Here is a 57,671-nt window from a genome sequence, read left to right as displayed (position 1 = left end):
TGCAGGCCTCGTGAACGCGGAGTTGATCGCGGGGTAGCCTGACCGGCGCCGGTCAGGCTACCCCGCGATGCCAAGGGGCCGCGGACCACTCCCGGACACAGCAGGGCCCCGGAACCGGCGCAGGGGTTCCGGGGCCCGGTCAGGGAGCGAACCGGTCGGCCGGTCCGCCCATGGCAGGGGTCACACGCGCCGCAGCACCGCGACGACCTTGCCCAGGATGGTCGCGTCGTCGCCGGGGATCGGTTCGTACGCCGCGTTGTGCGGGAGGAGCCACACGTGGCCGTCCTCGCGCTTGAAGCGCTTGACGGTGGCCTCGCCGTCGAGCATGGCCGCGACGATGTCGCCGTTCTCGGCGACGGGCTGGCGGCGCACGGTGACCCAGTCGCCGTCGCAGATCGCGGCTTCGATCATGGAGTCGCCGACGACCTTGAGGACGAACAGCTCACCGTCACCGACGAGCTGGCGGGGAAGAGGGAAGACGTCCTCGACGGACTCCTCGGCGAGGATGGGCCCACCGGCGGCGATCCGGCCGACCAGCGGGACGTACGACGCGGCGGGTTTGCCGGCGGTGTCCGTGGGCTGCACGGTCACGGCCTGGTCGGAGCCGCGGACCTCGTACGCGCGTGGGCGGTGCGGGTCGCGGCGCAGGAAACCCTTGCGCTCCAGCGCCATCAGCTGATGCGCGACGGAGGAGGTGCTGGAGAGGCCGACGGCCTGACCGATCTCCCGCATGGACGGCGGGTAACCGCGGCGCTGCACGGAATCCCGGATGACTTCGATCACGCGGCGCTGCCGGTCCGTGAGCCCGGAGCTGTCCGCCCGGATTCCTGGAGGTCGGCCCGGCAAGGAGCGCTTGTGCTCGGGATTCGTGGCTTCGTTCATCGCGTGTACCGGCTCGACTCGGCCCTGGGAGCGGTCCTGGGCGGTGATGGTGGCACTGTCTGCGGTGGTGGTCACGTCGGCCCCTCTCGATGGTCTCCCTGCTGGACAACGGTAGTTGCTTTCGAAAGGTTGCGCCAAACACACGTTCGAGTGAAAAAGTGCGATTCACCTGACGCGATCATGTGTCTGGGTGTATAGCCAACGCGCCGTCCGGCGGACAAAAGCGTCCATTGTTGTACTCTTCACCGCCGGGGTGTCGACCTCGTGAGTCGTGTCCCCAGTCTGCCATCCGGAATCCGGCCGACCGGGATCCGGGCCCGTTCCGTGTCGGAGTCCCACGCGTCCTCCGTGTGGCGCCCACGGTATCTCCCTAAGTGTCGCGGCCGTAGGGCTCCATACCCGCGTGTCCCCGCCCGGTCACGGACGGCGTCGGCCTCGCCGGTCGTACGGCTGTGACACGCGTGTCTGCCTCGATGTATGCGCCAAGCCCCACATGTAGTGGTTGGATGGCTACAGCAGCCCACAAGTTGTGGTCCCCCGGGTCTGAGACGGTTCCGCGATCGCCTATGCTTAGGGCTGCTTCGCGGGGCCCACGGGTTCGGCGAGGTTGTTGAGTCTGCTGTGAGGAGGGTTGGAGATCATGCACTGCCCCTTCTGCAGGCACCCCGACAGCCGTGTGGTCGACAGTCGTACGACCGATGACGGCACGTCGATCCGCAGGCGCCGCCAGTGCCCCGACTGCTCCCGTCGTTTCACGACCGTGGAGACGTGCTCGCTCATGGTGGTCAAGCGGTCCGGAGTCACCGAGCCTTTCAGTCGTACCAAGGTCATCAACGGCGTGCGCAAGGCATGCCAGGGACGACCTGTCACCGAGGACGCACTCGCCCAGCTCGGCCAGCGGGTCGAGGAGGCGGTGCGCGCCACCGGGAGTGCCGAGCTGACCACCCACGACGTGGGGCTGGCCATACTCGGCCCGTTGCAGGAGCTCGACCTCGTCGCCTATCTGCGATTCGCCTCCGTCTACCGGGCGTTCGACTCGCTTGAGGACTTCGAGGCCGCTATCGCGGAGCTGAGGGAGGCGACGCGAGGCCCCGCCGTGGGCGACGGCGACGCGGGAGCGGGGAGCCAGGAAGAGCATCGCGGGCCCGGCGGGACCACTCAGGTTCCCGAGCCCGCCCACGCCGCCGACTGACCGGCGGGCCGGAAACCCTGGGAGACCCGGGTTCCGGCCGGGAGGCGGCGATCCAGGACCTGTTGCGGGTGGCAGTTGAGGGTGCCCGCAGCACAAGACAGAACACCGTGCCACGGGAACAAACGGGGCACTTCAGGGCGTTTTCGCCCGTAGAGGGAGGCGGCATGACAGAGACGGCGAGCGGTCCGGCACGAGGTTCCCGAGCCAAGGGCGGCAAGGCGGGAAACAAGGGACTGCACATCGAGCGCATCCACACCACCCCCGGCGTACATCCGTACGACGAGGTCGAGTGGGTGAGCCGTGACGTCGTCATGACCAACTGGCGCGACGGCTCGGTCAACTTCGAGCAGCGTGGCGTCGAGTTCCCCGACTTCTGGTCGGTGAACGCGGTCAACATCGTCACCAGCAAGTACTTCCGCGGTGCCGTCGGCACCCCGCAGCGCGAGGTCAGCCTCAAGCAGCTGATCGACCGCATCGTGAAGACGTACCGGAAGGCCGGCGAGGACTACAAGTACTTCGCCTCGCCCGCCGATGCCGAGATCTTCGAGCACGAGCTGGCCTACGCCCTCCTGCACCAGATCTTCAGCTTCAACAGCCCCGTCTGGTTCAACGTGGGCACCCCGCAGCCCCAGCAGGTCTCCGCCTGCTTCATCCTGTCCGTCGACGACTCCATGGAGTCGATCCTCGACTGGTACAAGGAAGAGGGCATGATCTTCAAGGGCGGCTCCGGCGCCGGCCTGAACCTGTCGCGCATCCGTTCTTCCAAGGAGCTGCTCTCCTCCGGCGGCAATGCCTCCGGCCCCGTCTCCTTCATGCGCGGCGCCGACGCCTCTGCCGGCACCATCAAGTCCGGTGGCGCCACCCGCCGCGCCGCCAAGATGGTCGTGCTCGACGTCGATCACCCCGACATCGAGGACTTCATCGAGACCAAGGTCAAGGAAGAGGAGAAGATCCGCGTCCTGCGCGACGCGGGCTTCGACATGGACCTGGGCGGCGACGACATCACCTCCGTCCAGTACCAGAACGCCAACAACTCGGTCCGCGTGAACGACGAGTTCATGAAGGCCGTCGAGGACGGCGGCAACTTCGGTCTGCGCGCGCGTATGACCGGAGAGGTCATCGAGGAGGTCGACGCCAAGGCGCTCTTCCGCAAGATCGCCGAGGCCGCGTGGGCCTGCGCCGACCCGGGCATCCAGTACGACGACACCATCAACACCTGGCACACCTGCCCCGAGTCCGGCCGGATCACCGCGTCGAACCCGTGCAGCGAGTACATGCACCTGGACAACACGTCCTGCAACCTGGCCTCGCTGAACCTGATGAAGTTCCTGAAGGACGACGGCAAGGGCAACCAGTCCTTCGAGACCGAGCGCTTCCAGAAGGTCGTCGAGCTGGTCATCACCGCGATGGACATCTCGATCTGCTTCGCGGACTTCCCGACCCAGAAGATCGGCGAGAACACGCGCGCGTTCCGCCAGCTCGGCATCGGCTACGCCAACCTCGGCGCCCTGCTGATGGCCACCGGCCACGCCTACGACTCCGACGGCGGGCGCGCCCTGGCCGGCGCGATCACCTCCCTGATGACGGGCACGGCCTACCGCCGCTCCGCCGAGCTGGCCGCGGTCGTCGGCCCGTACGACGGCTACGCCCGCAACGCCGACGCCCACAAGCGCGTCATGGCGCAGCACGCCGATGCCAACGGCAAGGCCGTCCGCATGGACGACCTGGACACCCCGGTGTGGGCCGCCGCCACGGAGGCCTGGCAGGACGTCGTCCGTCTCGGTGAGAAGAACGGTTTCCGTAACTCCCAGGCGTCCGTCCTCGCCCCGACCGGCACCATCGGTCTCGCGATGTCCTGCGACACCACCGGTGTCGAGCCCGACCTCGCCCTGGTGAAGTTCAAGAAGCTGGTCGGCGGCGGCTCGATGCAGATCGTCAACGGCACCGTCCCGCAGGCCCTGCGCCGCCTGGGCTACCAGGAGGAGCAGATCGAGGCGATCGTCGCCCACATCGCCGAGCACGGCAACGTGATCGACGCCCCCGGCCTGAAGCACGAGCACTACGAGGTCTTCGACTGCGCCATGGGCGAGCGCGCCATCTCCCCGATGGGCCACGTCCGCATGATGGCCGCGATCCAGCCGTGGATCTCCGGCGCCATCTCCAAGACGGTCAACATGCCGGAGACGGCGACCGTCGAGGAGGTCGAGGAGATCTACTTCGAGGCCTGGAAGCTGGGCGTCAAGGCGCTCGCGATCTACCGCGACAACTGCAAGGTCGGCCAGCCGCTCTCCGCCAAGAAGAAGGAGGACGCGAAGGCCGAGATCGCCGAGAAGGCCGAGGAGACGATCCGTACCGCGGTCGAGAAGGTGGTCGAGTACCGCCCGGTCCGCAAGCGCCTCCCCAAGGGCCGCCCCGGCATCACCACCTCCTTCACGGTCGGCGGCGCCGAGGGCTACATGACCGCCAACTCCTACCCGGACGACGGTCTCGGCGAGGTCTTCCTGAAGATGTCCAAGCAGGGCTCGACTCTCGCGGGCATGATGGACGCCTTCTCCATCGCGGTCTCCGTCGGCCTGCAGTACGGCGTGCCGCTGGAGACGTACGTCTCGAAGTTCACCAACATGCGCTTCGAGCCGGCCGGCATGACCGATGACCCGGACGTGCGGATGGCGCAGTCGATCGTCGACTACATCTTCCGCCGCCTGGCGCTGGACTTCCTGCCCTTCGAGACCCGCTCCGCGCTCGGCATCCACTCCGCCGAGGAGCGCCAGCGCCACCTGGAGACCGGTTCGTACGAGCCCGCCGACGACGAGGTCGACGTCGAGGGCCTGGCCCAGTCGGCGCCGCGCACTCAGGAGCTGAAGGCGGTCGCCACGCCGAAGGCCGGGTCCGAAGCGGCCAAGCCCGCCCCGAAGCAGGCCCACACCAGCGCCGAGCTGGTGGAGATGCAGCTGGGCATCCAGGCCGACGCCCCGCTGTGCTTCTCCTGCGGCACGAAGATGCAGCGGGCCGGTTCCTGCTACATCTGCGAGGGCTGCGGCTCGACCAGTGGCTGCAGCTGATGACACGCGGTAGCTGAAGTAAGGGGCGTCGGCCATTGCCGGCGCCCCTTACCCGTGGTCGTGGGTCAGCGCTGGTGCGCCCTGCCCATGACGCGGGTGAACGTCGCGGGGTCCTCCTCGAACCCGTGCACGCCTGGACGGAAGGTCCAGTCTCCGGAGCCGTCCCGAGCGAACTCGGCGATCGTGGCCGCCGTCGCCCCGAGGACCGAGCCGAAGTCGTCCTCGGCGAGCACGGTGTAGCCTTCCCGGACCCGCATGGCCGGATTCAGCACATGGACGAACGTCTTGTGCCCGGGCCGCTGTTGGATGACCACACCGACCACCACGCGCGCGTACCGGTCGGCCAGCCGGTCCAGTTCCAGCGTCATGACCTCGTCCCAGCCGAAGCCCCTGCCGTCGGTGCTGTCCCGGTTGAGGAAGATCGTGCCGTCGGGCGAGCGGCTGTCGAAGTGCACCAGATAGGCCGGCGTCCCGTAGGCATCGTCCGAGGTGAACGTCGCAGCGACGATGTCGAGATCAGTGGGCGGCTGACCCGCCGGGCTCGGATCCCATTTCACCGCCACCTCGATCTTGCGGAGTCCCTTGCTGAAGCCGGACAACGGGCTTCCCCTTCCCCCTGTGACTGCTCTGTCCCCAACTCGCGTGGAGCCAGGGCTCTTTGCCCATCGTGCCACGCGCGCGGGGCGCATGCGCGGGTGATCTCCGCCGGAGCGTGACCGGCGCCACGTCCGCTGGCCTTACGATGGCGCGGTGCTGGTCAAGTGGATTCGCTGCACCGTGGTGGACCGCCGCGGCTTCGAGCGGGGGCAGCGGAAATGGGCGGGGCTTCTGGGGGAGCCGGGTTTTCGGGGGCAGGGCGGAGGCTGGAGCCGGCAGCGGCCGGGCGTGGCGCACATCTTCGCCTTCTGGGAGAGCCGCGCCTTCTACGACTCCTTCATGGCCCGCTCGCACGACCGCCTGGCCTCCGCCCAGTCCGGCACGTTCAAGGACGCCCAGGTCAAGCTCTTCGAGTACCGCTTCGACGTGAAGACGGGCTTCGAGCCGAGGTTCACAGACGCCGACCTGATCCGGGTGGCCCTGTGCCAGGTCCACGAGGAGAGGGTGGAGCACTTCACCCTCATGCAGGAGAAGGTCTGGAACCCCGCGATGGCCGGTTCGCCCGGCATGATCCGCGGCATGTTCGCTGAGGCACCCGACCAGGAGTTCCTGATCCTGTCGATGTGGCGCTCGGCGGCCGAACACGGCAAGTACCGCACCGAGCGCGTGGAACGCCTCGCCCTGCGCGCCCAGACCGAGGCCGACATCGCGGCGCTCTCCGGCGACATCGTGGATCTGGAACCGTCCTGGACGGTCTGAGCATCGGGCGTGGTGGTCTCCCGAGCGAGTCGGTTTGAAGAGCAAACTCACCTCTGACGGGGCCAGGGGAGCCGAATTCGTGTGACCTACGCCGTATGGAGCCCGTACGAGTGCTCGATTTCCCCTCACTCGATCTAGGGTTTTGGCATGGCACGACCACGGCGCATCGTCCTTGTCCGGCACGGCGAGTCCACGGGCAACGTCGACGACTCCGTGTACGAGCGCGAGCCCGACCACGCGCTCGCGCTGACCGAGCGGGGCTGGCGACAGGCCGAAGAGACCGGCAAGGGGCTCAGGGAACTCTTCGGCCGGGAACGCGTGAGCGTGTACGTCTCCCCGTACCGCCGCACCCACGAGACGCTCCGTGCCTTCCATCTCGACCCCGACCTCATACGTGTCCGGGAGGAGCCGCGGCTGCGCGAACAGGACTGGGGCAACTGGCAGGACCGTGACGACGTCCGCCTGCAGAAGGCCTACCGGGACGCGTACGGCCACTTCTTCTTCCGGTTCCCGCAGGGCGAGTCCGGCGCCGACGTGTACGACCGGGTCGGCGGCTTCCTGGAGAGCCTGTTCCGCAGCTTCGAGGCTCCCGACCACCCGCCGAACGTGCTCCTGGTGACGCACGGGCTCGCGATGCGGCTGTTCTGCATGCGCTGGTTCCACTGGACCGTCGCGGAATTCGAGTCGCTGTCGAACCCCGGGAACGCGGAGATGCGGATGCTCGTTCTCGGAGAGGACGGCAAGTACACGCTCGACCGGCCTTTCGAGCGCTGGCGAGATCCGGTGCCGTACTGGGTGAACGGATAGAGTGGCAGAGCGATGACCGCTGACTCCTCTTCCTCCGGGCGCCTGGAGCGCGCCCTGGCGAGCCTGCGCGGACTGGCCGTGGGGGACTCCCTGGGCTCCCAGTTCTTCGTTCCGGCGCACTATCCCCTGCTGAAGCGGCGCGAGCTGCCGCCGGGTCCCTGGCAGTGGACGGACGACACCGAGATGGCCTGCTCCGTGGTCGCTGTTCTCGCCGCCCACCACCGCATCGACCAGGACGCGCTGGCCCGCTCCTTCGCCGACCATCACGACTTCGACCGGGGCTACGGGCCTGCGGTCAACCGTCTGCTGCGGCTCGTCCGGGAGGGCGGGGACTGGCGTGAGCTGGCCGCCGGGCTCTTCAACGGACAGGGGTCCTGGGGCAACGGAGCCGCGATGCGCATCGCCCCGCTGGGCGCCTGGTACGCGGACGATCCGGAGCAGGCGACCCACCAGGCGGAGATCTCGGCCTACCCCACCCATCAGCATCGCGAGGCCGTGGTCGGGGCCATGGCTGTGGCCGCCGCCGCGGCCCTGGTCGGCTCCCCGGGCGGGCCGCCGAGCCCCGAGGCGCTCCTCGACGGCGTCGTCGCGCTGGTGCCGAAGAGCGCAGTCGGCCAGGGACTGAGGCGCGCCCGCGACATGCTGGACTACGGCGACGCGGGCACCGTCGCGGCCGTCCTGGGCTGCGGACGCCGCACGACGGCCCATGACACCGTCCCCTTCGCCCTGTGGTCCGCCGCACGCAGCCTCGGAAATTACGAGGCAGCGTTCTGGACGACCGCCCAGGTGGGCGGCGACGTGGACACCACCTGCGCGATCGTGGGCGGCGTGCTCGCCGCCGGCAAGGCGGGCACACCCCCCGCAGCGTGGACGGAGCGGGCCGAGGCCCTGCCGGACTGGGTACCGACGGGGCTCTGACGGGGCGGCGGGGCGAGCCTGGTGGATGACGGCCCTGCAGCTGCGGGGCGGGCGCCTGGTTGCGGCCGGTGAGGGCAGACCTTCGCGCAGACGTAGGTCCTCATGAAAGCTCTCCGTGATTGCCGGGAACTCTCTGTGACAACCGCGCGTTCTTCCCGTATCCGCTGGATGTCCGGCACTTCGGTACGGGCTGGGTGGGGGAGTCGGAGCCGCGGGGAGGGGATGTGTGATGGCGTTCGTGTCCTGGGAGCAGGCGTTCCTGCCGACCCTGATGTGGGCGCTGGTGCCCGTGGTGCGGCCTGCCGGACCGACGCGCGGGCCCTCCGTCCCCGGGCGGCGGTCCGGCAGGCCGCGGCTCCGCGCGGTCCGGAAGGGGTCAGCCCATGCCCGGGCCCGCCATGCCGGCGAGCGTTTCGAGATCGCTCCTACGCACCCTGAGCACGAACCAGGCGGTCACGAACCCCAGCGCGGCCATCGCGGCGGCCGGGACGAAGGCGCTGGAGATGCCGTGGGCGAGCACGTCGTGGCCCCAGGGCGCGGGCAGCTGGTGCGTCTTGGCGAAGTGCGCCTTCTGCTCCGGCGAACCGTTGGCAAGGAACTTCGGCAGCTGCTTCTTCGCCTCGTCCTTGCTGGCCGAGCCGAAGACGGTCGTCAGGATGGACAACCCGAGCGAACCGCCCACCTGCTGCATCGCGTTGAGCAGACCCGAGGCCGCACCCGCCTCGTGCTGGGCGACGCCGGACACGGCGGTCACCGTGGCCGTCACGAAGTTCAGGCCCATGCCGAAGCCGAACACCAGCATCGGTCCGAGCACTCCGCCGAGGTAAGAGCTGTCCGGACGGATGAACGTCTGCCAGACCAGCCCGATCGCCACGAGCGCCGAGCCGACCATCATGAACGGCTTCGGGCCGAGCTTCGGCAGCAGGGACTGCGACAGGCCCGCGCCGACCGCGATCGCGACCGTCACGGGGAGGAAGGCCAGGCCGGCCTTGACGGCGCTGTAGCCGAGGACGTCCTGCACGAACAGCACGATGTAGAAGAACATGCCGAACATCGCCGCGGCCAGGCTCAGCATGATCACGTACGTGCCCCAGCGGTTGCGGTCCGTGAACATCCTGAGCGGGGTGATCGGCTCCTTGGCCCGCGTCTCGGTGAGGATGAAGGCGAGGAGCAGGACCACGGCCGCGCCGAACGAGCCGAGGGTGAGTCCGTCGTGCCAGCCGTTCTCCGCGGCCCGGATGAACCCGTACACCAGCGAGGCCATGCCCACCGTCGAGGTCAGCGCTCCCGTGATGTCGAAGCGCCCCGGATGCCGCTCCGACTCGCTGATGTACAGCGGAGCGAGCGCCGCGATCAGCACGCCGATGGGCACGTTGACGAAGAGCACCCACCGCCAGTCCAGCCAGTCGGTGAGCATGCCACCCGCGAGCAGGCCGATGGCACCGCCGCCCGCGGAGACGGCGGCGAACACACCGAAGGCCCGGTTGCGTTCCGGGCCTTCCGGGAAGGTCGTCGTGATGAGCGCCAGCGACGTGGGCGAAGCTATCGCGCCGCCCACACCTTGCAGGGCCCGTGCGGCCAGCAGCTGCCAGGGTTCCTGGGCGAGACCGCCCAACAGCGAGGCGAAGGTGAACAGCAGGATGCCGGTGATGAACACCCGGCGGCGGCCGAGGATGTCTCCGGCCCGCGCTCCGAGCAGCAGCAGGCCGCCGAACGTGAGCGTGTAGGCGCTGACGACCCAAGTCAGGTCGGTCGTGCTGAATTTGAGCGCAACTTGAATGTGCGGGAGCGCGATGTTCACAATCGTCGCGTCGAGTACCACCATGAGTTGGCAGGCCGCGATGACGGTGAGTGCGATGCCGGGATGCCCCTCCCGGCGGGCCATGCCCGGTTTTGGATCCTGAAGCAGCTGAGAGGTCGTCACTATGGGTCCCCCACAAAGGCGTTAGTGAACGCTCGCGTTCACTTTCGGCTCCACGGTAGTGAGTCCCCAACAGTGAACGCAAGCGTTCACTTAATCGGGTGCGCCGCCTCGCGTCCCCCTGTTTGCTGCGGCGTGGCGCCCTCCGCCCCGGAATCCCCGCTTCCCATGCACGTTGGAGAGACACAGATGGTTACCTCGCGCTGGACGGCCGACCCCACCCGGACGGCTTCCCCTCGTCGGCGCGGCGTGGTGCTGGAGCGCGCGATCCTCGACGCCGCTCTGGAACAGCTCGGCTCGGTCGGCTGGAAGGGTCTGACCATGGAAGGCGTCGCGGCCGGCGCCCAGACCGGCAAGGCAGCGGTCTACCGCCGCTGGCCCAGCAAGGAGGACCTCGTCGCGGACGCACTGGTGGCCCGGCTGCCCCAGGTGGAGACGGCTCCGGACCTCGGGAGCGTGCGCGAGGACCTCCTCATGCTGTGCCGGCAGGTCCGGGAGATCATGTACTCGCCCCCCGGTCTCGCACTGCGCGCGGTGATTCACGAGTGCGACGACGCTCAGGCGGAGCGCTTCCAGGACGTGATCATCGGAGGGGTCATCGGGCCGACGGTCACCCTGCTCCGTGATGTCGTCACCCGTGGGATAGAGCGGGGTGAGGTCCGTCCGGACGCGGCCAACGGCTATGTCTTCGACGCCATCCCCGCCATGATGATGTACCGCTCCAAGGTGTGCGCATGTGAATGGAGCGACCAGGATCTCGAAGAGATGATCGACCAGCTGATGCTCCCGCTGCTGCGGCCTCACGGGGTCTGATCCCGCGCCTCGGTGATCTGTGCGGCGGTCGGGCGACCGGGGTGTCGCGGGGCGATCCCGGCGGCGTACGCTAAGGGCGCCATGCCGTACGAACCACCCACTCACACTGTCGAGCGCTCCCTGCGCGCCACGACCGGAGCGAAGGTCATTGCCGGTGTCGACGAGGTGGGACGCGGAGCCTGGGCCGGACCCGTCACCGTCTGTGCCGCGATCACCGGATTGCGCCGCCCGCCCGAGGGTCTGACCGACTCCAAGCTGCTGACCATCAAGCGTCGTACGGAACTCGCCGAGGTCCTGCAGGCATGGGTGACGGCCTACGCCCTGGGGCATGCTTCCCCTGAGGAGATCGACGGCCTGGGGATGACGGCGGCACTACGGCTCGCCGCGGTGCGTGCCCTGGACGCCCTGCCGGTCCGCCCCGAGGCCGTCATCCTCGACGGGAAGCACGACTATCTCGGCGACCCCTGGAAGGTGCGCACGGTGATCAAGGGCGATCGCTCGTGTGTGGCCGTCGCCGCGGCGTCGGTGATCGCCAAGGTTCAGCGCGACAAAATGATGGCCGAACTGGGTATCGACCATGCAGACTTCGGATTTGCGGACAACGCCGGGTATCCGTCGCCCGTGCACAAGGCCGCACTGGAGGAGTGGGGACCCACCCCGCACCACCGCTTGTCGTGGGCGTATCTTGATGCGTTGCCTCAGTGGCGGCACCTCAAGAAGGCCCGCAGCTGGGCGGACGGAGGCGTTCCGGAGATCGAAGGGCAGCTCGGCTTCGATTTCTGACGGTTCCGATCGCACTGATGTGCCACCCGGTCACCCGTACCGCACCAATGTTTGATAAATATCAGCTCATGCCTCTCATTCCCGAGGAGCCTCAGATTCACGAGAGTGCCCAGGGTCCCCGCGCTACTCCGGCCAGCGGCCGTACCGCGCCGACCCCTCGCCCCGTACCCGGCCCCCGCCCCGCGGCTCCGTCCCGTCCCGGTCGCCCGGGCCCTCTGCGGCCCGCGCCGCCGGTGCAGCGCACGCCGCGTGACGTGGCTCCGGCCAAGCCGGGCCCGTCGGGCCCGGCCGCTCCCGCCGCTTCGGCGGCCACCCCGCAGATCCAGCTGATCCCGGCCTCGGTCGAGGGAGCGCTCGATGCCGCCGAGGAGGCGGTGGACCTGCTCCTGGACTCGGGCCGTGCCCCCGGCGACGTGCTTGTGATCACCACCGGTGCCCAGCACCCATGGGCGGAGCACGAACTGTCCTTCGGTGAAGCCTCCTACTGGGCGCAGCACGACGCCGGTGATGACGTCTTCTACACGGACGCCGCCATCGCTGCCCGTGCATCCTCTCGCCCCGTGGTGGTCGTGGCCGTCAACGGAGGCCCGGCCTCGGCCGCTGCCACAGCCCTGCCGCTGGCCCACACCCGGGCCGGAGCCCTGCTGATCGTCTGCGGCGACCCGCAGCAGATCAACGCGGTGCTGGGCGCCGGCGTCTGAGCCACGCGCGGCGCCTCGGGGAGCCGGAGTGTCGCTGGAGCCGCTCCGGCGGAATCCGTATGGAGTGGCTTTTGGCATGCCCGGATGTCGGGCGGCCACGGAACTCATGGCTCGGTCGGCTCAGCCGCCGGTCAGGGGTGCAAGGAGCGGCCTCCGGCGGGTGTGGGCGTCGGGGGCGCCGGCCGGCCCGTGCGCGGTCTGCCGTCTGCTTGTCCCCGGTGGCCGGCGTCGGGCGGCGCATGCGGTCGAGGCGTATGGCCTGGGCCCGATGCCGTTGCCTTCAGCGCGCCGCTGCCCGGCGCAGGACCTCGGAGACCGGCCCGCCGGTGCGCGGCGCGAGCGGCGGGGTCTCCGACAGGGCGAAGGGCTCCGGCGGGGAGTCGGCGTTGGGTCGGCGTCCGCCGCGCCCCTCACCGAGCACCTGCCAGCCGTCGTGGGTCAGCGTGATGTACGCCCCACAGCGCAGGCCGTGCAGCGTGCAGGCGTCACGCAGGCCCCACATCCAGGCGCCGTCCTCCTCCGTCCAGCGCGCATCGCCCTCACGGCAGTACAGCAGTACGGCCGTGCGCACGGGTGTACGGCGCCGCAGGTCGTGCGGGATGACCCGGCGCAGCTGGGCGAGCAGCGCGTTGCGGAACATCCACCCGTCGGCCGGGGCCGGTCTACGGGTGAACGACGCGCTGGCGCACAGCCGCTCGTCGGGATCCAGCACCGCCACGATCGCCGTGGACGGCTTCGGATGGTGCCGGGCATGCAACCCGCTGACGACCTCACGGGGGTTGCGCAGCAGAGGGATTCCGGCGGCGGCCCATTCGGCCGGCTCAAGCAGGCGACTGGCGGAAACGGCGGACGCGGACGTCGACAACGAGGCCGCCGAGGACGAGGCGAATCCGAAGGTCACGTTCCTCCCTTCGGCTACGCGCCCACACTGCGGGCGAGGTCGGATTGGGGAGCGCGCACCGCAGCAAAGCCCAACCAGATCACGAGCGAGCCGTGCGGGGAGCGGACCTCAATTCTTCCTGTCGAACTGGGATGCGGCAACGAGCAATTGGGGTCGCCGACTGTTATCGGGGGGTGTGTGGCTTATATCCCTACCCAATGCTTTGGCTGCTGACGCCTGAGGTGTCCCAGCCGCGGTGCGCCCCGTCCTCGCGGCTGGACGTGCGGTCAGCCCTGGACGGCCAGGACCAGTGGCAACACCCCCCGCGCGCCGGACTTTACGAGCAGACGCGCCGCGACCGCGAGGGTCCAGCCCGTCTCGGTGAAGTCATCGATCAGCAGCACCGGTCCGTGCGCCTCGGCGAGCGCCGACGCCAGGTCGGGCGGCACCGTCAGCGCGCCGTCGAGGGCCTTCAGCCGCTGGGCGCTGTTGCTGCGCGGCGGCCGCGGCACGTCCCCGGCGTACTCCACGGAGCCGAGCAGGGGAAGCCGCCCCACCTCGGCGATCCGGGCGCCCAGGGAGTGGATCAGCCGGGGCCGGGAGAGCGAGGCGATGGTGACGACCCCCACGGGCCGGGGCCGGGCGTCGGACACACCGGGAGCCCAGCCTCCAGGGCCCTTCGCCCAGTCGGCCAGGACGCCCACCACAGCCTGTGCCACGTCGTCCGGCACAGCGCTGTCGGGCGCCTGGGGCGCGAGGAGCGGCCGCAGCCGGTTGCCCCAGCCGATGTCCGAAAGTCGACCCAACGCCCGCCCCGGCAAGGCCTGTTCGCCGGCCGGAATGCGCCCCTTGAGCGCGATGCCGATGGCCGGGAGCCCGGTCGGCCACATGCGGCGGGGTTCCACCTCGACCCCGGCGCGGCCGAGGTCGCTGCGCGCGGCGGCCACCGCCGTCGCAGAGGCGTCGGCGGTGAAGCGCGGCCCCGCGCAGTTGTCGCAGCGGCCGCAGGGCCTGGCGCCCTCGTCGTCCAGCTGACGCTGCAGGAACTCCATCCGGCAGGTGGTGGTGGAAGCGTAGGCGCGCATCGCCTGCTGCTCGGCCGCGCGCTGCCGGGTCACCCAGTCGTAGCGCTCGGCGTCGTACGACCAAGGCTGTCCGGTCGCAATCCAGCCCCCCTTGACGCGGTGGACGGCACCATCCACGTCGAGGACCTTCAGCATGGTCTCCAGCCGGGAGCGGCGCAGTTCGACCAGTGGTTCCAGCGCGGGCAGCGACAGCGGTCCCTCCGCCCGGGCGAGGACGTCCAGGGTGCGCCGGACCAGTTCCTCGGAGGGGAAGGCGAGAGAGGCGAAGTACTGCCAGATCGCCTCGTCCTCCGTGCCGGGCAGCAGCAGCACCTCGGCGTGCTCCACACCGCGGCCGGCCCGGCCGACCTGCTGGTAGTAGGCGATGGGGGAGGAGGGGGAGCCGAGGTGGACCACGAAACCCAGGTCCGGCTTGTCGAAGCCCATGCCCAGCGCGGAGGTGGCGACCAGAGCCTTGACCCGGTTGGCGATCAGGTCGTCCTCGGCCTGCTGCCGTTCGGCGTTCTCCGTCTTGCCCGTGTACGAGGCGACGGTGTGCCCGCGCTGCCGCAGAAAGGCTGCGACCTCCTCCGCCGCGGCGACGGTGAGGGTGTAGATGATGCCGGAGCCCGGCAGGTCGTCGAGATGGTCGGCGAGCCAGGCCATCCTGTGCGCGGCGTCCGGCAGCCGCAGCACCCCGAGGCTGAGGCTCTCCCGGTCCAGCGGCCCGCGCAGCACCAGCGCGTCCGACGAGCCGCCCGTGCCGAGCTGCTCGGCGACATCCGCGGTCACCCGGGCGTTGGCCGTGGCTGTGGTGGCCAGCACGGGCACACCGGGCGGCAGTTCGCCCAGCATGGTGCGCAGCCGCCGGTAGTCGGGACGGAAGTCATGGCCCCAGTCGGAGATGCAGTGGGCCTCGTCCACGACCAGCAGGCCGGTCGCGGCGGCGAGCTTGGGCAGGACCTGGTCACGGAAGTCGGGGTTGTTCAGCCGCTCCGGGCTCACGAGCAGGACGTCGACCTCACCGGCCGCGATCTCGGCCTGGACGGCGTCCCACTCCTCGGTGTTCGCGGAATTGATGGTCCGGGCGTGGATACCGGCCCGGGCCGCTGCCTCTACCTGATTGCGCATGAGCGCGAGCAAGGGCGAGACGATCACCGTGGGTCCGCTTCCTCTGGCCCGCAGCAGCGAGGTGGCCACGAAATACACCGCGGACTTGCCCCACCCCGTGCGCTGCACGACCAGGGCCCGGCGCCGGTCCGCGACCAGCGCCTCGATCGCGCGCCACTGGTCCTCGCGCAGCCGGGCCCCGCCCGTGGCATCCCCGACGAGCCGGGCGAGGACGGCGTCCGCCTGGGCCCGGAGATCCGCGTTGCTCGTGTGTTCCATGCGCTCCATACAACAGGACGGGACCGACAATCGGGCGGGCCGCGGGCCGAGGCTGTGGACAACCGCGACGGTCTTGTCGTGTCCCTGATTCGACTTATCCACAGGTTCAAGCAGAATCTCAAGATCCGCGAGATGGTCTCCGCATGACGAATCACGGCGAAACCATCGGACCCTTCGACAACAGCGACATCTCCGGACAGGAGCCGTTCACTGGACTGTCCGCGCACGACACACAGGTCACGCTGCGCACCCCCGCCGAGCTGGCCGACGCCCTGCCCTACCTGCTCGGATACCGCCCGGAGGACAGCATGGTGCTGGTCGCCCTCCACGACCGTGAAGGCCGCGGCCGGTTCGGCGGTCGGGCCAGGCTCGGCATCCCCGCGAGTGAGGAGGACTGGGAGGCGGCCGCCCGCCAGCTGGCCCAGGGACTGGTCAGGGGCAGTGAGCGGCGAGGCTCGCGACCGGAACAGATGGTGGCCTACGTCTGCCAGGAACCGGGCCCGGGCGAGTCCGGCCGGGACGTCAAGCGACGGCTCGGCCGACTGGCCCAGCTGCTGCGCACCCAGTGCGGCGACCTCGACGTGCCGGTCATCGAGGCGCTGTGCATCTCGGACGGCCGGTACTGGTCGTACTGCTGCCCGATCGAGGGCTGCTGCCCCGAGGACGGCTCGCCGATGGGCCTTCCCGGCACCTCCGTGCTGGCCGCCGCGGCCACCTACGCCGGCATCCAGGTGCGCGGCACGCTCAGGGAGCTGCGGGCCCGGCTGCAGCCCTGGGAGACCTCCGAGGCCGTGGAGCAGGAGGTCGCGCTGGACGCGGCGGGCATGACCCTGGTGCCCCGCATCCTCGACGAGGCGTCCCGCCCGGACGTGGCCGAGGAGACCCTCGCCCTCGCCGAGCGGATCATGCGCCGCTTCGCCGAGGCGGTACCCGTGTCCGGCACGCATCCGGCGGACCTGCGTGACGACGGGATGCTCGCACACGACGAGGCCGCCAGGCTCATCCTCGGACTCCAGGACCGCACGACCCGCGACCGGGCGGCCGCCTGGATGGAGGGCGAGGAGGCCGGCCCGGCTCTCCGGCTCTGGCGCGCCGTGGCCCGCCGCTGCGTCGGTTCCTACGGCGAACATGCGGCGGCTCCGCTGACCCTGGCCGGCTGGGTTGCCTGGTCGACGGGCGACGAGCTGGAGGCACGCGAGGCACTGGCCATGGCCCTGGGCGCTGATCCCGACTATCTGTTCGCGCGTCTGCTGCACCAGGCCTGCAACGAAGGGCTCGACCCCGAGGGGATTCGCCGCTGTCTGCGCGAGGACCGCACGGGGCGTGCGCGGCCGGAGACAAAGCAACCATCGGATCGGGCGGCGGACTCGGCACGGACCGAGTCTCCGGCTGACGACGGTGCGATGCCCGGAGCGAGTGCGCGGGCGGACGACCAGGTCGCCGAAGCGGAGCCAGGCACGGGCGCGCGCCGGAGGCGCCGCGTGCGCTCCGCGGACGGCAGTGACGGTCGTCGCGCACCTCGGGCGGCCCGGACGGCGGGTGGACGGCGGGGGCCGTCCGGCTCCCACCCCCGGCCGTCGGCGACTGAGCCCTCGCGCCCCGCCACCCGCGGTCCCGGCGGCACGCGCGCGCGTGCATCGGACCGGGGTTCCGTCAGTGCCACTCCGTCGGGGAGCGGCGTTCATGAGCCCGAAGGGGAGGAATGAGCGCCTTGTCCCTGGTCGAGCAAGCCGGCACGACGAAGACGCGCGGCGCTCCGATGAAGACGGCGGGACGACGCGCACACTCCTGGAACCTGCGTGCGCGACGATCCCCTGCGCGTCCGCTTGCGCCCGGTAGGCGGCGCCACCGTGCTGTCGGTGCAGGTGCCAGTGCTGGTGGGATTCTGAGCCGCCTGGGCGACCTTGCGCGTCGGTCGTACCGGCATGCTCCGGGAGCATGCCGGGGCGCACCGCGCGACCGGTGGCACGGGATCTCGACTGTACTGAACGGCACCTGCCCGATTCCGGCGCGCCGCCATTCGGTCGGACTCCCCGACGCGGACCGTGACCCGGACGAGGCCCCCTCCGTTCACCTGAGTGGCGGAACGCCTGAACAGGCCCAGCCGCCCTACGACCGTTGTCCCCCGGGGCGCCCCATCGGCCGCCCAGCGCGACCGAGGCGCACCGAGAGCAGAAGAAGCCATCCCATGCCCCAGCAGCCGACGCCGCCCTCCGCCGCCGATGTCGAGCGGCCGCCGTGGGACCGGCCCGAGCGGTTTCAGCGGGACGGTGCCGCCGCGACGGCAACCGAGGCCACCGTCGTACGGCCGCCGTTCCCGGACTCACGGTCGGCTTCCCCGGCATGCCACGGCGGGGCTCCACACGGCAACGCCGGGGCTCCGCCCTCAGCTCATCACCCCGCCCGTCGATCCGCAGCGCCTCCGCCGTCCCGCACCGCGGCAGTCGGCCGTCCGGTGCCCGAACTGCCCTCCACCCACGACGCGTTGATCTGCGTCGCCCTGCCCGGCCTCGCCATCTCGGGCGATCAGGGACAGCTGGCCGGCCGGGGGCTGGACGGGTTCTACCGAGGCGGTCGGCGCCTGCTCTCCCGGTGTCAGATCCGCGTGGCCGGACGGGAGCCGCTCGCCGTGCAGGCAAGGATGACCGGGGCCGACAGCGCCCGCTTCGTCGGGACACTGCGCGTATCCCCGGCGGCGGGCCCCGATCCGGATGTCATGGTGGAGCGAACGCGGCGCGCCGAGGGCACCGAGCGGATCACCCTCCGCAACGCCGCCGCGCGACCGCTGAGGCTCCCCGTCGAGGTCGCCCTCGGTACGGATCTCGCGGAGCTCGGCGCCATCGCCTCCGGCAGGGCGGGCCCCGAGCTTCCGGCCACCGTCCACGACTCGGGCCTGCGCTGGGCCACGGCCGGCATCGCCGCCAGTGTCACCGCCGACCCCCAGCCCTCCGACGCCCTGGCGTCCGCCGGACTGCTGCGCTGGGAAGTGGACCTGCCACCAGGCGGAACGGTCACCGTGGAACTCCGGGTACGGCTCGACGGCGCGGGCCTCCTGCGCGCCGCGGGACAGACCGCGACCGGCTCGCTCGCCCCCGCCCGGGCAACGGGCGACGATCCCCGGGTGGCCCCGCTGCTCCACGCGGCCGTCGCCGACCTCCAGGCCCTCCTCCTGCGGGACCCCGACCACCCCGCCGACATCTACCTGGCCGCAGGCGCGCCTTGGCGCTGCGGGATGGCGCCCGCCGAGGCCCTCGCCGCCGCCCGCATGACCCTGCCCCTCGGCACCCGGCTCGCCGCGGGCACACTGCGCACCCTGGCCCGTACACAGCTCCCGCGCAGGGATCCACGGGCCGGCATGATCCCCGGGCCGCGCCGCGACGCCGGCCCGCTCCTCCCGCCGGGCTGCACGGGCACGGAGGCCACACTGCTCTTCCCCGTCCTGCTCGCCGAGGCCCGCCGATGGGGGCTCCCGGAGCAGGAGACGAGAGAACTGCTGCCGGCTGCCGAACGGTGTCTCACCTGGTTGCGGACCACCGTCGGCGACGGCACCTACCTCCCCGACCCGCAGCCCGCCGGCCCGGTCCGCTGCGAGACGCAGGCCCACGCATATCGCGCGGCCCTGCTCGGCGCCGATCTCCTCGACGCCTACGACCGGACTGGCGGCACCGAGTTACGCCACTGGGCCCACTCCCTGCGGACGGCCTTCCGGGCGGACTTCTGGGTCGAGGACCGCGGCGGCGGCCGCCCGGCCGCGGCCCTGGCATCGGACGGCCGGCCCATACCGCACCTGGGCTCCGCCGCTGTGCACCTGCTCGACACCGGTCTGCTGGGTTCCGGGCGGCTCGCCCCGGGCCTCCTCGACCGGGTCCAGACCGAACATCTCGCCCGACTGCTCGGCACCCCCGCCATGGACGCGGGCTGGGGGCTGCGCGGTCTCGGCGCCAAGGAGGCGGGGCACAATCCGTTCGGTCACCGGAGCGGTGCCGTGCGGGTCCACGAGACCGCGCTCGCGGTCACCGGACTGGCCGCCGCCGGCTACGAGAGGGAAGCCGGGGGCCTGCTGAGAGGCCTGCTGGCAGCGGCGGAGCACTTCGGGCACCGCCTGCCGGAGATGTTCGGCGGCGAGCAGCGTTCCGCCGGCAGTGCGCCCCTTCCGCATCCCGCGGCCTGCCGGCCGGCGGCCACCGCCGCGGCGTCCGCGATCATGATGCTCACCGCTCTCGCGGGCATCCGCCCCGACACCCCGGCCCGTACGGTCACCTTGTGCCCCGTACGCAGCGCGCCGCTCGGCGAAGTCGGTCTCACCGGGCTGCGCCTCGCCGGCGCTCCCTTCGCCGTGCGCATCAGCCGGCTGGGCCTCGCCATGGTCGAGGAGGCGGCGGACGGACTGCAACTGGGAGTGTGACCTCGTACGACGTGATCGAACGAAGAAACGGAGCCGACCCTGCGCCCCATAACGCTACGAAGCGGAACCACCACCGATGCGGCCGACGAAGGGAGTGTTTATCGTCAGGAAGACGACTATGATCGCCGCATGCCCTACGACCCGTCAGCATTTCCGCCCTTCGCCGTCACCGTGGACCTGGTCGTGCTGACCGTGCGCCGTCACGCCCTGTGCGCGCTGGCGGTACGCAGGGGCGAGCCTCCCTTCCAGGGGCGATGGGCACTGCCCGGGGGCTTCGTACGGGCCGACGAGGACCTGTCCCAGGCGGCGGCGCGCGAGCTCGAAGAGGAGACCGGGCTGAGGGCGCATGACCCGGCGGCCCCGGCCCAGGACAACGGAGCCCACCTTGAGCAGCTCGCGACCTACGGCGACCCCGAGCGGGACCCGCGCATGCGGGTGGTCAGCGTCGCGCACCTCGCCCTCGCGCCAGACCTGCCCGCCCCCCGCGCGGGGGGCGACGCGAGCAATGCTCGCTGGGCACCGGTCGAGGAGCTCCTTGAGCAGGGCGGTTACGGCCGCGACGGCGAGCCGGTGGCGCCGCTCGCCTTCGACCACGCCCAGATTCTCGCCGACGGGGTCGAGCGGGCCCGGTCCAAGATCGAGTACTCGTCGCTGGCCACCGCGTTCTGCCCGCCCGAGTTCACCGTGGGTGAGCTGCGCCGGGTGTACGAGGCGGTGTGGGGGGTGGCCCTCGATCCCCGCAACTTCCACCGCAAGGTCACCGGAACGCCCGGGTTCCTCGTCCCCACGGGAGGTACGACCACGCGCCAGGGCGGGCGGCCAGCGCAGCTCTTCCGGGCCGGAGGGGCCACTCTGCTCAACCCTCCGATGCTGCGCCCCGAGGTCTGAGAGGCGCGGCGGTGGGCAGGCCGGGCGGCGGGAGGACCGACCGCCCGTTCCTCCGGCCCCGGTTCCGTCGAACGGCGGATGTTGAACCAGGCTGAACCGCAGTACGCGCGGGAGCGTATCCGGTGATACCCGAAAAACCAGACATAGCGCGCTATCTTGCTGCAGGTGATCCAGGCCTTCGGACTGACCAGCAATTCCCGCAAGGCGCACCCGCCGGCCGTCGACGACGTCTCCTTCGAAGCGCGTGCCGGACGGGTCACCGCGCTCCTCGGAGGCGCCGGCGCGGGCAAGTCGACTGCGCTCCGACTGATGCTCGAACTTCAACAGGGGCGCGGCATCACCTACTTCAGGGGGCGGCCCCTGCATCGGATCGCCCATCCGTCGCGAGAGGTCGGCGTGCTCCTCGGCGACGTACCGGGGCACCCGGCCCGCTCCGTCCGCGGCCATTTGCGGATGCTGTGCGCGGCCTCGGGCGTACCCGCGAGACGCGCCGACGAGGTTCTCGAAGTCGTGGGGCTCGTCAGCCTCCGAGAGGAGCGTCTCGGCATGCTCTCGTGCGGCATGGACCGCAGGCTCGGCCTGGCCTGCGCTCTGCTGCCGGACCCGCATACCCTCGTGCTGGACGAACCCGCCGACGGCCTCTCCACCCGCGAGGCGCAGTGGTTCCACGGCATGCTGCGCGCCCACGCCCAGCAGGGCGGCACGGTGCTCTTCACCACGGCCGATCCCAAGGAGGCCGCACGTGCGGCTGATCGGGTCGTCACCCTCGACGGAGGCCGGCTCGTGGCCGACCAGGACGTCAGGGAGTTCGCCCGCACGCGGCTGCGCCCGCGCGTCGCCGTCCGCAGCCCCCATGCGGGCCGCCTCGCGGCGCTGCTCACCAAGGAGGCCCGTACCGCGCGCCGCTCCGTGGAGGTCGTACGGGAGGACGGCAACCGCCTCTCGGTGTATGGCTCCACGACCGCCGATGTCGGCGAGACGGCCTTTCGCCACGGCGTCCTCGTCCACCAACTCGCCGATGAGGTCGGCGACATGGGGCCGGGGTCCGGTGCCGAGCGCGGCAGCTCGTCGGCGGAGACCGGCGACGCCGCGGCGAGCGAGCCGCGGGGGCGGCACGAGCGCGGGCCGTCCGGTACGTCGGCGGCGGAGCCGGAGAGCGCAGCGTCCGGCCCGCCGACTGCGGAGTCGATCGCTCTGGCGTCGGATCCGGGCTCCTTTGTGCCCTGCTCGTCCCTGACCGAGTCACGTTCCCCGGAGCCCGGCTCGCCCGCGCCGGAGAAGGCCACCGTGGCGTTCGGCTTCTCGCCCGCGACGCCGAACGCCACGCCGTCCGGCGTCGCGGCAGGAGAACCGGATGCCGTGCCGACGGGTTTCCCGGCCAAGAAGCGGGAGCGCGTGGAAGCAGACGCTGCGGCCCAGGAGCCTGCCGTGTCCGGTTCTTCCACCGGCGAGCATGCGCGGACCGTGTCCGCTCTCGCGTCGGCGGAGCGGGCGCCGACAGCCGTGGGAGAGCGGCTGTCGCCAGGGGAAGCCCCCGATCCCCGACCGGCGGCGGGGCGCGTGCCGACGCCCCACGACGCCCAGAGCGCGGGCGGCGGGCCGCCGGGTGGCATGATTCCCGAGGCTGGCGGGGCGGCGCGCGGCGTCGTGACGTCCGCCGGCGACGACGACGCCGGTGAAGGCGAGGGAGGGGCCGCCGCGGAGATGCTCGCGGGTGCCGATGGCAGGACCGCCGGCTCGACGGATGCCGACGCCGCCCACGGCATGGTCGCGGCGGCTCAGGACGCGCAGGCCGGCAGCACGAGCCCCCCGGCAGCGAGTGTCTCCGCAGCCGGCATCTCCGCGCTCCGCGCCCGCCTCCCCGGTGCGAGGACTTCCGGAACCCGTCAGGCACGGAATGCCCGCACCGTCCGCCCCGGCACCGCCCCGGCCCTCGACGCCCTCCCGCCGCCCATCTCCGTCCGCTCCGCTCCCAGCCCCCTTCGCCCCCTGCGCTACGAGATCCGGCGCGCCACCGGAATCGGTGTCGGCTTCCTCACCTGCGGTGCCGCGCTGGCGCTGTCCGCGGTCACCGCCGTACTCCTCGCGCGGCTCGGGCACACCCCGCAGGCGCGGCTGTTCGCGGCCTGGCCGCGGGAGCTGCCGCTGCCGCCCGCGGCGCTCGCGGCGGGGCTGCTCGGGGCGCTGGCTTTCGGGGACGAGTTCCGCCACCCCGCCCTCGCGGCGGACCGCGGCACCGTGCCCCGCCGGCTGGGGCTGCTGACCGCGAAACTCCTCGTCAGCGGGGCCACCGCGGCGCTGCTCGCCTTCCTCACCCTGGGCTGCGACGCCGAAGTGCTCTACCTCTTCTACGGGCGGGAGCTGGCCCAAGTTCCCGCGGACTGGCTTTCGCTGGGCGCGAGTTGGTTCGGGCTCGTCGTCGGCTGCTCCTGGGCCGGTGTTCTGGCGGCCGGTGTCTTCCGGTCCACCGCGGGGGGCCTGGCCGCCGTACTCGCCGTACCCGTTCTCGTCCTCCCTGCCATGTATGAGGCGATGCGCGATCCCGCTCTGCGCATGGCGGCCGGATTTCCGGAGCGGATGCGGGAGGTGTTCCTGCTGCAATGGCCCTTCGGAGGGCAGCGCTACCTGCTCGGACTGGTGCGGGTGCTCGCTCAACCAGCAGGCAGCGCAATGGCGTTGTCGCTGGCGGCCCTTCTGTGCGCGTATCTCGTCACGACGCTGCGTACCAGGTTCCGGTGAGGACCGTGCGTCCACTTCCGATCTCGCTGTGTACACAACTTCCCGCAGAAAGCCCATTTCTTTCCGATAAGGCGTCAATTGCGACGGGGTGAGCGATCACCCTTTCGTGTGCTTTTCACCAAAGACCTCAAGGGAGTTGGAGAGGGCGCCGACAAAGGTTCCGTGAGTACCCTTGCGCACACCATGATGACCGCCGCCCGCTCCGCCGACTCCGGTCTGGCCGGCCCGGGCGAACTCGACCGCTACCCCTACGCCGAGGCCCCGGTGGCCGATCGCGTCGGAGCGCCCTCCTGGGAGAGCGCGGACCCCGAACTGGGCCGTGTCGGCAGGCGTGCCGCGGGCAGCCGCGGACGCGGGCTGCACGGCCAACTCGTTCAGCAGCTGGGGCAGATGATCGTCTCGGGCGACCTGGGTGCGGACCGCCCGCTGGTCCCCGAGGAGATCGGCCAGCGCTTCGAGGTCTCCCGCACCGTCGTCCGCGAGTCCCTCCGTGTCCTTGAGGCCAAGGGCCTGGTCAGCGCCCGCCCGAACGTCGGCACGCGCGTACGTCCCGTCAGTGACTGGAACCTGCTGGACCCGGACATCATCGAATGGCGGGCCTTCGGGCCGCAGCGCGACGACCAGCGGCGCGAGCTGAGCGAACTGCGCTGGACGATCGAACCGCTCGCCGCCCGCCTGGCCGCCGGGCACGGGCGCGAGGAGGTGCAGCAGCGCCTGTGTGACATGGTCGAGATCATGAGCCACGCCATGGCGCAGGGCGACGCGCTGACCTATTCGCGTGCCGACAACGAGTTCCATGGGCTGCTCATCCAGATTGCCGGCAACCGCATGCTGGAACACCTCTCCGGGATCGTCTCGGCCGCCCTCCAGGTGTCCGGCGGCCCGGTCACGGGGTGTGACCGGCCGAACGAGGCGTCCCTCGCGCAGCACGCGCGGATCGTCGACGCCCTCGGCACCGGCGACGGCGCGGCGGCGGAGGCGGCCATGCGCCAACTGCTGACGGTCCACCCCGAGGTCGAGCGTGTGGTGCCCGCCCCGCGCGAGCACTGACCTCGCGGCGAAGCGGTGCGGTCGCCGGTGTGCGGCGTCAGCGTGGTTCTCGCGGGTTTCGCGGCGGCGCCGGGCTCGGGTACCGGCCGCCGCCGGACCCCGCCGGTTCGCACAGGATCCGGCGGGGTCCGGCGGTGCGACGTACCGCCGTCTTTCCTGTGGGTGACCGGGGGGCGAGCCGGAGTGTGATCTCTTCTGCCTGTATCTGACCGCTTTTGACCGCTTACGGGGTGTGACTCGGGCCACGCAGATTGGGCGTAACGCTCGTGGAGACAGCGCGATGACCTAAGAGGTGACAGCCGCGGAGGGAATACGGACGCCAAGACAGGCGCTGTGCATCTTCCCGGCCCCGCCCGCGCCGTCGGCCCATCCCCCGGCCGGTGGTCGGCTCCTGTCCGCAGTGGACGGTGCCGGAAGCCGTTTTCCAACGTTCCGAGAGGTTGTTCGTGTCGGCCAGCACATCCCGTACGCTCCCGCCGGAGATCGCCGAGTCCGTCTCTGTCATGGCTCTCATTGAGCGGGGAAAGGCTGAGGGGCAGATCGCCGGCGACGATGTGCGTCGGGCCTTCGAAGCTGACCAGATTCCGGCCACTCAGTGGAAGAACGTACTGCGCAGCCTCAACCAGATTCTTGAGGAAGAGGGTGTGACGCTGATGGTCAGTGCCGCAGAGCCCAAGCGCACCCGCAAGAGCGTCGCAGCGAAGAGTCCGGCCAAGCGCACCGCCACCAAGACGGTCGCGGCGAAGACGGTGACGACCAGGAAGGCCACCGCCACCACGGCCGCCCCGGCGACACCCGCCGCCCCGGTCGCAGCCGATTCCGCCGAGGAAGCCGCATCCGCCAAGAAGGCTGCCGCAAAGAAGACGACCGCCAAGAAGGCGGTCGCCAAGAAGACCGTCGCGAAGAAGGCGGTCGCCAAGAAGACCACGGCCAAGAAGGACGACGTCGAGCTTCTTGAGGACGAGGTTCTTGAGGACACCAAGGTCGGCGACGAGCCCGAGGGTGCCGAGAGCGCCGGCTTCGTCCTGTCCGACGAGGACGAGGACGACGCGCCCGCACAGCAGGTCGCAGCGGCCGGCGCCACGGCCGACCCGGTCAAGGACTACCTGAAGCAGATCGGCAAGGTCCCCCTGCTCAACGCCGAGCAGGAGGTCGAGCTGGCCAAGCGCATCGAGGCGGGCCTGTTCGCCGAGGACAAGCTGGCCAACGCCGACAAGCTGGCGCCGAAGCTCAAGCGCGAGCTGGAGATCATCGCCGAAGACGGCCGCCGCGCCAAGAACCACCTCCTGGAGGCCAACCTCCGTCTGGTGGTCTCCCTGGCCAAGCGCTACACAGGCCGCGGCATGCTGTTCCTGGACCTCATCCAGGAGGGCAACCTCGGTCTGATCCGCGCGGTGGAGAAGTTCGACTACACCAAGGGCTACAAGTTCTCCACGTACGCCACCTGGTGGATCCGTCAGGCGATCACCCGCGCCATGGCCGACCAGGCCCGCACCATCCGTATCCCGGTGCACATGGTCGAGGTCATCAACAAGCTCGCGCGCGTGCAGCGCCAGATGCTCCAGGACCTGGGCCGCGAGCCCACCCCGGAGGAGCTGGCCAAGGAGCTCGACATGACCCCGGAGAAGGTCATCGAGGTCCAGAAGTACGGCCGCGAGCCCATCTCGCTGCACACCCCGCTGGGTGAGGACGGCGACAGCGAGTTCGGTGACCTCATCGAGGACTCCGAGGCCGTCGTCCCCGCCGACGCCGTCAGCTTCACGCTCCTGCAGGAGCAGCTGCACTCCGTTCTGGACACCCTGTCCGAACGCGAGGCCGGCGTCGTCTCCATGCGGTTCGGTCTCACCGACGGTCAGCCGAAGACCCTCGACGAGATCGGCAAGGTGTACGGCGTGACGCGTGAGCGCATCCGTCAGATCGAGTCCAAGACCATGTCGAAGCTGCGTCACCCGTCGCGTTCGCAGGTGCTGCGCGACTACCTCGACTAGGCCGTATCCCTACGACGCCGAAGGCCCGGTTCCCCGTGGCAGTTTCTAGGGGGCGTTGTCATACGTGGCCGTGTTGATCAGGCCGCGAGCAGTTTATGCAGGCGCTCGGCTGGGGTTTCCCAGCCGAGCGTTTTGCGTGGACGGCCGTTGAGCCCGGCGGCGACGGCGTCCAGGTGCTCACGGGTGTGAACGGACTGGTCGGTTCCCTTGGGGAGGTACTGCTGCAGCAGCCCGTTCGTGTTCTCCTTCGAACTGCGCTGCCAGGAGCCGGCAGGGTCGCAGAAGCGGACCGGGACGTCGGTCGCGACGGTGAACTCGTGGTGCCTTCCCATCTCGCTGCCCTGGTCCCAGGTCAGGGGCCGCTTCAGATTCGCCGACAGCGTCTGCGCTGTTTCCATCAGGGCGTCGCGGACCGACTCGGTGCCCCGGCCGTTCGGCGGGTGCAGCAGCATCGCGTAGTGGGTGGTGCGGCGCTCGCTGATCATCACCATGGGGGCGCGGAAGCGGGGCCGGCGCTGCTGAGCCTGACGGCGGGGCTTGCGCCGCACGCGGCCCGTGCGTGGAGCTGTGGCGAGTTCGTGGCGCAGTTCACCGCGGCCCTGGGCGTAGAGGCCCTGGTAGACGGTCTCGTGGACCACGTGCATTGTGGGCCGGTCGGGGAAGCGAGCGCGCAGAGCCTGGCAGATCTGCACAGGGCTCCACCATAGGTCCAGGTGGTTCTGGACGAAGGTGCGCCGTTCGGGGTTCTGGCCGATCTTTCCGTGCTTGGGGCGTGGGCGGCGCGCATCGGCCCGGGCCTGGGCGGCGCGCGGGCGGTACTGCCCGTCGTCCGAGTGCCGGTTGCGGCGTATCCCCTCCTGACGGTGGACGGGCTACGGCCCGGTTCAGCGGCTGTCGCGCGGATCGTGGCCTTCTCCCGCAGCCGGTCGGCTAGGTAGATCCGGTCGTCCTCGCGCAGGTACCGGAGTGCGTCAGAAGGCGGCACCGCCGATCGAAGAGGAGGTGCCGCCTTCTGCTTACGGTCGGCGTTGCGCCTGTTGCGCCATCGTCGGCCGGTCTTCGGATTGATACCGACGATCCGGCATGCCTTGATGTTGCTCAGGCTCTGCTGCATGAGCTGGAAGTATGCCTCCCGCTCACGCAGCAGCTTCTTGCGTCCCCGAGCCACGGTCCGCAACTCCCGGATCTTGAAGTCCATCGCATCCCCTGCACTGGGGTGTTGCGGCTACCGCATAGGGCCTGTTGCGAAAGTGGATCGTCTGTCAGACCTGCCTGGGATGCTCCGAGCATGGAGATGACAGTGCAGCTGACGATCGACTGCTCCGATCCGCAGAGAATGGTGACTTTCTGGGCCGAGGCCCTGGGCTACGTGCCTGAGCCTCCGCCGGGCGGGCACGCCACGTGGCGTGCTTACTGGGCGGCGGTGGGGGTGCCCGAAGCAGAGTTGCCGGCCGGTGCCGGGGATATTCCGGAGTCGATCATCGATCCCGCGGGACGTGGACCGAGGGTGTGGTTCCAGCAGGTTCCGGAGCCGAAGGTCGCCAAGAACCGGTGGCACTTCGACCTGAAGGTCGGTGGGGGCCGTGACGTCCCACTGGACGTCCGCACACAGCGGGTCAAGGCCACGGTGGAACGGCTGGTCAAAGCTGGTGCCACCGTGCTGCGGATCAAGGATGAGTCGGACGTGGGGCTCTACGCCGCCGCCATGCAGGACCCCGAGGGCAACGAATTCGACGTCGTCTGAGGGCCGTTGCGACGGTGCTGGTCACAGCCACTCGTTCACGGCTGCGACGCAACCCCGTCGCCTCGTAGTGGACGGAGAGCTCGTCGTACCTCGTGGCTGGCCACTGCCCTGTGCCTTTTAAGTCGGTTGATGCCGCACTCGACCGCAGTAGTCCTCAGCGTCGTATCTGGGCGGCCGGCCGCCGCGAGAGCCCAGCTTCTTGCGGTTACGTGCCTGGTCGGCCTTGTCCGGGATGGTGCAACGGATGCCGCGTCGGCGCAGGTAGGCACGGTTTCTGCGGGAAGTGTACGCCTTGCCAGCCCTCTTGTGATCGGGCCGGACGCGTGGTCGGCCCGACCCGATGCGGGGCGCGCGGACCTCATCCAGCACGGGTCCGAACTGCGGCGAGTCCCCGCGCTGTCCTGCGGCGATCACGATGGGCATGGGCTTTTGTCCCTGCTCGACGGCCAGGTGCAGCTTGGTGGTGAACCCGCCGCTCCGCGCGAACGTCCCAGCCCGTGATCACGGCGCTCGGTGAATGCGCCGCCGGGTGGTTCTTTCTGCAGGTCACTCCGTTTTCGCGCCTGGCCGCACGCTGATGAGCGCGGCACACCGTGGAGTCAACACGCAAATCCCATGTGATCGCGCCCTCCGTATCGACCAGGGACTGCAGCCCCGTGAGGACCTGGTGTCAGGTGCCGTCTCGCTGCCCTCGACGGAACAGGTCGTAGATCCGGCCCCACGGACCGCACTGAACAGGGACGTCCCTCCATGGAACACCGGTAGAGGGACCCGGAACCGTATGCCGTCGATGAGCTGCCGCCGGGACCAGATGGGCGGCCGCCCTGCCTTCCTCCCCGTCGGCATCAACGGCTCCAACACCGCCCACTGTGCATCCGCGAGATCTCCCCGCGCCATGAACCGTGATCATTCATCACCCACGATCCACTTTCGATACACGCTCTGGAAGGGAAGGTGCGGGGCCGGGCCTTCGTGCTGCGCGCCGCCGCGCCGTGGATCACTCTGGGTGTTCCGAATCAAGCTGAGAGTGAGGACCCGTATGCGCCGCTCCGTTGTCCGGGCACTGATCCGGCCGCTGGCCCTGGTGGCCGCCACGACCGTCATACCCCTGGTGGGCGCGGCCCCCGTGAGCGCCGACAACGTGGTGGTCGGAGGGTTTCCGGTAGATGTCACCCAGGCTCCGTGGACGGTCGCGCTGTCCAGTCGTGACCGGTTCGGGGGTACACGGGCCGGCCAGTTCTGCGGCGGCGTGGCGGTCGCGCGGACCGCGGTGCTCACTGCGGCCCACTGCCTCGGCGACGATGTCCTGGGAGCGCCGCCGAACCGGATGCGCGACCTCAAGGTGATCGCGGGCCGTACGGATCTGCTGTCGGGTGAGGGCGAGGAGATCGCCGTGAGTGACACCCGGGTCAATCCGGGGTACGACAGCGGGACCAATGCCGGTGACTTCGCCGTCCTCACCCTCGCCAAGCCGCTGCCGCAGAGCGCAGTCGTCACCATGGCCGGTGTGGGCGATCCCGCCTATGCGCCGGGCACCGAGGCTCTGGTCTACGGATGGGGCGACACGACCGGCGGTGGTGCCTACGCGCGTGGGCTGCACGCCGCACGCATGCGTGTGCTGTCCGACGACCTCTGTGCCCGCGCCTACCCGGGCGGTCCCCAGGGCAGCTACCTGGCGGCCAGCATGCTCTGTGCCGGGGAGGCCATCGGCGGCCCGGATGCCTGTCAGGGCGACAGCGGCGGCCCTCTGGTGGCCGCGGGGCGGCTGATCGGGCTCGTGTCGTGGGGGAACGGCTGTGGCCGTCCAGGAAGCCCCGGGGTCTACACGCGCGTCTCTGAGGTCGTACGAGCGCTGAACGCCGCCGCAGGCGACCGCACGCGGCTCCACGGGCGGTCCTGAGGGCTCACGCGGGACGAGTGTGGGGCATGCGTACGGGCGGCCGCTCCCGGGGCGGGCGCGGCCGCCCGTTACACCCGGCCTGTGCCGGGGCTGGCTCGTCGTGTGTGCGAGATTCAGCGCTCTTCGTCGGAAGCGGTGTTCGGAACGGTCGTCAGTCGTTCCGTCTCGTCCTGTATCTCAGCGGCGATCTTCTTGAGTTCCGGCTCGAACTTGCGACCGTGGTGGGCGCAGAAGAGCAGTTCTCCGCCGCTCAGCAGGACGACGCGCAGGTATGCCTGGGCGCCGCAGCGGTCGCAGCGATCGGCGGCCGTCAGCGGGCTCGCGGGGGTCAGAACAGTAGTCACGTCGCCTCTTCTCTAGCTCGACGAGCTGTCGTACCAGGGTCAACATCCAACCAGCCCGAAAACGTTCCCGCTCGTGGCTTTTCCTCGAAAAAATCTTCCGGGGCGGCTGTCTGCTGCCGGTTGGCGGCGAATGTGCCGTAGTGCGTCTCTTATGTGCTTACGGTTTCGCGCAGTGTTGTGTCTCGGTCCTCCCGGCCGGGTTGCCGGTTGTTCATGAGGACGTGCCCGGAGCCTAAATGGTTCATGCCTCCAAGGGAACGTGATGTGTGCTTCACTCCAACGAGGGATCGAACATGCATACGAGCCTGGACTAGTCTGAGTTTGCGACGAGGGTGGCGTTACACCGGCTCTACCAGGCCTCGGTACCCTCTGAGCGGCGACCGAAGCCACCCCCTTACCCCAGAGGGGGCCAACTGAAATTCAGCGAGGAGCGAACCGCGTGACCGCCGATACGTCCGTGCCGTCCACAGCGCTGCTGGCAGGAGCAGACCGGGACGGCTCCAACTACACCGCGCGGCACCTGCTCGTTCTTGAGGGCCTCGAAGCCGTGCGCAAGCGCCCGGGCATGTACATCGGCTCGACCGACAGCCGCGGCCTGATGCACTGCCTGTGGGAGATCATCGACAACTCCGTGGACGAGGCCCTCGCGGGTGTCTGCGACCACATCGAGGTGATCCTCCACGACGACGGCTCCGTGGAGGTGCGCGACAACGGCCGGGGCATCCCCGTGGACGTGGAGCCCAGGACCGGCCTGTCCGGCGTCGAGGTCGTCATGACCAAGCTGCACGCCGGCGGCAAGTTCGGCGGCGGCTCGTACGCCGCCTCCGGCGGTCTGCACGGCGTCGGTGCCTCCGTGGTCAACGCCCTCTCCGCCCGACTGGACGTCGAGGTCGACCGGGGCGGCCACACGCACGCGATCAGCTTCCGGCGCGGTGTGCCGGGCGCCTTCGCCGCCGACGGCGCCGACGCGAAGTTCGAGGCCAAGAGCGGCCTGCGCAAGACCAAGAAGGTCCCCAGGACCCGCAGCGGCACGCGCGTGCGGTACTGGGCAGACCGGCAGATCTTCCTCAAGGACGCCAAGCTCTCCCTGGACACGCTGCACCAGCGCGCCCGGCAGACCGCCTTCCTGGTGCCGGGCCTGACGATCGTCGTCCGCGACGAGTTCGGCCTGGGCGAGGGCGGAAGCAAGGGTGAGGAGTCCTTCCGCTTCGACGGCGGCATCAGCGAGTTCTGCGAGTTCCTGGCGAACGACAAGCCGGTCTGTGATGTCCTCCGCTTCTCGGGTCAGGGCACCTTCAAGGAGACGGTTCCGGTCCTGGACGAGCACGGCCAGATGACCCCCACCGAGGTCACCCGCGAACTCGGCGTGGACATCGCGCTGCGCTGGGGCACGGGCTACGACACGACGGTCCGGTCCTTCGTCAACATCATCGCCACCCCCAAGGGCGGCACCCATGTGGCCGGCTTCGAGCAGGCCCTCACCCAGACGCTGAACGATGTGCTGCGCACCAAGAAGATGCTGCGCGTGGCCGAGGACAACATCGTCAAGGACGACGCCCTGGAGGGCCTCACCGCGGTCGTCACCGTGCGCCTGGCCGAGCCGCAGTTCGAGGGCCAGACCAAGGAGGTCCTCGGCACCTCGGCGGCCCGCCGCATCGTGAACAACGTGGTCACCAAGGAACTGAAGGCGTTCCTGACCGCAGCCAAGCGTGACGCCGCGGCACAGGCCCGGGTCGTCATGGAGAAGGTCGTGGCCGCCGCCCGTACGCGCGTCGCGGCCCGCCAGCACAAGGACGCCCAGCGGCGGAAGACGGCCCTGGAGTCCTCGTCCCTGCCGGCGAAGCTCGCCGACTGCCGCAGCGACGACGTGGACCGCAGCGAGCTGTTCATCGTCGAAGGCGACTCCGCGCTCGGTACGGCGAAGCTGGCGCGGAACTCCGAGTTCCAGGCCCTGCTGCCGATCCGGGGCAAGATCCTCAACGTGCAGCGGTCATCGGTGACCGACATGCTCAAGAACGCCGAGTGCGGCGCAATCATCCAAGTCATAGGAGCGGGCTCGGGCCGCACCTTCGACATCGACCAGGCCCGCTACGGCAAGATCATCATGATGACCGACGCCGATGTGGACGGCTCCCACATCCGCTGCCTGCTGCTCACGCTCTTCCAGCGCTACATGCGCCCGATGGTCGAGGCCGGCCGGGTCTTCGCCGCGGTGCCGCCGCTGCACCGGATCGAGATCGTCCAGCCCAAGAAGGGCCAGGACAAGTACGTCTACACGTACTCCGACCGCGAGCTGCGCGACAAGCTCATGGAGTTCCAGAGCAAGGGCATCCGGTACAAGGACTCCATCCAGCGCTACAAGGGTCTGGGCGAGATGGACGCCGACCAGCTGGCCGAGACCACGATGGACCCACGCCACCGTACGCTGCGCCGGATCAACCTCTCCGACCTGGAGGCCGCGGAACAGGTCTTCGACCTGCTGATGGGCAACGACGTGGCACCCCGCAAGGAGTTCATCTCCAGCTCGGCGGCGACGCTGGACCGGTCCCGCATCGACGCGTAACCGCTGCGCTGGGCTTCGGCCCGCGGGGTGTGCCCCCGTTACGGAGGCGGGCGACGGATATGGGAGCGGGCGAGGACGGCCGACCCTGTCGGCGGCCGGCTCGGTGATGTGCAGAGGATGGCTGGTTCAGGGAGGGAGTGGGGTGCACGCGCCTGGGCCGGCGGTGGCTGGTCGGGCAGGCGTCCCGGGCGTGCGGTTGCGGTTCGGTGTACGTCCCGGCCGATGACGGTGGTGCGTCCCTGCTTGGGTGACAGTGGCCGGGTGCCTGCATGCCCGTCGGCCGTGGCGGTCGGGTGCGTGGCTCTGGTGGCGCTGATCGAGTGCGGAATCAGACTTACGGCGGCCGTCGGGGGCGTGTGCCGGACTGACGCCGGAGGCCGAGTGCATGACCCGCGACGGAGACGGCAGCTCGCCGGTCATCCGGCCTGACGGCGCGAGCGGTGAGGGCGGTGTCTGCCTAGCCGGCCGCCGTCGCCTCCCTCACCTGCGCGCCGCCGCAGCGTCCGGCCGACCCTTGCCACATCCCGCTCTGGCCGATCGCCTCCGGCCGGCCGTGTCCTGCCGCCACGTCCCAGCAGGGCGAGGCGCTTCCTCCGCCACCGGTTGGCCGGTGCCGCGCGCCTTTCGGCAGGCAGTCGGAGGGGCCGCCCCCGGGTCGGTCGACGTCGCACCGCTCAGAGCCGCTCGCCTCCCGGTCAACCATGTTCCGCCGCACCGGCTCCCGCCTCCATGCCCGGCCACCGTCCCACGAAGCTCGCCACCGGCCCCCGCCCGGCCATGGTTCCCAACCACCATCCCCTGACTCCGGCCCGCGTCCGAGCCCTGAACCCCGCCTCGCCGTCTCTCCCACGGTGGCCCGGCGTCGCAGCCTGCCTCGCCGGTTGCGGCACCGGACAGCGCCCTGCCCCCCGCGTCTCCGTCGCACCTCCCCCGCACGACGAGACCCCCACGCCCGACGAGCCTCTACACCCGTGGGTGGAGATGCGCCGCCCCAGGTTTCCACCCGTGATCCACCTCCGCTCCGATCTGCGGAGCTGCGGATTTCCGTAGCTTCGAAGGTGCCGGCAGCGCCTGCTCCGGCACCACCTTCTCGCTCACGGAGGCTCTGATGTCCGGGCTGGTCAACGCGCTGGCGATTGTGGCCGTGGTCGCCATAGTGATCGTGCGGCAGTTCCGCGCCCGCGCGATCAACACCGACCGGCGCTGGTGGCTTATCCCGGTGATCCTGGCCGTCGTCGCGCTGCGCGAGCCCGGCATCCTCGATGCCCACCACCGCACGGAGTCCGCCGCACTGCTCGCACTGGAGGTGCTCATCGGTCTCGCCACCGGAGCCGGCTGGGCCTGGACGACTCGCATCTGGACGGCTGAGGACGGCGTCGTGTGGACCAAGAGCACCAAAGCGAGCGGCGCGGTGTGGGTCGTGGGCATCACCCTGCGGATCGGTGTCTACGCCCTCAGCTCCGCCCTGGGCCTGCACCAGAACAGCTCTGCCCTGATGCTCGGCCTCGCCGGCACCCTGCTGGTCCGCGGCGGCATCCTGGTCTGGCGGGCCCGGTCCCTCGGCACCGCGACCCGTCCCGCAGCGGCGTACGGTGACGGCATGCGGCAGGCCTGGAAGGAGCGCGCGTGACGGACAACGCCTGGACCCGCTGGCCGTCGCGAGAGGCGCTCGGCCGAGCGGGAATCAGCCGGCCCCGGCGGATGCTCGCCTGGGCCGTCAGACTCCTTGTGCTCGCCCTGCTCCTGTGGGCGGCGTTCAGCCAGAGGCACGTCGGAATCTGGGGGGCGCTCGCAGCGGCAGCGACGGTCCTCCTCGCCGGTGTCGTCTCCTGGGCCTTCTTCCGGACCACCTACCAGCACCGGCTGGTCCCCTCCCTGGCGCTGATGAGCGTGCTCCTGGCCATCGCGGTCGCCGCCGAGGCCACGGGGTTCAGAGGACCGGCCCTGGTGATCTGGTGCGGCTGCGGGATCAGCGCCCTGGAGCGGCTGCCGCTCGCGGTGGCCCTGCCCGTGACGTCTGTGGCGCTGGCCTCGTACTCCGCGTTCAACAACGACGTCTGGTTGACCACGGCCGCCACGGTGGCGGGCATGGCCCTCGCCGGATACGTCCTGCGCCTGGACGCGGAAGCCCGCGGCAACGCGCAGCGGCTCCTCGCCCAGGAGCGGGCCGCCCGGGCCGCGGAGGCCGAGTCCGCGGCGCTGGCCGAGCGGGCCCGGATCGCGCGCGAGATCCACGATGTCCTGGCCCACAGCCTCTCGGCGCAGCTCGTGCATCTGGAGGCGGCCCGGCTGCTGATCGAGAACGGTGCCGATCGCGACCGGATCCTGGAGCGGGTGGTGGCCGCACGCGGAATGGCCCGCGACGGGCTCGCGGAGACCCGGCAGGCACTGTCCGCGCTGCGGGGCGAACTGACCCCGCTGGAGGAGTTCCTGAGCGAACTCGTCACTGGGACCGACGGCGCGGAGGTCACTGTCACGGGTGAGCGCAGACCCCTGTCGGCCGAGGCCTCCCAGGCGGTGCGCCGGGTCGCGCAGGAGGCGCTCACCAACGTCCGTAAACACGCCCAGGGCGCCAAAGTGCAGCTGCGCCTCGACTACAGCGACCACGAAGTGACGCTGAACGTCCGGGACTCGGGCGGGCTGCCGGGCGAACTGACGAGATCCGGAGGCGGGTACGGTCTGCTGGGTATGCGTGAGCGCGCCGAGCTGCTGGGCGGTTCGCTGGACGCGGGGCCGGACGAGGAGGGGTTCGTGGTGACGCTGAAGGTGCCGGTATGACCGAGACGGAGGGGGAGAAGAAGCCCGCGCGGGTGGTCGTCGCCGACGATCAGACCGTGGTCCGCGAAGGCATCGTGATGCTGCTCGGGCTGCTGCCGGGCGTGGAGGTCGTCGGTGCGGCGGGAGACGGCGAGGAGGCGGTGCAACTGGTCGAGGAACTCGACCCGGACGTCGTACTGATGGACCTCAGGATGCCCCGCTGCGACGGTGTGGAGGCCACCCGGCGGATCCGGTCGCAGCACCCCCGGACCCAGGTCGTGGTGCTCACCACGTACGCGGACGACGAGTCGCTGTTCCCCGCGCTGCGCGCCGGCGCCCGGGGCTATCTGACCAAGGACGCCGGCGGCGACGAGATCGTGCGCGCCGTGCAGAGCGTGCTGTCGGGGGACGCGGGGCTGTCGCCGAGCGTGCAGCGCCGGCTGCTGGAGCGACTGTCCCAGCCCGAGCCCGCCCCGGCCGAGCCCGGCCCGGCCATGGGGCCCGAGACGCCGCCCGACGGACTGACCGCGCGTGAGACCGAGGTCCTGCTGCTGATCGCCGACGGGCTCAGCAACCAGGAGATCGCCCGCAGGCTGCATGTGTCGACGGCGACCGTGAAGACGCACATCAACAACCTCTTCGCCAAGACGGGTCTCAAGGACCGAGCACAGGCGGTGCGTTACGCCTACAGCAAGGGGCTGGTGAGGCCGCCCACGCGGTGAATCACCTGATGGGGTGAAGAGCCGAGGGAAGAAGAGTCAGGGATCTTCCCGATCTGTCCATCCTTGGGCATGCAGTCAAGCAACGGCCGTTGCCGCGGAGCCGGGGACGGTGCCGAGAGCTCGGCCGAGAACCGGGAAGATCACGGCACGTCCTCGCGTGACACGGCGTACGAGGACCCTTGGTACGACGCCCTGGCCTCCGGCTGGGGCGAGCTGGATGGCGCGGGCATGCCGGCGACGGGCGTGCCGTCCCCGCGCGACGACCGGAGCGGACCCGGGGTTCGCGCTCGCGACGTGTACGTCGAGGTGCAGCGCAGCGCGGCCTTCCAGGAGGTGCGCAGCAGGTACCGGCGGTTCGTCGTGCCGGGGGTCGTCGTCTTCCTCGTCTGGTACATCGGCTATGTCGTCGCCGCCACGGCCGCGCCGGAGCTGATGGCCCGGCCCGTCGCCGGAGCGGTGAACGTGGGCATGCTGGCCGGGCTCGGGCAGTTCCTCACCACGTTCCTGCTCACCTGGGCCTACGCCCGGCACGCGCGCCTGCGCCGGGACCGGGCCGCGCTGGAGCTGCGCTGGGACACCCAGGAACTGACCCGCGAAGTACGGGGAGGTGCCTCGTGACCGGGGAGCATCAGACACTGGCGCTGCTGCTGTTCAGCGGTTTCGTGGCCGTCACCCTCGGGATCACGACGTGGGTGAGCCGTCGGCGGCACGGTTCGGCGGAGGAGTTCTACGCCGGAGGGCGGCTGTTCTCTCCCATGGAGAATGGTTTTGCCATCGCGGGTGACTACATGTCGGCGGCTTCCTTCCTCGGGGTCACCGGGCTCATCGCCCTCTACGGGTACGACGGGTTGCTGTACGTGGTGGGCTTCCTGGTGGCGTGGCTGGTGGTGCTGTTCCTGGTGGCCGAACTGGTGCGCAACTGCGGGCGGTTCACCCTGGCCGACGTGGTGGCAGCGCGGATGAGCGAGCGGCCGGTGCGGATCGCGGTGGGGACGTCCTCGGTCACGGTGTCCGTGCTGTATTTGGTGGCGCAAATGGTCGGCGCGGGCAGTCTGGTGGCGTTGCTGCTGGGGCGGACGAGCGGGACGGCCCAGGCCTGGACGGTCGTCGGGGTCGGCGCTCTCATGGTGATCTATGTGACGCTGGGCGGGATGCGGGCCACCACCTGGATCCAGATCGTCAAGGCGGTGCTGCTGCTGAGCGGGGCGGTGGCGCTGACCGTGCTCGTGCTGCTGCGCTTCCATGGGGATGTCGACCGACTGCTGCTCACGGCGGCGGACCGCAGCGGCCACGGCAGGGCGTTCCTGGCGCCGGGCCTGAAGTACGGCGGGAGCTGGACCGCCCGCCTCGACTTCATCAGCCTCGGTCTCGCCCTCGTGTTGGGCACGGCGGGACTGCCGCACATCCTGTCCCGCTTCTACACCGTGCCCACCGCGCGCGCCGCCCGCCGTTCCGCCGTGTGGTCCATCGGGCTGATCGGCGGCTTCTATCTGATGACGATCGTCCTCGGCCTCGGTGCGGCCGCGGTGGTCGGTCCGGACGCGGTGCGCGGTTCGAACGCGGCCGGGAACACGGCCGTGCCCCTGCTCGCCCTCGACCTGGGCGGCGGAGCGGGATCCACCGGTGGAACGATTCTGTTCGCGGTCGTCGCCGCCGTCGCCTTTGCGACGATCCTCGCCGTGGTCGCCGGGATCACGCTCGCCTCGTCGGCCTCGGTGGCGCACGACCTGTACGTATCGCTGCGCCGGCCGCACGGCAAGCCGCGCAGCGAGGTCGCGGTGGCACGGTTCGCGGCGCTCGGTATCGGTGTCGTGGCGATCGCGCTCGGCCTGCTGGCCCGCGACCTCAACGTCGCTTTCCTCGTCGGCCTCGCCTTCGCGGTCGCCGCGTCGGCGAACTTGCCCGCGCTGCTGTACTCGCTGTTCTGGCGCGGCTTCACCACCCGCGGCGCGGTGTGGGCCGTATACGGCGGGCTGATCCCGGCGCTGGGGCTCGTGCTGCTCTCCCCGGTGGTCTCCGGCAGTCCGAGCTCGCTGTTCCCGGACGTCGACTTCCAGTACTTCCCGCTGCAGAACCCGGGCATCGTCTCCATCCCGCTCGGCTTCCTGGCCGGCTGGCTGGGCACGGTCACCTCGGACGAGGTCGCGGACGAGGCCAAGTACGCCGAGACCGAGGTGCGGTCGCTGACCGGCGCCGGGGCCGTGTAGCCCCCTACGGCGCGACCCAGGCGTACCGGTGCTCCGGCCGGCCGGTGTCGCCGTACTTCAGGGAGAGCCGCAGTCGGCCGGCCTGTTCCAGGTGGCGGAGGTAGCGCTGGGCCGTGGAGCGGCTCAGACCGGTTCTGGCGGCCACCTCGTGGGCCGACAGCGGCTGGTCGGCGCGGTGCAGGACGCCGCAGATCAGGTCGGTCGTGGGCTCCGAGTGGCCGCTCGGCAGGCCGGGCGCGGACGGGGCGGAAGACGTGCGCAGCGCCCCGAAGATCCGGTCGACCTGCTCCTGACCGGTCAGACCGTGGCCGCCGACCCGGTCCACGGTGCGGCGCAGCGCTGCGTAGGAGTCGAGGCGGGTGCGCAAGGCGGCGAAGGTGAACGGCTTGACCAGATAGTGCAGGGCGCCCAGGCGCATCGCCTGCTGGACGGTCGTCACCTCGCTGGCCGCCGTGATCATGATGACGTCCGTGCCGTGGCCCTGTTCCCGCATGCGGTGGACGAGGTCGAGGCCGGTCCCGTCCGGCAGATAGTGGTCCAGCAGGACCAGGTCGACACTGCCGCGTTGGACGGTGGACAGGGCCTGGGCGGCACTGTGCGCGCGGGCGGTCACCCGGAAGCCGGGAACCTTTCCCACGTACTTGGCGTTTATCTCAGCGACGCGGAAGTCGTCGTCCACGACCAGGACGTCAATCATCAGGCCTCTCCTTCAAGGCCGACGAGCGTTAAGCCCGTGTTTCGGCTCCGCAGTTGTAACGCGAGCAAAATGAGCACAACAGGCTCTTGCGAGCAAAAGAACGGCTTGTGCTCACAAGACTCCTGCCGTGGCCGGGGCCACACCTACCGTCCCGGGCCATGAGCGCACACACCAGCCCCGCCATCGAGTTGCGGGGCGCGAGCAAGACCTTCAGAACCCCGTCCGGGGGACTGCACACGGCCGTGCGCGGCCTGGACCTCACCGTCGAGCGCGGCGAGTTCGTGGCCGTCGTAGGACCGACCGGCTGCGGCAAGTCCACCACGCTGACGCTGGTCAGCGGCCTGGAGGAGCCCACCGAGGGCGAGGTGCTGGTGGCCGGTGAGCCGGTCGAAGGCGTCGGCGACAAGGTCGGTTTCGTCTTCCAGCAGGATGCCACGTTCCCCTGGCGCACGGTGCTGTCCAACGTCATGTCCGGCCCCCGCTTCCGGGGCGTACCGAAGGCGGAGGCCAAGGAGAAGGCCCGGGAGTGGCTGGCCCGCGTCGGACTGGCCGCCTTCGAGGACCGTTACCCGCACCAGCTGTCCGGCGGCCAGCGCAAGCGCGTGGCCCTCGCCGCGACCTTCGTCAACGACCCCGAGATCCTGCTGATGGACGAGCCGTTCTCCGCGCTCGACGTGCAGACCAGGGCGCTGATGTCGGACGAGCTGCTGGAGCTGTGGGAGGGCACGGGTGCCTCGGTCGTCTTCGTCACCCACGACCTGGAGGAGTCCATCGCGCTCGCCGACAAGGTCGTCGTGATGACCGCCGGCCCCGCGACCGTGAAGCAGGTGTTCGACATTGACCTGCCGCGGCCGCGCAAGGTCGAATCGGTGCGCCTGGAGCCGCAGTTCATCGAGATCTACCGCGAGATCTGGGAGTCGCTCGGCGAAGAGGTCCGCATCACCCGTGAGAGGGGTGCCGCCCATGTCGCCTGAGGTTCTCAGCACACCGGCCGTCGAGACCGCGAAAGTCGCCGACCGCGCGCAGAGTCGCGCCCAGGCCGCCCGTCGCCGCAAGGCCGTCGTCAACCTCGCGCGCGTGCTGGTCCTGGTGGCTGTCCTCGGCCTGTGGGAGGGACTGTCCCGCGCCAAGGCCATCGACCCGTTCTACTTCTCGATGCCGACGAAGATCTGGGACCAGATCTGGACCTGGGTGACGCATGGCACCGCGCTCGGCTCGCTGGGCGAACAGATCTGGTACACGCTCTTCGAGGCACTGCTCGGCTGGGTCATCGGTGTGGTCGCCGGTGTGCTCCTGGGTATCGCGCTCGGGCGGATCAGATTGCTCGCCGAAGTGTTTGGTCCATACATCAAGGTGCTCAACTCGATCCCCAGGATCGTCCTCGCACCCATCTTCCTGATCTGGTTCGGCCTCGGGCCCTCCTCCAAGGTCGCCTCCGCCGTCGTGCTCGTCTTCTTCCCGGTGTTCTTCAACGCCTTCCAGGGCGCCCGCGAGGTGGACCGCAACCTGGTGGCCAACGCCCGCATCCTGGGCGCCAGCGACCGCAGAGTGACCCTCCAGGTGGTCATCCCGTCGGCCACCTCCTGGATCTTCACCAGCCTGCACGTCAGCTTCGGTTTCGCGCTGATCGGCGCCATCGTCGGCGAGTACATCGGCGCGACGAAGGGCATCGGACTGCTCGTCTCGCAGTCGCAGAACACCTTCAACTCGGCCGGCGTCTACGCCGCGATGGTCATCCTCGCGGTCGTCGCCCTCGTCGCCGAAGGACTGCTGACCTTCGCCGAGCGCCGCATCTTCCGCTGGAAGCCCGCCGGTTCCGACAGCTGACCGGCCCCTCGGACCAGCCCCCCACGCCTTTCCCGCACCGCCCTCTCACAAGGACGTGACACCGCCATGCGCAAGACCGCAAGATACGCCTCCCTGGCCGCCGCCGGACTCCTCGCCCTCTCCTCGCTCACCGCCTGCGCCAATGACGCGGCCAGTTCCACGGCCGACACCGGCAGCGGCGGGGGCGGCGGCAAGGGCGAGTCCGTCAAGATCATGGTCGGCGGGCTGGACAAGGTCATCTACCTGCCTGCGATGCTCACCCAGCGCCTCGGCTACTTCCGGGCCGAGGGGCTGAACGTCCAGCTGCTCAGCGAGCCCGCCGGGGTCCAGGCCGAGACCGCGCTCGTCTCCGGCCAGGTGCAGGGCGCGGTCGGCTTCTACGACCACACCCTCGACCTCCAGGTGAAGGGCAAGTCGGTCGAGTCGGTCGTGCAGTTCTCGCACGCGCCCGGCGAGGTCGAGGTGGTCTCCGGCAAGGCGGCGGGCAGCCTCACGTCGCCCAAGGACTTCAAGGGCCGCAAGCTGGGCGTGACCGGGCTCGGCTCCTCCACCGACTTCCTCACCAAGTACCTGGCGGTCAAGAACGGTGTGAAGGTCAGCGAGTTCACCTCGGTCGCCGTGGGAGCCGGCCCGACCTTCATCGCGGCTCTCCAGAACGGCGCGATCGACGGCGGCATGACCACCGACCCGACCGTCGCGACGATCCTGGACAAGAAGGCGGGCAAGATCCTCCTCGACATGCGTACCCCGCAGGGTTCGCAGGAGGCGCTGGGCGGGCCGTACCCGTCGTCAAGTCTGTACATGCAGACGGACTGGGTGAATGGACACAAGGACACCGTCCAGAAGTTGGTCAACGCATTCGTCAAGACGCTCAAGTGGATGTCCACCCACAGCGCCGACGAGATCGCCGCCAAGATGCCCGCCGACTACTCCCAGGGCAACAAGACGCTCTACGCGCAGGCCATCAAGAGCACCCTGCCGATGTTCACCGACGACGGCGTGATGCCCGAGGGCGGCCCGGAGACCGTCGAGAAGGTCCTCAAGTCGTTCAACCCCAACATCAAGAACGCCAAGGTCGACTTGAGCAAGACGTACACGACCGAGTTCGTCAAGGCCGTCAAGTAACGTACAGACTCCGTCCGTTCAGACGCGGGTCGCCCACACGTATCGGTGTTCCGGGCGGCCCGCGTCGCCGTACCTGAGAGTGAGCCGGGCCCGTCCCGTGCGCTCCAGGAGCTTCAGATAGCGCTGGGCGGTCTGCCGGCTCACCCCCGTCCGCTCGGCGATCTCCTGCGCGGACAGCGGGCCCTGGGCGTTCATCAGCGCCTGGCGCACCAGCTCCGCCGTCGTGGGGGAGTGTCCTTTGGGCAGGCCGGGTTCCGACGGCGCGGACAGGGCGCCGAAGATCCGGTCCACCTGCGCCTGTTCGGCCTCGCCGCCGCCGTCCAGGGTGCGTCGCAGCTCGGCGTACGCCTCCAGCTTGGCCCGCAGACCGGCGAAGGCGAACGGCTTCACCAGGTACTGCAGCGCCCCCTGCCGCATCGCGGCCTGCACGGTCGACACGTCCCGCGCCGCCGTCACCATGATCACGTCGGCCTGGTGGCCGCGCCGGCGCATCTCCCGGACGACCGCGAGACCGGTGTCGTCCGGCAGATAGTGGTCCATGAGGACCAGGTCCAGCCGCGGCAGCGTCTCCACGTGGCGCAGCGCCTCGGCCGCGCTGTGCGCCTCGCCGGCCACGTGGAAGCCCGGGACCTTCGCCACGTAGGCCGCGTTGACCCGGGCCACGCGGGTGTCGTCGTCCACGATCAGGACCTCGATCATCGTGCCTCCTCCTCGGCAGCGGCGGGAATGTGCTCCGGGGCCGGCTCCGCGGATCCCGCGAGCGCGGGCGCCGGTTCCGGCTCGGTGAGTGCCTCGGGCAGGATCACGGTGAACTCCGCGCCGCCGCCGTCCGCGGCGCCCACCGACGCTCCGCCGCCCTGCCGTTCGGCCAGCCGGCGCACCAGGGAGAGCCCGATGCCCCGCTTGCCGTGTGCGGGCGGCTCCTTGGTGGACCAGCCGTCCGTGAAGACCAGCTCCCGCTGGTCCGCCGGGATCCCGGGCCCGGTGTCGCGCACCCTGAGGACGACCGTACGGCCCTCACTGCGCAACTCGACCTCCACGCGCGCGTGCAGCGTGCCCGCGACCGCGTCCAGGGCGTTGTCCACCAGGTTGCCCACGACCGTGACCAGGCCACGGGGATCGATCAGCCGGTCCGGCAGCCGGGTGCGTTCCGACACCCACAGGGCGACCCCGCGCTCGGCCGCCACGGTGGCCTTGCCGACCAGCAGCGCGGCCAGCAGCGGGTCATGGATCTTCTCGGTGATCTGCTCGGCGGTGACCCGGTGGTCGCCGACCACCTCGCCGACGAACTCCACGGCTTCGTCGTACATCTCCAGCTCCAGCAGCCCGAGAAGCGTGTGCATGCGGTTGGCGTGCTCGTGGTCCTGGGCGCGCAGGGCGTCGATCAGCCCGCGCGTGGAGTCCAGTTCCCGCCCCAGCTGCTCCAGTTCGGTGCGGTCGCGCAGGGTGGCCACGGCGCCGCCGTCGCCGGTGGGCATACGGTTGGTGACCAGCACGCGCTGGCCGCGCACGGTGAGCAGGTCGGTGCCGGTGACCCGACCGGCCAGGACGTCGGTCGTGCGGCCCTCGCCGAGCGCCTCGTCGGGGGTCCGGCCCACCGCTTCGTCGCCGATGCCCAGCAGCCGCCGCGCTTCGTCGTTGAGCAGCCGGACCCGGCCGCCGCGGTCGAGGGCGACCACGCCCTCCCGGATGCCGTGCAGCATCGCCTCGCGCTCCGCGAGCAGCGCAGAGATATCGGAGAAGGCCAGGTCACGGGTCTGCCGCTGGACCCGGCGGGAGATCAGCCAGGCGGCCAGCGCGCCCACCGCGAGTGCGCCGCCGGCGTACGCGAACAGCCCCGGGATCGCGCTGATCAGCCGCGCCCGCACGCTGTCGTAGGCGATGCCGACCGAGACCGCCCCGACGATCCGGTGCCGGGCGTCGTACAGCGGCACCTTGCCGCGGGCCGAGCGGCCCAGGGTGCCGTCGTCGATCTCCATGACCTGCTTGCCGGCCAGGGCGTCGTGGGGGTTGGTCGAGACGTGCTCGCCGACCTCCGAGGGGGTGGTGTGGGACCAGCGCACGCCCCGCCGGTCCATCACCACGATGTACTCGGCATGGGTGGCCCGCCGGATCCGTTCGGCCTCCTGCTGCACCGGGCCGTCGGGGGTCGGCGCGGTGTCCCGCACGCCCTCGGCGATCTGCGGGTCCTGGGCCGTGGTCTGGGCGATGGCCAGTGCCCGGCGCATCGCCTCCTGGTCCAGCTGCTTGCTCAGCGGCGCCAGGAACAGCCCGGTCGCGAGCACGGCCACTCCCGCGGCGATCGCCACTTGCATGAGCAGCACCTGGGAGAATACCCGTCGCGGCAGACCCAGGCGCAGGCGGCGTGCGGGGGGAGTGGGGCTCATGGGTGAGACGTTACGGGGGAGGACCCGACGTGCCCCAGGGGATGTGGTGGGGATCTCTTGACCAATTCTTGGAAAGAGGTGGCCGCTCAACTCGCCAGCGCTGTCGGCCGCAGCTCGCGCACGGCCACCACGTCCATCCGCGCGGGTGTGCCGAGCACCTCCGCGCCGCAGCTCTCCGGGCGCGGCGGCAGCGACGCCCCCTGGGCCACGGTGACCCGCCACAGCCGCCCGTCGGCGTGGGCGACGGTGACCTCCCAGCGCGGGCCGCCGCCGTCGGTCCGTACGACGCTGAGCACGCCCGCGCGGTCCTCGCCCGCCGCCGACCGGACGGCCAGCTCGGCCGCCTGGCCGGGCCGTTCCCAGGCGGAGCACCCCCGGCACCCTTCGACCACGACGCGCCCCTCCTGGACGCCGTGCAGCGCTTCCTTGACGGTGTGCGCCCCGGCGCGGCCGTACGCGTAGCCGTACGGCAGGACGAGCACCGTCGGTGAGAAGCGATGCCCACCCAGATGGGTGACCTCCCAGACCCCGCGCACCCCCGAGGCGGCCAGCTCGCCGGCGAGGGGACGGCCCAGCAGGGCGCAGCAGCGGTCACGCTTGCCGTTGGTGCACACGAGCGCGAGCGGGTCGCCCGTGTGAGGCCGACCGTCGAGAGCGGAGGCGAAGGAACGGTGGTCGCCCGTGCCGAGGGCGGCGAAGTCGAGGCCGAGGAGTCGGTTCGGATCTCGGACTGTGGCGCTGTGCAGCCACACGTTTCCCGGAACAGTGTGGGCCGCGTACACATGCCGGAGCGGCGGTGTGCCGGGGTCGGCGTGCCGCCCGGGGCGCCGGATGAGCGCGACGCGCACGCCGGTCCCGTCGGCGGCGCGCTCCAGCGCCCGGCCCAGCGCGCGGTCCAGATGGCTGGATGTGAGCGCCTTGGCACCCCACGGGCCGGGCTGTTCCAGCAGCAGCCACGTCGTCGCCGTGGCCGCCGTACCGGAAACGGGCTCGTCGAGGCTCCGGGAGACGGTCGCACACCTACTCACAGAGGTGAGCCTAACCTGACTCTGCCCGGGGCGACTTCCGGCCCGGCCGTGTCCTACTCCGGCAGGGGCTGCGGCGGTCGCGGGCCGACGTAGTGACCGACGGGGCGCATGCGCAACGGGCGCTCGCCGTACTCCTCCAGCGCGTGCGCGATCCAGCCCGCCGTCCGGGCGACGGCGAAGATCGTCTCGCCGGCCGTGGCGGGCATGCCGCTGGACGCCGTGAACACCGCCAGGGCCAGGTCGACGTTGGCGTGCAGCGGCGTGTGCCGGGCGGTCGTGGCGACGATGTCCCGCGCCGCGAGCAGCGCGGGCTCGGCGCCCGGCACCTGCTCCAGCAGGCCGAACAGCACGCGCGCGCGAGGATCTTCGCCGGCGTACAGCCGGTGGCCGAGCCCGGGGACGCGGCGGCCCGCGCGCAGTTCGTCGGCGATCACCGGGACCGCCGTGCCCTGGTCGAGCACGTCGAGCAGCAGGCGATGGGCCATGCTGCTCGCGGCGCCGTGCAGCGGGCCCTCCAGGACGCCGAGCCCCGCCGAGACGGCGGCGTAGGCGTGCGCCCGGGCCGAGGCGGCGACCCGGACGGCGAGCGTGGAGGCGGCCAGGTCGTGGTCGGCGAGCAGGGCGAGCGCGGTGTCCAGGACGTGCAGGGACGCCTCATCGGCCGGGCGTGCCGTCAGCCGGGCCCAGAGGCGGTGGGCCAGCGGACCGTCGTCCTCGGGGGCGTACAGGGCCGGCGGCAGTGCGGCGACGAGCGTGGGGATGAGGATCCGCGCGGTGTTCAGCACGGCGTCCTCGGACAGGTCGAAGCGCAGCGGGTCCTCGGCCGCAGCGGCGATCGCCGCCACCCGGAGCCGGTCGGTGGGGGAGGCGTGCTCGGACAGGGCCTGCACCGCGCGGCGGGCGACCTCGACCGTGGGGCCGGGAGCGGACAGGGTGACGCCCGGGGTCAGCCGGCCCGTCCACAGCCACTCCGCGACCTCCTCGTAGGAGTGCCGCAGGGCCAGCTCCACGGCGTCCACGCCTCGGAAGTAGTACCGGTCCTGCTCGATCAGCGTGATGCGGGTCCGGACCGACAGGTCGCCGCCGGAGCCCGGGTGCGCCGCTGCCTCGCGCCGGTTGCGCCGGGCGAGGGCCTCGACTTCCTTCGCCTCGAAGGTGCTGGCCCGGCCACCGGGTTCGCGTCTGCTGCTGAGCAGGCCGCGGCTCACGTACGCGTAGACCGTCTCGGGCTTCACGCCGAGCAGTTCGGCGGTCTCCTTGGTGGTCAGCCTTCGTCCGGGACGGCCGGGAGCGGGTTCGTGATCGCGCATGGGGGTCACGGTAGTCGTCTCTGCACATCTTGATGGCGATAGATTGATTGAATCAACGTTGACAAGAGATGAGTCAAGCATGGACAGTCGGGATCAAGTCCAGGGAGGAGAACCATGTCCATCAACAGGACCGCCACCCCGCTCATCGAGGCCCCGCGCGGCCTCGCGGGCGTCGTCGTCACCCAGACCGAGATCGGCGACGTCCGCGGGCGGGAGGGCTTCTACCACTACCGCCAGTACTCGGCCGTCGAACTCGCGCGGACCCGCGGCTTCGAGGACGTCTGGCATCTCCTGGTCCATGGCACGCTCCCGGACGCACGGCGCCGCGCCGCCTTCGCGGCCGAGACCGCCGCGCTGCGGCGGCTGCCCGGCGAGGTCCGCGCCGCGCTGCCCGCGCTCGCCGCTGCGAGCCGTGCCTCCGGCCCGCTGTCCGGCCTGCGCACGGCCCTGTCCCTGCTCGGCGCGGCACGGGGCATGCGGCCGGTGTACGACGTCGACGCCGACCGGCGCCGCGCTGACACTCTGGCCGCCTGTGCGGCCGTGCCGACACTGCTCACCGCGCTGTACCGGCTGGGGCAGGGCCTCGACCCGGTCGAGCCGCGCGAGGATCTCGCGTACGCGGCCAACTACCTGTACATGCTCACCGGTGAGGAGCCGGAGCCGCGGCGGGCGCGTGCGGTCGAGCAATACTTGATCTCGACCATTGATCACGGATTCAACGCATCAACCTTCACCGCCCGCGTCATCGCTTCCACCGGCGCCGATGTGGCGGCCTGCCTGACCGGGGCGGTGGGCGCCCTGTCCGGGCCGCTGCACGGCGGCGCGCCCAGCCGGGCCCTGGACACCCTGGACGCCATCGGCACCCCGGACCGGATCGACCCCTGGATCCGGGAGCGGGTGCTGGGCGGCGAACGGATCATGGGGTTCGGGCACGCCATCTATCGCACCGAGGACCCGCGTTCAGGGATGCTGCGCGAGATCGCCCAGAGCTTCGGCGGCCCCCGCGTCGACTTCGCGGTGGAGGTCGAGCGCACGGTCGAAGCCATCCTCGCCGAGCTGAAGCCCGGCCGTGAACTCCACACCAACGTCGAGTTCTACGCCGGCGTGGTCATGGAACTGTGCGGCCTGCCCCGCGAGATGTTCACCCCCACCTTCGCCGCGGCACGGGTGGTGGGCTGGAGCGCGAACATCCTGGAGCAGGCGGCGGACTCGAAGATCATCCGCCCGGTCGCCCGCTACGTCGGCCCGGAGCCCCCGGTGGCGGTACCGGCTCAGCCCTGAGCCCTCCCCGGTGCGCCACTCTTATCCTGGTCCGGCAGTCGGTCCGCAGGAGAGCAGGAGAGAGGGCGCCCGTTGGGCAACAGCAGCACCCCGCAGCAGATCCCCGTCGTCGTACTCGCAGGGTTCCTCGGCTCCGGAAAGACCACGCTCCTCAACCACCTCCTGCACCACAGCGGAGGCAGCCGGATCGGGGCGATCGTCAACGACTTCGGGTCCATCGAGATCGACGCGATGGCCGTCGCCGGCGCCCTCGGCGACTCGACCGTCTCGCTCGGCAACGGCTGCCTGTGCTGCGCCGTCGACGCGAGCGAACTCGACGTCTACCTGGACCGGCTCGCCGCACCCGACGCCGGCATCGACGTGATCGTCATCGAGGCCAGCGGGCTCGCCGAGCCGCAGGAACTCGTGCGGATGGTGCTGGCCAGCGAGCAGCCCAGGGTCGTCTACGGTGGCCTGGTCGAGGTCGTGGACGCCGCCGAGTTCGACGCCACCCGCGCCCGGCATCCCGAGCTGGACCGGCACCTGGCCCTCGCCGACCTCGTGGTGGTCAACAAGCTCGACCGGGCCGCGGACGGCGAGCGGGTGCTCGGCCTCGTACGCTCCCTCACCGACCGGGCCGCCGTCGTCCCCGCCACCTACGGCCGCATCGACCCGGAGTTCCTCTTCGACTGCCGGCCCAGCGAGGAGCGCATCGGGCAGCTGTCCTTCGACGACCTGCACGAGCGCGGCACGGACGAGCACGCCGGTCATCTCCACACCGGTTACGACAATCTGTCCTTCGCCTCCGACGCGCCGATGGAGCCGCGTCGCCTCATGCGCTTCCTGGACAGCCGCCCCGACGGGCTGTACCGGATCAAGGGACACGTCGACTTCGGGCCGTACGACGTCCGCAACCGCTACACCGTGCATGCCGTCGGCCGGTTCCTGCGTTTCCACCCCGAGCCCTGGCCGGCCGGGGACGGCCGCCGTACCCAGCTCGTGCTGATCGGCTCCGGCATCGACACCGAAGCCCTCGACAAGGAGCTCCAGGGGTGTGCGAACGACGCCCCACACGCCGATGAGCACGGCATGTGGGGCATCCTGCGCTACGTTCCGGGCACCGAGGAAGAACCCGGCACCGGCGGCTACTAGAACACCGGCCCCGCGACCACCGCCACCGTCTTCGGCAGCGATGTGCCCGAGCCGTCGCGGCGCGGGTCCAGCTCCGGCAGCTCGGCCGGGCTGCCGGTCTTCTGCGCCGCGCGCGCGGGAGCGGGCCCGGCCCAGGCCAGCGACAGGCAGTCCTCACCCTTCAGGAACCGCTGGCAGCGCACGCCGCCCGTGGCCCGGCCCTTGCGCGGGTACTGGTCGAACGGAGTCAGCTTGGCCGTCGTCTGCACGGAGTCGTCCAGCGTGCCGCGCGAGCCCGCCACCGTGAACACCACCGCGTCGGCGGCCGGGTCGATCGCCGTGAAGGAGATCACCTTCGCGCCGTCCGCGAGCTTGATGCCGGCCATACCGCCCGCCGGGCGGCCCTGCGGGCGCACGACGGACGCCTGGAAGCGCAGCAGCTGCGCGTCGTCCGTGATGAACACCAGGTCCTCCTCGCCGGTGCGCAGCTCCACCGCGCCGACGATCCGGTCGCCCTCCTTGAGCGTGATGACCTCCAGCTCCTCCTTGTTGGAGGGATAGTCGGGCACCACGCGCTTGACGACACCCTGCTCGGTGCCGAGCGCCAGACCCGGGGACGACTCGTCCAGCGTGGTCAGGCAGACCACCGTCTCGTCGTCCTCCAGGGACACGAACTCCGCGAGCGGGGCGCCGCCGGACAGGGTCGGGGCCGCCGCGGTGTCCGGCAGCTGGGGCAGATCGACCACGTTGATCCGCAGCAGCCGGCCCGCCGAGGTCACCGCGCCGATCTCCCCCCGCGCGGTCGCCGGGACCGCCGAGACGATCACGTCGTGCTTGACGCGCCTCGCGCCGGCCTCCTCCGGGAACGGCTCGGCCGTCGCCGTACGGGCCAGCAGGCCGGTCGAGGACATCAGCACCCGGCACGGGTCGTCGGCGACCTGGAGCGGCACGGCGGCCACCTGGGCACCCGCGGACTCCAGCAGGACCGTACGCCGCTCGGTGCCGAACTTCTTCGCGACCGCGGCCAGTTCGGCCGAGACCAGCTTGCGCAGCTCCGCGTCGGACTCCAGGATCCGGGTCAGCTCCGCGATCTCCGCGGTGAGCTTGTCCTTCTCCGCCTCCAGCTCGATGCGGTCGTACTTGGTGAGCCGGCGCAGCGGCGTGTCGAGGATGTACTGCGTCTGGACCTCGCTCAGCGAGAAGCGCTCCATCAGGCGCTCCTTGGCCTGCGCGGAGTTCTCGCTGGACCGGATCAGCCGGATGACCTCGTCGATGTCGACCAGCGCGGTGAGCAGGCCCTCGACCAGGTGCAGCCGGTCACGGCGCTTGGTGCGGCGGAACTCGCTGCGGCGCCGGACGACGTCGAAGCGGTGGTCGAGATAGACCTCCAGCAGCTCCTTCAGGCCCAGCGTGAGCGGCTGGCCGTCCACCAGGGCCACGTTGTTGATGCCGAAGGACTCCTCCATCGGGGTCAGCTTGTACAGCTGCTCCAGGATCGCCTCCGGCACGAAGCCGTTCTTGATCTCGATGACCAGGCGCAGGCCGTGCTCGCGGTCGGTGAGGTCCTTGACGTCCGCGATGCCCTGGACCTTCTTGCTGTTGACCAGGTCCTTGATCTTCGCGATGACCTTCTCGGGGCCGACCGCGAAGGGCAGTTCGGTGATGACCAGGCCCTTGCGGCGGGCGGTCACGGTCTCGATCGAGACCGTGGCACGGATCTTGAAGGTGCCGCGGCCCGTCGCGTACGCGTCGCGGATGCCGTCCAGGCCGACGATCCGGCCGCCGGTGGGCAGGTCCGGGCCCGGGACGTGCCTCATCAGCGCGTCGAGGTCCGCGCCCGGGTACCGGATCAGGTGGCGGGCGGCCGCGATCACCTCGCCGAGGTTGTGCGGCGGCATGTTCGTCGCCATCCCGACCGCGATGCCCGAGGAGCCGTTGACCAGCAGGTTCGGGAAGGCGGCCGGCAGCGCCACCGGCTCCTGCTCCTGGCCGTCGTAGTTGGGCGCGAAGTCGACCGTGTCCTCGTCGATCGACTCGGTCATCAGGCTCGTGGCCTCGGCCTGCCGGCACTCGGTGTACCGCATGGCGGCCGGCGGGTCGTCGTTGCCCAGCGAGCCGAAGTTGCCGTGGCCGTCGACCAGCGGCATGCGCATGGAGAAGGGCTGGGCCATGCGCACCAGCGCGTCGTAGATCGACGCGTCTCCGTGCGGGTGCAGCTTGCCCATGACCTCGCCGACGACACGCGCGCACTTCACGTAGCCGCGGTCGGGGCGCAGGCCCATCTCGTTCATCTGGTACACGATCCGGCGGTGCACCGGCTTGAGGCCGTCACGGGCGTCCGGCAGGGCGCGCGAATAGATGACCGAGTACGCGTACTCAAGGTAGGAGCCACGCATCTCGTCCACGACGTCGATGTCGAGGATCTTCTCCTCGTACGAGTCGTCGGGCGGCGGGGTCTTCGTGCTGCGGCGGGCCATCGCTGCCGGCTCCTTGCTGAAGCGATTGACTGATCTGACGCCGACCATTGTGGACCGAGGCACCGACAACCCGTGCCGCGACCCGGTGCACACGGTCGCGTACGGCGCCGGAACGGCATCCCCGGCAGGGCCGGACGCGGGCCGCGCGATCGCTGTCGGCGTACGCCTCGCGGGAACTTCGCCGAGGTCCCGCACGCTTTGCATACAGTGGCAGGAACGGCAGGAAAACCGCGGTGTGCACCACCGCATCCCCATGCGAAGGGACGTACATGCCCATGGGTCACACGACCACAGCCGAGGCAGGCTCCGGGGGCCTGACAGCGACCGAGCACCGCCTGGCCAACGGTCTGCGCGTGGTGCTCTCCGAGGATCACCTGACCCCGGTGGCGGCGGTCTGCCTCTGGTACGACGTCGGCTCCCGCCACGAAGTCAAGGGGCGTACCGGTCTGGCTCACCTTTTCGAGCACTTGATGTTCCAGGGCTCGGGACAGGTGAAGGGCAACGGTCACTTCGAGCTGGTGCAGGGCGCCGGCGGCTCGCTCAACGGCACCACCAGCTTCGAGCGCACCAACTACTTCGAGACCATGCCCGCCCACCAGCTGGAGCTGGCGCTCTGGCTGGAGGCCGACCGCATGGGCTCGCTGCTGGCCGCCCTGGACGACGAGTCCATGGAGAACCAGCGGGACGTCGTCAAGAACGAGCGCCGCCAGCGCTACGACAACGTCCCCTACGGCACCGCCTTCGAGAAGCTGACCGCGCTCTCGTACCCGGAGGGCCACCCCTACCACCACACGCCGATCGGCTCGATGGCGGACCTGGACGCGGCCACCCTGGAGGACGCCCGCCAGTTCTTCCGCACCTACTACGCGCCGAACAACGCCGTGCTCTCGGTGGTCGGCGACATCGACCCGAAGCAGACCCTCGCCTGGGTCGAGAAGTACTTCGGCTCGATCCCCGCGCACGACGGCAAGCCCGCCCCCCGCGACGGCACCCTGCCGGAGGTCATCGGCGAGCAGAAGCGTGAGGTCGTCGTCGAGGAGGTCCCGGCGCGCGCCCTGATGGCCGCCTACCGGCTCCCGCACGACGGCACGCGCGCGTGCGACGCGGCCGACCTCGCTCTGACCGTCCTCGGCGGCGGCGAGTCCTCCCGGCTGTACAACCGGCTGGTGCGCCGCGACCGTACGGCCGTCGCGGCCGGCTTCGGTCTGCTGCGCCTCGCCGGCGCCCCCTCGATGGGCTGGCTGGACGTGAAGACCTCCGGGGACGTCGAGGTGCCGGTCATCGAAGCCGCCATCGACGAGGAGCTGGCCCGGTTCGCCGAGCAGGGCCCCACGCCGGAGGAAATGGAGCGCGCCCAGGCCCAGTTGGAGCGCGAGTGGCTGGACCGGCTGGGCACGGTCGCCGGCCGCGCCGACGAACTGTGCCGGTTCGCCGTCCTGTTCGGCGACCCGCAGCTCGCCCTCACCGCCGTCAAGCGCGTCCTGGAGATCACCCCGGAGGAGGTCCAGGAGGTCGCCAAGGCCCGCCTGCGCCCCGACAACCGCGCGGTCCTCGTCTACGAGCCGCTGTCCGCCGAGTCCGCCGAGCACACCGAGGAAGCGGGGCGCGGCGAGGACCCGGAGCAGGAAGCGACCGTAGAGGCCGGCAACGAGAACGAGGAGACGGCCAAGTGACCGAGCTCGCCACCATGGACTTCCACCCCCAGCCCCAGCCCGGCGACGCCAAGCCGTGGGCGTTCCCGGCCCCCGAGCGCGGCGCGCTGGACAACGGCCTGACGGTGCTGCGCTGCCACCGCCCCGGCCAGCAGGTCGTCGCCGTCGAGGTGCTGCTCGACGCGCCCCTGGACGCCGAGCCGGCCGGCCTGGACGGCGTCGGCACGATCATGGCGCGGGCCTTCTCGGAGGGCACCGACAAGCACTCCGCCGAGGAGTTCGCCGCCGAGCTGGAGCGCGCGGGCGCCACGCTCGACGCGCACGCCGACCACCCGGGCGTCCGGCTCAGCCTGGAGGTGCCCGCCTCCCGGCTGGCCAAGGGCCTCGGCCTGCTCGCCGACGCCCTGCGCGCGCCCGCGTTCGCCGAGAGCGAGGTCGAGCGGCTGGTCCGCAACCGCCTGGACGAGATCCCGCACGAGCTGGCCAACCCCTCCCGCCGGGCCGCCAAGGAGCTCTCCAAGGAACTGTTCCCGGCGAGCTCGCGCATGTCGCGCCCGCGCCAGGGCACCGAGGACACGGTCGAGAAGATCGACGCGGCCGCCGTACGCGCCTTCTACGACCGCCACGTCCGCCCCGCCACGGCCACCGCGGTCGTGGTCGGCGACCTGACCGGCGTCGACCTGGACGCGCTGCTCGGCGAGACCCTTGGCGCCTGGACGGGCACCCCGGGCGCGGCCCGTACGGTGCCGTCGGTGAGCGCCGACGACACCGGGCGCGTGGTCATCGTGGACCGGCCCGGCGCCGTCCAGACGCAGCTGCTCATCGGCCGCGTCGGCCCCGACCGGCACGACCGCGTGTGGCCCGCCCAGGTGCTCGGCACCTACTGCCTCGGCGGCACCCTCACCTCCCGCCTGGACCGCGTCCTGCGCGAGGAGAAGGGCTACACCTACGGTGTGCGCGCGTTCGGCCAGGTCCTGCGTTCCGCCGCGGACGGCACGGGCATCTCCATGCTCGCCATCAGCGGCTCGGTGGACACGCCGAACACCGGTCCCGCGCTGGAGGACCTGTGGAAGGTGCTGCGCACCCTCGCGGCGGACGGCCTGACCGACGCCGAGCGGGACGTGGCCGTGCAGAACCTCGTCGGGGTGGCGCCGCTGAAGTACGAGACGGCGGCGGCCGTCGCGAGCACGCTGGCCGACCAGGTCGAGCAGCACCTGCCCGACGACTTCCAGGCGACGCTGTACCAGCAGCTGGCCGCGACGGGCACGGTGGAGGCCACGGCGGCCGTCGTGAACGCCTTCCCGGTGGACCGCCTGGTGACCGTCCTCGTCGGTGACGCCGCCCAGATCAAGGCGCCGGTGGAGGCGCTCGGCATCGGCGACGTCACCGTGGTGGCGGCCGAGTAACGCACGCGCATGCGTGGGGCCCTGACGGCTTACGGGCCGTCAGGGCCCCTTGCTGTTCCGCTTCCCGCCTCAGATGCCCGATTTGGGGCGGAGGTTGCCTGTCTGCCCTGTGGGATGCGCTACAAAAACCCGGATCGGTTTGGGGATCACCGACGGGCCCGCCTAGCGTCGTCCGGGCTGTTCGTCAGGCAGTGCGCCGCACCCGCGGCACCGGACAGCCATCGCCGAGTCCCCGTACGGCGCGAGCCAGGGGAGCCGGGGACCCAGGTCCCTTGGGGTGAATCGGACGCCCACGCGTGCGCGTGGGGGCCGTAGGAGACCTTCCTGCTCCGAACCCGTCAGCTAACCCGGCAGGCGAGAGGGAAGGAAAGGACCAGCCACTTCATGGCGTTCATGTGCGCCTCCGGGAAGCATCGCAAGCCCGGCCGGGTCAAGCGCACCACCGCTCAGGCGGCCGGTATCGCGGCCCTCACCACCGGAGTCGTCGGCACCCTCGCGGCCGCCCCGGCGTTCGCCGCCCAGAACTCCCCCGAGCAGACCGGCCTCACCCCGGTGATCACCGTGGGCGACGACATCGCCGCGAACATCGACGCGCAGGCCGCCGCCCAGCAGCGGGCCGCGGAGCAGAAGGCGGCCGAGCAGGCCGCGGCCGAGCGGGCCCAGGAGATCCGCGAGGCCGAGCGCGAGCGGCTGAACCGCTTCGTCGCCCCGATCACCGACTCGTACGTCTCCACGGGCTACAAGGCCAGCAGCTCCCTGTGGTCCTCCGGTTCGCACACCGGCATCGACTTCCACGCGGCCAGCGGCACGCCCGTCCACGCGGTCGGTTCCGGCACTGTCGTCTCCACCGGCTGGGGCGGCGCGTACGGCAACCAGATCGTGATCCGGATGGCCGACGGCATGTACACCCAGTACGGCCACCTGTCGTCCATCGGGGTCACGGTGGGCCAGCAGGTCACCCCGGGCCAGCAGATCGGCCTGTCCGGCGCGACCGGCAACGTCACCGGGCCGCACCTCCACTTCGAGGCCCGGACCACCCCCGACTACGGCTCGGACGTCGACCCCGTCGCCTATCTCCGCAAGCACGGCGTGAACGTCTGACCCACCCGCGCACGGCATCCGCGGCCCCGGCTCATCGAGCCGGGGCTTTCGCCGTTTTTCACGCTGTCCGCCGGAGGTCTGTCCAAAAAACCTCCATGGATTCCGGCCCGCCGTCGGAAATTCCGGCTCATTGGAATAGAGTCACGGAACACACGTCCATCGTCGACGTTTCACGGGGATTAAGGCGGAGGTCGGTCATGCGTATTCCGGCGCACTCGGTATGCACGGCGATCCGGGACGACATCGTCGCCGGTGTCTACGAGCGCGGCAGCCGGCTGACCGAGGAAGTCCTGGCGCGTCGTTACGGCGTCTCGCGCGTCCCCGTCCGCGAGGCGCTGCGCACTCTGGAGGCGGAGGGCTTCGTGGTGACGCGCCGGCACGCGGGCGCGTGCGTGGCCGAGCCGACCGAGCAGGAGGCCGCCGACCTGCTGGAGATGCGCATGCTCCTGGAGCCGCTCGGGGCCGCCCGGGCCGCCCAGCGGCGCACGGAGGCGCATCTCAAGGTGCTGCGCGGCCTGGTGAGGCTGGGTCAGGAGCGGGCCCGACGGGGCAGCAGCGAGGATCTGCGCTCGCTGGGCGGCTGGTTCCACGAGACGCTCGCCCAGGCCTGCGGCAGCCCGTCGCTGACCTCCATGCTGACCCAGCTGCGGCACAAGATCGCCTGGATGTACACGGTGGAGGCGCCGCCCAGCCCGGCCGATGCCTGGGCGGAGCACGGCGCGATCGTGGACGCGGTGGCGCGCGGCGACGGCGAGCGCGCGCGGGCGCTCACGGCGCTGCACGGCGAGCGCACGACGGCCGCGCACCGGCTGCGCTTTTCCGGTGCCGGTGAGCGTGTGAGGACTTCGCAACACGTCGTAAACACGTCGGGCCCGCGGCATTAACACGCGCGCCGTATACAAAGAAGAGTAATTCGGCGCGGTGTATTTCCGCTGCCTGAATTGCTGGTGTGCCCGCGTATTCCCGAAAGGCGGCCGAGCTGTGCCGCCCGGGAAACGGCGAAGCCGCGCCGCCCGGAAAGGGCGACGCGGCTTCGCGGTTCTGCGCGTGGGCGGTCAGACCGTCTCGGGCAGTTCTTCCAGACCCTCGGCGACCAGCTTGGCCAGCCGGTCCAGGGCGATGTCCGCGCCCTCGGCGTCGGAGGCGAGGACGATCTCCTCGCCCCCCTGGGCGCCGAGGCCGAGGACGGCCAGCA

Annotated in this window: 45 protein-coding genes, 2 pseudogenes and 1 riboswitch (2 of these 48 cut by a window edge); of the genes and pseudogenes, 32 read left to right on the top strand and 15 right to left on the bottom strand. The window is 70.8% G+C overall.

The window, feature by feature from the left end; genetic code table 11:
* Nucleotides 1–14, top strand: partial view of an ATP-dependent DNA helicase gene (locus O1G22_RS11345; protein ID WP_270081251.1) — the 3' end only. It extends 1,981 nt beyond the left edge of the window; 14 of the gene's 1,995 nt are visible here — the last part of the coding sequence; its start codon lies beyond the left edge, outside the window; it ends in the stop codon at nucleotides 12–14.
* 166 nt (nucleotides 15–180) lie between these two features.
* Here the strand turns inward: O1G22_RS11345 and lexA are convergent, their stop codons facing one another.
* Nucleotides 181–957 (bottom strand): transcriptional repressor LexA, encoded by a 777-nt coding sequence (gene lexA / locus O1G22_RS11340; RefSeq protein ID WP_053666267.1) that lies wholly within the window; start codon nucleotides 955–957, stop codon nucleotides 181–183.
* A 565-nt stretch (nucleotides 958–1,522) separates the two neighbouring features.
* Here lexA and nrdR point away from each other — a divergent pair.
* Together nrdR and O1G22_RS11330 are read left to right on the top strand one after the other, a co-directional pair.
* On the top strand, nucleotides 1,523–2,074 hold the full coding sequence (nrdR, locus tag O1G22_RS11335; RefSeq protein ID WP_270081250.1) for a transcriptional regulator NrdR: 552 nt from the start codon (nucleotides 1,523–1,525) through the stop codon (nucleotides 2,072–2,074).
* 164 nt (nucleotides 2,075–2,238) lie between these two features.
* Nucleotides 2,239–5,136, top strand: coding sequence for a vitamin B12-dependent ribonucleotide reductase (locus O1G22_RS11330; RefSeq protein WP_270081249.1), 2,898 nt, complete (start codon nucleotides 2,239–2,241; stop codon nucleotides 5,134–5,136).
* Nucleotides 5,137–5,201: 65 nt separating this feature from the next.
* Here O1G22_RS11330 and O1G22_RS11325 read toward each other — a convergent pair whose 3' ends face one another.
* Nucleotides 5,202–5,810, bottom strand: coding sequence for a TerD family protein (locus tag O1G22_RS11325; RefSeq protein ID WP_270086388.1), 609 nt, complete (start codon nucleotides 5,808–5,810; stop codon nucleotides 5,202–5,204).
* A gap of 76 nt (nucleotides 5,811–5,886) precedes the next feature.
* Here O1G22_RS11325 and O1G22_RS11320 point away from each other — a divergent pair, with 76 nt between their 5' ends.
* From O1G22_RS11320 to O1G22_RS11310, 3 genes are all read left to right on the top strand, one after another.
* Nucleotides 5,887–6,492 (top strand): YdbC family protein, encoded by a 606-nt coding sequence (locus O1G22_RS11320; RefSeq protein ID WP_270081248.1) that lies wholly within the window; start codon nucleotides 5,887–5,889, stop codon nucleotides 6,490–6,492.
* Between the two features lie 147 nt (nucleotides 6,493–6,639).
* Nucleotides 6,640–7,299, top strand: coding sequence for a histidine phosphatase family protein (locus O1G22_RS11315; RefSeq protein ID WP_270081247.1), 660 nt, complete (start codon nucleotides 6,640–6,642; stop codon nucleotides 7,297–7,299).
* A 12-nt stretch (nucleotides 7,300–7,311) separates the two neighbouring features.
* A complete protein-coding gene (locus O1G22_RS11310) occupies nucleotides 7,312–8,217 on the top strand; it encodes an ADP-ribosylglycohydrolase family protein (RefSeq protein ID WP_270081246.1) in 906 nt (301 codons plus the stop codon).
* Between the two features lie 376 nt (nucleotides 8,218–8,593).
* On the opposite strand, the gene O1G22_RS11305 is transcribed toward O1G22_RS11310, so the two are convergent.
* Entirely contained in the window at nucleotides 8,594–10,141 is a 1,548-nt protein-coding gene (locus O1G22_RS11305) for an MFS transporter (RefSeq protein ID WP_270081245.1), read from the bottom strand.
* 186 nt (nucleotides 10,142–10,327) lie between these two features.
* On the opposite strand from O1G22_RS11305, the gene O1G22_RS11300 reads away from it, so the two are divergent.
* The 3 genes from O1G22_RS11300 (at nucleotide 10,328) to O1G22_RS11290 (ending at nucleotide 12,435) form a co-directional block, all read left to right on the top strand.
* Nucleotides 10,328–10,951: a TetR/AcrR family transcriptional regulator gene (locus tag O1G22_RS11300; RefSeq protein WP_270081244.1), complete on the top strand. Its 624-nt coding sequence runs from the start codon at nucleotides 10,328–10,330 to the stop codon at nucleotides 10,949–10,951.
* A gap of 81 nt (nucleotides 10,952–11,032) precedes the next feature.
* The gene (gene rnhB, locus O1G22_RS11295; protein WP_270081243.1) at nucleotides 11,033–11,734 is read left to right on the top strand and encodes a ribonuclease HII; all 702 of its coding nucleotides are present in this window, start codon (nucleotides 11,033–11,035) and stop codon (nucleotides 11,732–11,734) included.
* Nucleotides 11,735–11,802: 68 nt separating this feature from the next.
* Nucleotides 11,803–12,435 (top strand): hypothetical protein, encoded by a 633-nt coding sequence (locus O1G22_RS11290; RefSeq protein WP_270081242.1) that lies wholly within the window; start codon nucleotides 11,803–11,805, stop codon nucleotides 12,433–12,435.
* A 280-nt stretch (nucleotides 12,436–12,715) separates the two neighbouring features.
* On the opposite strand, the gene O1G22_RS11285 is transcribed toward O1G22_RS11290, so the two are convergent.
* Both O1G22_RS11285 and O1G22_RS11280 read right to left on the bottom strand, forming a co-directional pair.
* Entirely contained in the window at nucleotides 12,716–13,336 is a 621-nt protein-coding gene (locus tag O1G22_RS11285) for a hypothetical protein (protein WP_270081241.1), read from the bottom strand.
* 266 nt (nucleotides 13,337–13,602) lie between these two features.
* Nucleotides 13,603–15,768, bottom strand: a complete 2,166-nt coding sequence (locus tag O1G22_RS11280; RefSeq protein WP_270081240.1) for a RecQ family ATP-dependent DNA helicase — start codon at nucleotides 15,766–15,768, stop codon at nucleotides 13,603–13,605.
* 143 nt (nucleotides 15,769–15,911) lie between these two features.
* Between O1G22_RS11280 and O1G22_RS11275 the strand changes: the two genes are divergently transcribed.
* The 6 genes from O1G22_RS11275 (at nucleotide 15,912) to O1G22_RS11250 (ending at nucleotide 26,838) form a co-directional block, all read left to right on the top strand.
* Nucleotides 15,912–17,474, top strand: coding sequence for a DUF4192 domain-containing protein (locus tag O1G22_RS11275; RefSeq protein ID WP_270081239.1), 1,563 nt, complete (start codon nucleotides 15,912–15,914; stop codon nucleotides 17,472–17,474).
* Nucleotides 17,475–18,223: 749 nt separating this feature from the next.
* Nucleotides 18,224–20,173, top strand: a complete 1,950-nt coding sequence (locus tag O1G22_RS11270; RefSeq protein WP_333492480.1) for a glycogen debranching N-terminal domain-containing protein — start codon at nucleotides 18,224–18,226, stop codon at nucleotides 20,171–20,173.
* Nucleotides 20,174–20,302: 129 nt separating this feature from the next.
* Nucleotides 20,303–21,061 carry an NUDIX hydrolase gene (locus O1G22_RS11265; protein ID WP_270081237.1) on the top strand — a complete coding sequence of 253 codons (759 nt, stop codon included), beginning with the start codon at nucleotides 20,303–20,305 and terminating at the stop codon, nucleotides 21,059–21,061.
* 165 nt (nucleotides 21,062–21,226) lie between these two features.
* Nucleotides 21,227–23,800 (top strand): ATP-binding cassette domain-containing protein, encoded by a 2,574-nt coding sequence (locus tag O1G22_RS11260; protein ID WP_270086387.1) that lies wholly within the window; start codon nucleotides 21,227–21,229, stop codon nucleotides 23,798–23,800.
* A gap of 162 nt (nucleotides 23,801–23,962) precedes the next feature.
* Nucleotides 23,963–24,850, top strand: a complete 888-nt coding sequence (locus tag O1G22_RS11255) for a FadR/GntR family transcriptional regulator (protein ID WP_270081236.1) — start codon at nucleotides 23,963–23,965, stop codon at nucleotides 24,848–24,850.
* Between the two features lie 446 nt (nucleotides 24,851–25,296).
* Entirely contained in the window at nucleotides 25,297–26,838 is a 1,542-nt protein-coding gene (locus O1G22_RS11250) for an RNA polymerase sigma factor (protein WP_270081235.1), read from the top strand.
* Between the two features lie 77 nt (nucleotides 26,839–26,915).
* Here O1G22_RS11250 and O1G22_RS11245 read toward each other — a convergent pair.
* A pseudogene (locus tag O1G22_RS11245) lies at nucleotides 26,916–28,036 on the bottom strand (IS30 family transposase).
* A gap of 90 nt (nucleotides 28,037–28,126) precedes the next feature.
* On the opposite strand from O1G22_RS11245, the gene O1G22_RS11240 reads away from it, so the two are divergent.
* Complete coding sequence (locus O1G22_RS11240; RefSeq protein ID WP_270081234.1) at nucleotides 28,127–28,582, top strand: VOC family protein; 456 nt, start codon at nucleotides 28,127–28,129, stop codon at nucleotides 28,580–28,582.
* 35 nt (nucleotides 28,583–28,617) lie between these two features.
* Here O1G22_RS11240 and O1G22_RS11235 read toward each other — a convergent pair.
* Nucleotides 28,618–29,479: pseudogene (locus O1G22_RS11235) on the bottom strand (IS5 family transposase).
* Between the two features lie 142 nt (nucleotides 29,480–29,621).
* Between O1G22_RS11235 and O1G22_RS11230 the strand changes: the two are divergent.
* Nucleotides 29,622–30,482 (top strand): serine protease, encoded by an 861-nt coding sequence (locus tag O1G22_RS11230; protein WP_270081233.1) that lies wholly within the window; start codon nucleotides 29,622–29,624, stop codon nucleotides 30,480–30,482.
* 113 nt (nucleotides 30,483–30,595) lie between these two features.
* Here the strand turns inward: O1G22_RS11230 and O1G22_RS11225 are convergent, their stop codons facing one another.
* Nucleotides 30,596–30,826: a DUF7455 domain-containing protein gene (locus O1G22_RS11225; protein WP_189955823.1), complete on the bottom strand. Its 231-nt coding sequence runs from the start codon at nucleotides 30,824–30,826 to the stop codon at nucleotides 30,596–30,598.
* A gap of 439 nt (nucleotides 30,827–31,265) precedes the next feature.
* Here O1G22_RS11225 and O1G22_RS11220 point away from each other — a divergent pair, with 439 nt between their 5' ends.
* The 6 genes from O1G22_RS11220 to O1G22_RS11195 all read left to right on the top strand — a co-directional run bounded on the left by O1G22_RS11220 (nucleotide 31,266) and on the right by O1G22_RS11195 (nucleotide 39,075).
* The gene (locus O1G22_RS11220; protein ID WP_270081232.1) at nucleotides 31,266–33,389 is read left to right on the top strand and encodes a DNA gyrase/topoisomerase IV subunit B; all 2,124 of its coding nucleotides are present in this window, start codon (nucleotides 31,266–31,268) and stop codon (nucleotides 33,387–33,389) included.
* Between the two features lie 1,108 nt (nucleotides 33,390–34,497).
* A complete protein-coding gene (locus O1G22_RS11215; RefSeq protein WP_270081231.1) occupies nucleotides 34,498–35,019 on the top strand; it encodes a DUF1453 domain-containing protein in 522 nt (173 codons plus the stop codon).
* The gene (locus tag O1G22_RS11210) at nucleotides 35,016–36,167 is read left to right on the top strand and encodes a sensor histidine kinase (RefSeq protein ID WP_270081230.1); all 1,152 of its coding nucleotides are present in this window, start codon (nucleotides 35,016–35,018) and stop codon (nucleotides 36,165–36,167) included. The genes O1G22_RS11215 and O1G22_RS11210 overlap by 4 nt, the downstream gene beginning before the upstream one ends.
* Nucleotides 36,164–36,868: a response regulator transcription factor gene (locus tag O1G22_RS11205; RefSeq protein ID WP_270081229.1), complete on the top strand. Its 705-nt coding sequence runs from the start codon at nucleotides 36,164–36,166 to the stop codon at nucleotides 36,866–36,868. Before O1G22_RS11210 ends, O1G22_RS11205 begins: the two co-directional genes overlap by 4 nt.
* A gap of 69 nt (nucleotides 36,869–36,937) precedes the next feature.
* On the top strand, nucleotides 36,938–37,486 hold the full coding sequence (locus O1G22_RS11200; protein ID WP_270081228.1) for a DUF485 domain-containing protein: 549 nt from the start codon (nucleotides 36,938–36,940) through the stop codon (nucleotides 37,484–37,486).
* A complete protein-coding gene (locus O1G22_RS11195) occupies nucleotides 37,483–39,075 on the top strand; it encodes a solute symporter family protein (RefSeq protein ID WP_270081227.1) in 1,593 nt (530 codons plus the stop codon). Before O1G22_RS11200 ends, O1G22_RS11195 begins: the two co-directional genes overlap by 4 nt.
* A 4-nt stretch (nucleotides 39,076–39,079) precedes the next feature.
* On the opposite strand, the gene O1G22_RS11190 is transcribed toward O1G22_RS11195, so the two are convergent.
* Complete coding sequence (locus O1G22_RS11190) at nucleotides 39,080–39,772, bottom strand: response regulator (RefSeq protein ID WP_270081226.1); 693 nt, start codon at nucleotides 39,770–39,772, stop codon at nucleotides 39,080–39,082.
* Between the two features lie 158 nt (nucleotides 39,773–39,930).
* Here O1G22_RS11190 and O1G22_RS11185 point away from each other — a divergent pair, with 158 nt between their 5' ends.
* The 3 genes from O1G22_RS11185 to O1G22_RS11175 all read left to right on the top strand — a co-directional run bounded on the left by O1G22_RS11185 (nucleotide 39,931) and on the right by O1G22_RS11175 (nucleotide 42,724).
* A complete protein-coding gene (locus tag O1G22_RS11185) occupies nucleotides 39,931–40,746 on the top strand; it encodes an ABC transporter ATP-binding protein (protein ID WP_225101000.1) in 816 nt (271 codons plus the stop codon).
* Complete coding sequence (locus O1G22_RS11180; protein ID WP_270081225.1) at nucleotides 40,736–41,599, top strand: ABC transporter permease; 864 nt, start codon at nucleotides 40,736–40,738, stop codon at nucleotides 41,597–41,599. The genes O1G22_RS11185 and O1G22_RS11180 overlap by 11 nt, the downstream gene beginning before the upstream one ends.
* 66 nt (nucleotides 41,600–41,665) lie before the next feature.
* Nucleotides 41,666–42,724, top strand: coding sequence for an ABC transporter substrate-binding protein (locus tag O1G22_RS11175; RefSeq protein ID WP_270081224.1), 1,059 nt, complete (start codon nucleotides 41,666–41,668; stop codon nucleotides 42,722–42,724).
* A gap of 18 nt (nucleotides 42,725–42,742) precedes the next feature.
* On the opposite strand, the gene O1G22_RS11170 is transcribed toward O1G22_RS11175, so the two are convergent.
* From O1G22_RS11170 to O1G22_RS11155, 4 genes are all read right to left on the bottom strand, one after another.
* Nucleotides 42,743–43,423 (bottom strand): response regulator, encoded by a 681-nt coding sequence (locus tag O1G22_RS11170; RefSeq protein WP_270081223.1) that lies wholly within the window; start codon nucleotides 43,421–43,423, stop codon nucleotides 42,743–42,745.
* Entirely contained in the window at nucleotides 43,420–45,111 is a 1,692-nt protein-coding gene (locus O1G22_RS11165; RefSeq protein ID WP_270081222.1) for a sensor histidine kinase, read from the bottom strand. Before O1G22_RS11165 ends, O1G22_RS11170 begins: the two co-directional genes overlap by 4 nt.
* 86 nt (nucleotides 45,112–45,197) lie before the next feature.
* The gene (locus O1G22_RS11160; RefSeq protein WP_270081221.1) at nucleotides 45,198–46,139 is read right to left on the bottom strand and encodes a ferredoxin family protein; all 942 of its coding nucleotides are present in this window, start codon (nucleotides 46,137–46,139) and stop codon (nucleotides 45,198–45,200) included.
* A 53-nt stretch (nucleotides 46,140–46,192) separates the two neighbouring features.
* A complete protein-coding gene (locus O1G22_RS11155) occupies nucleotides 46,193–47,449 on the bottom strand; it encodes a citrate synthase (RefSeq protein WP_270081220.1) in 1,257 nt (418 codons plus the stop codon).
* A gap of 114 nt (nucleotides 47,450–47,563) precedes the next feature.
* Here O1G22_RS11155 and O1G22_RS11150 point away from each other — a divergent pair, with 114 nt between their 5' ends.
* Nucleotides 47,564–48,730, top strand: coding sequence for a citrate synthase/methylcitrate synthase (locus O1G22_RS11150; protein WP_270081219.1), 1,167 nt, complete (start codon nucleotides 47,564–47,566; stop codon nucleotides 48,728–48,730).
* A 72-nt stretch (nucleotides 48,731–48,802) separates the two neighbouring features.
* Nucleotides 48,803–49,861 carry a CobW family GTP-binding protein gene (locus O1G22_RS11145; protein ID WP_270081218.1) on the top strand — a complete coding sequence of 353 codons (1,059 nt, stop codon included), beginning with the start codon at nucleotides 48,803–48,805 and terminating at the stop codon, nucleotides 49,859–49,861.
* Here O1G22_RS11145 and O1G22_RS11140 read toward each other — a convergent pair.
* Entirely contained in the window at nucleotides 49,858–52,317 is a 2,460-nt protein-coding gene (locus O1G22_RS11140) for a DNA gyrase/topoisomerase IV subunit A (RefSeq protein ID WP_270081217.1), read from the bottom strand. The genes O1G22_RS11145 and O1G22_RS11140 overlap by 4 nt on opposite strands.
* Nucleotides 52,318–52,586: 269 nt before the next feature.
* On the opposite strand from O1G22_RS11140, the gene O1G22_RS11135 reads away from it, so the two are divergent.
* The 4 genes from O1G22_RS11135 to O1G22_RS11120 all read left to right on the top strand — a co-directional run bounded on the left by O1G22_RS11135 (nucleotide 52,587) and on the right by O1G22_RS11120 (nucleotide 57,360).
* Nucleotides 52,587–53,990, top strand: coding sequence for a M16 family metallopeptidase (locus O1G22_RS11135; RefSeq protein WP_225100990.1), 1,404 nt, complete (start codon nucleotides 52,587–52,589; stop codon nucleotides 53,988–53,990).
* On the top strand, nucleotides 53,987–55,375 hold the full coding sequence (locus O1G22_RS11130) for a M16 family metallopeptidase (RefSeq protein ID WP_270081216.1): 1,389 nt from the start codon (nucleotides 53,987–53,989) through the stop codon (nucleotides 55,373–55,375). The genes O1G22_RS11135 and O1G22_RS11130 overlap by 4 nt, the downstream gene beginning before the upstream one ends.
* A 212-nt stretch (nucleotides 55,376–55,587) precedes the next feature.
* A riboswitch (cyclic di-AMP (ydaO/yuaA leader) is annotated at nucleotides 55,588–55,747 on the top strand.
* Nucleotides 55,748–55,759: 12 nt separating this feature from the next.
* Nucleotides 55,760–56,476, top strand: a complete 717-nt coding sequence (locus O1G22_RS11125; protein ID WP_270081215.1) for a M23 family metallopeptidase — start codon at nucleotides 55,760–55,762, stop codon at nucleotides 56,474–56,476.
* A gap of 197 nt (nucleotides 56,477–56,673) precedes the next feature.
* A complete protein-coding gene (locus O1G22_RS11120; RefSeq protein ID WP_270081214.1) occupies nucleotides 56,674–57,360 on the top strand; it encodes a GntR family transcriptional regulator in 687 nt (228 codons plus the stop codon).
* 171 nt (nucleotides 57,361–57,531) lie between these two features.
* On the opposite strand, the gene O1G22_RS11115 is transcribed toward O1G22_RS11120, so the two are convergent.
* On the bottom strand, nucleotides 57,532–57,671 hold the 3' portion of the coding sequence (locus O1G22_RS11115) for an HPr family phosphocarrier protein (protein WP_225100986.1). 142 nt of this gene lie beyond the right edge of the window; 140 of the gene's 282 nt are visible here — the last part of the coding sequence; its start codon lies beyond the right edge, outside the window; its stop codon occupies nucleotides 57,532–57,534.

The sequence above is a fragment of the Streptomyces camelliae genome, from assembly GCF_027625935.1.
GTDB classification, from domain to species: Bacteria; Actinomycetota; Actinomycetes; order Streptomycetales; family Streptomycetaceae; genus Streptomyces; species Streptomyces camelliae.
The sequence above is the reverse complement of the archived record's forward strand: the minus strand, read 5'-3'. Positions and strand labels throughout refer to the sequence as shown.

Coding starts and splice junctions, on each gene's coding strand:
- O1G22_RS11125 (WP_270081215.1), top strand. CDS start 55,760: ATGGCGTTCATGTGCGCCTCCGGGAAGCATCGCAAGCCCGGCCGGGTC.
- O1G22_RS11165 (WP_270081222.1), bottom strand. CDS start 45,111: ATGAGCCCCACTCCCCCCGCACGCCGCCTGCGCCTGGGTCTGCCGCGA.
- O1G22_RS11175 (WP_270081224.1), top strand. CDS start 41,666: ATGCGCAAGACCGCAAGATACGCCTCCCTGGCCGCCGCCGGACTCCTC.
- O1G22_RS11215 (WP_270081231.1), top strand. CDS start 34,498: ATGTCCGGGCTGGTCAACGCGCTGGCGATTGTGGCCGTGGTCGCCATA.
- O1G22_RS11155 (WP_270081220.1), bottom strand. CDS start 47,449: ATGCGCGATCACGAACCCGCTCCCGGCCGTCCCGGACGAAGGCTGACC.
- O1G22_RS11265 (WP_270081237.1), top strand. CDS start 20,303: ATGCCCTACGACCCGTCAGCATTTCCGCCCTTCGCCGTCACCGTGGAC.
- O1G22_RS11150 (WP_270081219.1), top strand. CDS start 47,564: ATGTCCATCAACAGGACCGCCACCCCGCTCATCGAGGCCCCGCGCGGC.
- O1G22_RS11205 (WP_270081229.1), top strand. CDS start 36,164: ATGACCGAGACGGAGGGGGAGAAGAAGCCCGCGCGGGTGGTCGTCGCC.
- nrdR (WP_270081250.1), top strand. CDS start 1,523: ATGCACTGCCCCTTCTGCAGGCACCCCGACAGCCGTGTGGTCGACAGT.
- O1G22_RS11185 (WP_225101000.1), top strand. CDS start 39,931: ATGAGCGCACACACCAGCCCCGCCATCGAGTTGCGGGGCGCGAGCAAG.
- O1G22_RS11200 (WP_270081228.1), top strand. CDS start 36,938: ATGCAGTCAAGCAACGGCCGTTGCCGCGGAGCCGGGGACGGTGCCGAG.
- O1G22_RS11170 (WP_270081223.1), bottom strand. CDS start 43,423: ATGATCGAGGTCCTGATCGTGGACGACGACACCCGCGTGGCCCGGGTC.
- O1G22_RS11190 (WP_270081226.1), bottom strand. CDS start 39,772: ATGATTGACGTCCTGGTCGTGGACGACGACTTCCGCGTCGCTGAGATA.
- O1G22_RS11280 (WP_270081240.1), bottom strand. CDS start 15,768: ATGGAACACACGAGCAACGCGGATCTCCGGGCCCAGGCGGACGCCGTC.
- O1G22_RS11315 (WP_270081247.1), top strand. CDS start 6,640: ATGGCACGACCACGGCGCATCGTCCTTGTCCGGCACGGCGAGTCCACG.
- O1G22_RS11330 (WP_270081249.1), top strand. CDS start 2,239: ATGACAGAGACGGCGAGCGGTCCGGCACGAGGTTCCCGAGCCAAGGGC.
- O1G22_RS11120 (WP_270081214.1), top strand. CDS start 56,674: ATGCGTATTCCGGCGCACTCGGTATGCACGGCGATCCGGGACGACATC.
- rnhB (WP_270081243.1), top strand. CDS start 11,033: ATGCCGTACGAACCACCCACTCACACTGTCGAGCGCTCCCTGCGCGCC.
- O1G22_RS11240 (WP_270081234.1), top strand. CDS start 28,127: ATGGAGATGACAGTGCAGCTGACGATCGACTGCTCCGATCCGCAGAGA.
- O1G22_RS11140 (WP_270081217.1), bottom strand. CDS start 52,317: ATGGCCCGCCGCAGCACGAAGACCCCGCCGCCCGACGACTCGTACGAG.
- O1G22_RS11310 (WP_270081246.1), top strand. CDS start 7,312: ATGACCGCTGACTCCTCTTCCTCCGGGCGCCTGGAGCGCGCCCTGGCG.
- O1G22_RS11300 (WP_270081244.1), top strand. CDS start 10,328: ATGGTTACCTCGCGCTGGACGGCCGACCCCACCCGGACGGCTTCCCCT.
- O1G22_RS11180 (WP_270081225.1), top strand. CDS start 40,736: ATGTCGCCTGAGGTTCTCAGCACACCGGCCGTCGAGACCGCGAAAGTC.
- O1G22_RS11135 (WP_225100990.1), top strand. CDS start 52,587: ATGCCCATGGGTCACACGACCACAGCCGAGGCAGGCTCCGGGGGCCTG.
- O1G22_RS11230 (WP_270081233.1), top strand. CDS start 29,622: ATGCGCCGCTCCGTTGTCCGGGCACTGATCCGGCCGCTGGCCCTGGTG.
- O1G22_RS11275 (WP_270081239.1), top strand. CDS start 15,912: ATGACGAATCACGGCGAAACCATCGGACCCTTCGACAACAGCGACATC.
- O1G22_RS11290 (WP_270081242.1), top strand. CDS start 11,803: ATGCCTCTCATTCCCGAGGAGCCTCAGATTCACGAGAGTGCCCAGGGT.